The 57,088-nt window shown below is 69.3% G+C and carries 55 protein-coding genes (2 of these 55 only partly in view); 38 read left to right on the plus strand and 17 right to left on the minus strand.

Annotated elements, in window-relative coordinates:
* The 8 genes from infB to truB all read left to right on the plus strand — a co-directional run.
* Positions 1–1,705: the 3' portion of a translation initiation factor IF-2 gene (infB, locus tag NRB56_RS31685; protein ID WP_319943824.1), read on the plus strand. 1,391 nt of this gene lie to the left of the window's left edge; the window shows 1,705 of its 3,096 coding nt (coding positions 1,392–3,096); its start codon lies off the left edge, out of view; it ends in the stop codon at positions 1,703–1,705.
* A gap of 69 nt (positions 1,706–1,774) precedes the next feature.
* On the plus strand, positions 1,775–2,065 hold the full coding sequence (locus NRB56_RS31690) for a DUF503 domain-containing protein (protein ID WP_153348036.1): 291 nt from the start codon (positions 1,775–1,777) through the stop codon (positions 2,063–2,065).
* Positions 2,066–2,080: 15 nt separating this feature from the next.
* Entirely contained in the window at positions 2,081–2,530 is a 450-nt protein-coding gene (rbfA, locus tag NRB56_RS31695) for a 30S ribosome-binding factor RbfA (RefSeq protein ID WP_153348037.1), read from the plus strand.
* Between the two features lie 30 nt (positions 2,531–2,560).
* Positions 2,561–3,586 carry a DHH family phosphoesterase gene (locus NRB56_RS31700; RefSeq protein ID WP_153348038.1) on the plus strand — a complete coding sequence of 342 codons (1,026 nt, stop codon included), beginning with the start codon at positions 2,561–2,563 and terminating at the stop codon, positions 3,584–3,586.
* A 68-nt stretch (positions 3,587–3,654) separates the two neighbouring features.
* Positions 3,655–5,010 carry an MATE family efflux transporter gene (locus tag NRB56_RS31705; RefSeq protein WP_406603552.1) on the plus strand — a complete coding sequence of 452 codons (1,356 nt, stop codon included), beginning with the start codon at positions 3,655–3,657 and terminating at the stop codon, positions 5,008–5,010.
* Positions 5,011–5,111: 101 nt separating this feature from the next.
* Entirely contained in the window at positions 5,112–6,071 is a 960-nt protein-coding gene (locus tag NRB56_RS31710) for a metallophosphoesterase family protein (protein ID WP_319943825.1), read from the plus strand.
* A 181-nt stretch (positions 6,072–6,252) separates the two neighbouring features.
* Positions 6,253–6,918 carry a 4'-phosphopantetheinyl transferase Npt gene (npt, locus tag NRB56_RS31715; protein ID WP_153348178.1) on the plus strand — a complete coding sequence of 222 codons (666 nt, stop codon included), beginning with the start codon at positions 6,253–6,255 and terminating at the stop codon, positions 6,916–6,918.
* The gene (truB, locus tag NRB56_RS31720) at positions 6,918–7,847 is read left to right on the plus strand and encodes a tRNA pseudouridine(55) synthase TruB (protein WP_153348039.1); all 930 of its coding nucleotides are present in this window, start codon (positions 6,918–6,920) and stop codon (positions 7,845–7,847) included. Before npt ends, truB begins: the two co-directional genes overlap by 1 nt.
* A gap of 210 nt (positions 7,848–8,057) precedes the next feature.
* Here truB and NRB56_RS31725 read toward each other — a convergent pair whose 3' ends face one another.
* Positions 8,058–8,759, minus strand: a complete 702-nt coding sequence (locus NRB56_RS31725) for a metal-dependent transcriptional regulator (protein ID WP_153348179.1) — start codon at positions 8,757–8,759, stop codon at positions 8,058–8,060.
* Between the two features lie 110 nt (positions 8,760–8,869).
* Between NRB56_RS31725 and NRB56_RS31730 the strand changes: the two genes are divergently transcribed.
* The 4 genes from NRB56_RS31730 (at position 8,870) to NRB56_RS31745 (ending at position 14,364) form a co-directional block, all read left to right on the plus strand.
* Positions 8,870–9,844: a bifunctional riboflavin kinase/FAD synthetase gene (locus NRB56_RS31730; RefSeq protein ID WP_319943826.1), complete on the plus strand. Its 975-nt coding sequence runs from the start codon at positions 8,870–8,872 to the stop codon at positions 9,842–9,844.
* 174 nt (positions 9,845–10,018) lie between these two features.
* The gene (gene rpsO, locus NRB56_RS31735) at positions 10,019–10,288 is read left to right on the plus strand and encodes a 30S ribosomal protein S15 (protein WP_019929824.1); all 270 of its coding nucleotides are present in this window, start codon (positions 10,019–10,021) and stop codon (positions 10,286–10,288) included.
* Positions 10,289–10,685: 397 nt separating this feature from the next.
* On the plus strand, positions 10,686–12,977 hold the full coding sequence (locus NRB56_RS31740; protein WP_153348040.1) for a polyribonucleotide nucleotidyltransferase: 2,292 nt from the start codon (positions 10,686–10,688) through the stop codon (positions 12,975–12,977).
* Between the two features lie 73 nt (positions 12,978–13,050).
* A complete protein-coding gene (locus NRB56_RS31745; RefSeq protein ID WP_319943859.1) occupies positions 13,051–14,364 on the plus strand; it encodes a M16 family metallopeptidase in 1,314 nt (437 codons plus the stop codon).
* Positions 14,365–14,532: 168 nt separating this feature from the next.
* Here the strand turns inward: NRB56_RS31745 and NRB56_RS31750 are convergent, their stop codons facing one another.
* Positions 14,533–14,874 (minus strand): ArsR/SmtB family transcription factor, encoded by a 342-nt coding sequence (locus NRB56_RS31750; RefSeq protein ID WP_153348041.1) that lies wholly within the window; start codon positions 14,872–14,874, stop codon positions 14,533–14,535.
* Positions 14,875–14,979: 105 nt separating this feature from the next.
* Between NRB56_RS31750 and NRB56_RS31755 the strand changes: the two genes are divergently transcribed.
* Together NRB56_RS31755 and NRB56_RS31760 are read left to right on the plus strand one after the other, a co-directional pair.
* On the plus strand, positions 14,980–16,191 hold the full coding sequence (locus NRB56_RS31755) for an MFS transporter (RefSeq protein WP_153348042.1): 1,212 nt from the start codon (positions 14,980–14,982) through the stop codon (positions 16,189–16,191).
* A 221-nt stretch (positions 16,192–16,412) separates the two neighbouring features.
* On the plus strand, positions 16,413–17,846 hold the full coding sequence (locus NRB56_RS31760; protein WP_153348043.1) for a pentapeptide repeat-containing protein: 1,434 nt from the start codon (positions 16,413–16,415) through the stop codon (positions 17,844–17,846).
* A 7-nt stretch (positions 17,847–17,853) separates the two neighbouring features.
* On the opposite strand, the gene NRB56_RS31765 is transcribed toward NRB56_RS31760, so the two are convergent.
* A complete protein-coding gene (locus NRB56_RS31765; RefSeq protein ID WP_153348044.1) occupies positions 17,854–18,501 on the minus strand; it encodes a class I SAM-dependent methyltransferase in 648 nt (215 codons plus the stop codon).
* 305 nt (positions 18,502–18,806) lie between these two features.
* Between NRB56_RS31765 and NRB56_RS31770 the strand changes: the two genes are divergently transcribed.
* The 3 genes from NRB56_RS31770 (at position 18,807) to NRB56_RS31780 (ending at position 21,744) form a co-directional block, all read left to right on the plus strand.
* Positions 18,807–19,922, plus strand: a complete 1,116-nt coding sequence (locus NRB56_RS31770; protein ID WP_153348045.1) for an alcohol dehydrogenase catalytic domain-containing protein — start codon at positions 18,807–18,809, stop codon at positions 19,920–19,922.
* 174 nt (positions 19,923–20,096) lie between these two features.
* Positions 20,097–20,852: a 4-hydroxy-tetrahydrodipicolinate reductase gene (gene dapB, locus NRB56_RS31775; RefSeq protein WP_406603553.1), complete on the plus strand. Its 756-nt coding sequence runs from the start codon at positions 20,097–20,099 to the stop codon at positions 20,850–20,852.
* Between the two features lie 400 nt (positions 20,853–21,252).
* A complete protein-coding gene (locus tag NRB56_RS31780; RefSeq protein ID WP_153348046.1) occupies positions 21,253–21,744 on the plus strand; it encodes a hypothetical protein in 492 nt (163 codons plus the stop codon).
* A 285-nt stretch (positions 21,745–22,029) separates the two neighbouring features.
* On the opposite strand, the gene puuE is transcribed toward NRB56_RS31780, so the two are convergent.
* The 5 genes from puuE to NRB56_RS31805 form a co-directional block, all read right to left on the minus strand.
* Positions 22,030–22,935 (minus strand): allantoinase PuuE, encoded by a 906-nt coding sequence (puuE, locus tag NRB56_RS31785; protein ID WP_153348047.1) that lies wholly within the window; start codon positions 22,933–22,935, stop codon positions 22,030–22,032.
* 32 nt (positions 22,936–22,967) lie between these two features.
* Positions 22,968–23,999: an allantoicase gene (alc, locus tag NRB56_RS31790; protein WP_319943827.1), complete on the minus strand. Its 1,032-nt coding sequence runs from the start codon at positions 23,997–23,999 to the stop codon at positions 22,968–22,970.
* Complete coding sequence (locus NRB56_RS31795; protein WP_153348048.1) at positions 23,996–25,279, minus strand: DUF6986 family protein; 1,284 nt, start codon at positions 25,277–25,279, stop codon at positions 23,996–23,998. The genes alc and NRB56_RS31795 overlap by 4 nt, the downstream gene beginning before the upstream one ends.
* The gene (locus tag NRB56_RS31800; protein ID WP_153348184.1) at positions 25,276–26,016 is read right to left on the minus strand and encodes an aspartate/glutamate racemase family protein; all 741 of its coding nucleotides are present in this window, start codon (positions 26,014–26,016) and stop codon (positions 25,276–25,278) included. Before NRB56_RS31800 ends, NRB56_RS31795 begins: the two co-directional genes overlap by 4 nt.
* A gap of 79 nt (positions 26,017–26,095) precedes the next feature.
* Positions 26,096–26,803 carry a GntR family transcriptional regulator gene (locus NRB56_RS31805; protein WP_153348185.1) on the minus strand — a complete coding sequence of 236 codons (708 nt, stop codon included), beginning with the start codon at positions 26,801–26,803 and terminating at the stop codon, positions 26,096–26,098.
* A gap of 73 nt (positions 26,804–26,876) precedes the next feature.
* Here NRB56_RS31805 and NRB56_RS31810 point away from each other — a divergent pair, with 73 nt between their 5' ends.
* The 4 genes from NRB56_RS31810 to NRB56_RS31825 all read left to right on the plus strand — a co-directional run bounded on the left by NRB56_RS31810 (position 26,877) and on the right by NRB56_RS31825 (position 30,375).
* Positions 26,877–27,329 carry a flavodoxin family protein gene (locus NRB56_RS31810; RefSeq protein ID WP_319943829.1) on the plus strand — a complete coding sequence of 151 codons (453 nt, stop codon included), beginning with the start codon at positions 26,877–26,879 and terminating at the stop codon, positions 27,327–27,329.
* A gap of 61 nt (positions 27,330–27,390) precedes the next feature.
* Positions 27,391–28,083 carry a response regulator transcription factor gene (locus NRB56_RS31815; protein WP_319943830.1) on the plus strand — a complete coding sequence of 231 codons (693 nt, stop codon included), beginning with the start codon at positions 27,391–27,393 and terminating at the stop codon, positions 28,081–28,083.
* On the plus strand, positions 28,080–29,357 hold the full coding sequence (locus NRB56_RS31820) for a sensor histidine kinase (RefSeq protein ID WP_153348049.1): 1,278 nt from the start codon (positions 28,080–28,082) through the stop codon (positions 29,355–29,357). The genes NRB56_RS31815 and NRB56_RS31820 overlap by 4 nt, the downstream gene beginning before the upstream one ends.
* Complete coding sequence (locus tag NRB56_RS31825) at positions 29,341–30,375, plus strand: hypothetical protein (protein WP_319943831.1); 1,035 nt, start codon at positions 29,341–29,343, stop codon at positions 30,373–30,375. The genes NRB56_RS31820 and NRB56_RS31825 overlap by 17 nt, the downstream gene beginning before the upstream one ends.
* A gap of 3 nt (positions 30,376–30,378) precedes the next feature.
* Here the strand turns inward: NRB56_RS31825 and NRB56_RS31830 are convergent, their stop codons facing one another.
* Complete coding sequence (locus NRB56_RS31830) at positions 30,379–30,861, minus strand: toxin-antitoxin system HicB family antitoxin (protein ID WP_153348050.1); 483 nt, start codon at positions 30,859–30,861, stop codon at positions 30,379–30,381.
* Positions 30,862–30,996: 135 nt separating this feature from the next.
* On the opposite strand from NRB56_RS31830, the gene dapA reads away from it, so the two are divergent.
* From dapA to NRB56_RS31845, 3 genes are all read left to right on the plus strand, one after another.
* Positions 30,997–31,905, plus strand: coding sequence for a 4-hydroxy-tetrahydrodipicolinate synthase (gene dapA, locus NRB56_RS31835; RefSeq protein WP_153348051.1), 909 nt, complete (start codon positions 30,997–30,999; stop codon positions 31,903–31,905).
* The gene (locus NRB56_RS31840; RefSeq protein WP_153348052.1) at positions 31,902–34,016 is read left to right on the plus strand and encodes a ribonuclease J; all 2,115 of its coding nucleotides are present in this window, start codon (positions 31,902–31,904) and stop codon (positions 34,014–34,016) included. The genes dapA and NRB56_RS31840 overlap by 4 nt, the downstream gene beginning before the upstream one ends.
* Before the next feature lie 62 nt (positions 34,017–34,078).
* Complete coding sequence (locus tag NRB56_RS31845) at positions 34,079–34,708, plus strand: TIGR03085 family metal-binding protein (protein WP_153348053.1); 630 nt, start codon at positions 34,079–34,081, stop codon at positions 34,706–34,708.
* A 4-nt stretch (positions 34,709–34,712) separates the two neighbouring features.
* Here the strand turns inward: NRB56_RS31845 and NRB56_RS31850 are convergent, their stop codons facing one another.
* Entirely contained in the window at positions 34,713–35,507 is a 795-nt protein-coding gene (locus NRB56_RS31850) for an SAM-dependent methyltransferase (RefSeq protein WP_153348054.1), read from the minus strand.
* Between the two features lie 195 nt (positions 35,508–35,702).
* On the opposite strand from NRB56_RS31850, the gene NRB56_RS31855 reads away from it, so the two are divergent.
* Positions 35,703–38,336, plus strand: coding sequence for an FtsK/SpoIIIE family DNA translocase (locus NRB56_RS31855; RefSeq protein WP_153348055.1), 2,634 nt, complete (start codon positions 35,703–35,705; stop codon positions 38,334–38,336).
* Between the two features lie 300 nt (positions 38,337–38,636).
* Here NRB56_RS31855 and NRB56_RS31860 read toward each other — a convergent pair whose 3' ends face one another.
* Entirely contained in the window at positions 38,637–39,266 is a 630-nt protein-coding gene (locus NRB56_RS31860; RefSeq protein ID WP_319943832.1) for a TetR/AcrR family transcriptional regulator, read from the minus strand.
* 108 nt (positions 39,267–39,374) lie between these two features.
* On the opposite strand from NRB56_RS31860, the gene NRB56_RS31865 reads away from it, so the two are divergent.
* On the plus strand, positions 39,375–39,782 hold the full coding sequence (locus NRB56_RS31865) for a Dabb family protein (RefSeq protein WP_153348056.1): 408 nt from the start codon (positions 39,375–39,377) through the stop codon (positions 39,780–39,782).
* Between the two features lie 347 nt (positions 39,783–40,129).
* On the opposite strand, the gene NRB56_RS31870 is transcribed toward NRB56_RS31865, so the two are convergent.
* The 3 genes from NRB56_RS31870 to NRB56_RS31880 all read right to left on the minus strand — a co-directional run bounded on the left by NRB56_RS31870 (position 40,130) and on the right by NRB56_RS31880 (position 41,637).
* Positions 40,130–40,561 (minus strand): TIGR03668 family PPOX class F420-dependent oxidoreductase, encoded by a 432-nt coding sequence (locus NRB56_RS31870; RefSeq protein ID WP_319943833.1) that lies wholly within the window; start codon positions 40,559–40,561, stop codon positions 40,130–40,132.
* 191 nt (positions 40,562–40,752) lie between these two features.
* A complete protein-coding gene (locus NRB56_RS31875) occupies positions 40,753–41,037 on the minus strand; it encodes a YciI family protein (RefSeq protein ID WP_153348057.1) in 285 nt (94 codons plus the stop codon).
* A gap of 57 nt (positions 41,038–41,094) precedes the next feature.
* Positions 41,095–41,637, minus strand: a complete 543-nt coding sequence (locus tag NRB56_RS31880; RefSeq protein WP_153348058.1) for an amino-acid N-acetyltransferase — start codon at positions 41,635–41,637, stop codon at positions 41,095–41,097.
* Positions 41,638–41,777: 140 nt separating this feature from the next.
* On the opposite strand from NRB56_RS31880, the gene pgsA reads away from it, so the two are divergent.
* The 6 genes from pgsA (at position 41,778) to NRB56_RS31910 (ending at position 46,608) form a co-directional block, all read left to right on the plus strand.
* Positions 41,778–42,434 carry a CDP-diacylglycerol--glycerol-3-phosphate 3-phosphatidyltransferase gene (gene pgsA, locus NRB56_RS31885; RefSeq protein WP_153348190.1) on the plus strand — a complete coding sequence of 219 codons (657 nt, stop codon included), beginning with the start codon at positions 41,778–41,780 and terminating at the stop codon, positions 42,432–42,434.
* A gap of 83 nt (positions 42,435–42,517) precedes the next feature.
* Positions 42,518–43,045, plus strand: a complete 528-nt coding sequence (locus NRB56_RS31890) for a CinA family protein (protein WP_406603554.1) — start codon at positions 42,518–42,520, stop codon at positions 43,043–43,045.
* Between the two features lie 93 nt (positions 43,046–43,138).
* On the plus strand, positions 43,139–43,528 hold the full coding sequence (locus NRB56_RS31895; protein ID WP_153348059.1) for a helix-turn-helix domain-containing protein: 390 nt from the start codon (positions 43,139–43,141) through the stop codon (positions 43,526–43,528).
* Between the two features lie 211 nt (positions 43,529–43,739).
* The gene (locus NRB56_RS31900) at positions 43,740–44,555 is read left to right on the plus strand and encodes a PspA/IM30 family protein (protein ID WP_153348060.1); all 816 of its coding nucleotides are present in this window, start codon (positions 43,740–43,742) and stop codon (positions 44,553–44,555) included.
* A 531-nt stretch (positions 44,556–45,086) separates the two neighbouring features.
* A complete protein-coding gene (pspM, locus tag NRB56_RS31905; protein ID WP_227838499.1) occupies positions 45,087–45,992 on the plus strand; it encodes a phage shock envelope stress response protein PspM in 906 nt (301 codons plus the stop codon).
* A gap of 184 nt (positions 45,993–46,176) precedes the next feature.
* Positions 46,177–46,608: a T6SS immunity protein Tdi1 domain-containing protein gene (locus NRB56_RS31910; protein ID WP_153348061.1), complete on the plus strand. Its 432-nt coding sequence runs from the start codon at positions 46,177–46,179 to the stop codon at positions 46,606–46,608.
* 87 nt (positions 46,609–46,695) lie between these two features.
* On the opposite strand, the gene NRB56_RS31915 is transcribed toward NRB56_RS31910, so the two are convergent.
* Together NRB56_RS31915 and NRB56_RS40300 are read right to left on the minus strand one after the other, a co-directional pair.
* Positions 46,696–47,025: a DUF222 domain-containing protein gene (locus NRB56_RS31915; protein ID WP_319943834.1), complete on the minus strand. Its 330-nt coding sequence runs from the start codon at positions 47,023–47,025 to the stop codon at positions 46,696–46,698.
* A 626-nt stretch (positions 47,026–47,651) separates the two neighbouring features.
* Complete coding sequence (locus NRB56_RS40300; protein ID WP_153348063.1) at positions 47,652–50,960, minus strand: tetratricopeptide repeat protein; 3,309 nt, start codon at positions 50,958–50,960, stop codon at positions 47,652–47,654.
* A gap of 1,107 nt (positions 50,961–52,067) precedes the next feature.
* Between NRB56_RS40300 and NRB56_RS31925 the strand changes: the two genes are divergently transcribed.
* Entirely contained in the window at positions 52,068–52,700 is a 633-nt protein-coding gene (locus NRB56_RS31925; RefSeq protein ID WP_153348064.1) for a hypothetical protein, read from the plus strand.
* 1,303 nt (positions 52,701–54,003) lie between these two features.
* Positions 54,004–54,411 (plus strand): hypothetical protein, encoded by a 408-nt coding sequence (locus NRB56_RS31930; protein WP_153348065.1) that lies wholly within the window; start codon positions 54,004–54,006, stop codon positions 54,409–54,411.
* Between the two features lie 16 nt (positions 54,412–54,427).
* Here NRB56_RS31930 and NRB56_RS31935 read toward each other — a convergent pair whose 3' ends face one another.
* Complete coding sequence (locus NRB56_RS31935) at positions 54,428–54,802, minus strand: winged helix-turn-helix transcriptional regulator (RefSeq protein ID WP_319943835.1); 375 nt, start codon at positions 54,800–54,802, stop codon at positions 54,428–54,430.
* Between the two features lie 80 nt (positions 54,803–54,882).
* Here NRB56_RS31935 and NRB56_RS31940 point away from each other — a divergent pair, with 80 nt between their 5' ends.
* The 4 genes from NRB56_RS31940 to NRB56_RS38510 form a co-directional block, all read left to right on the plus strand.
* Complete coding sequence (locus NRB56_RS31940) at positions 54,883–55,377, plus strand: nuclear transport factor 2 family protein (protein WP_153348066.1); 495 nt, start codon at positions 54,883–54,885, stop codon at positions 55,375–55,377.
* Positions 55,378–55,489: 112 nt separating this feature from the next.
* Entirely contained in the window at positions 55,490–55,948 is a 459-nt protein-coding gene (locus NRB56_RS31945) for an SRPBCC family protein (protein WP_153348067.1), read from the plus strand.
* Positions 55,949–56,044: 96 nt separating this feature from the next.
* Positions 56,045–56,818, plus strand: coding sequence for a cyclase family protein (locus tag NRB56_RS31950; protein WP_319943836.1), 774 nt, complete (start codon positions 56,045–56,047; stop codon positions 56,816–56,818).
* A 143-nt stretch (positions 56,819–56,961) separates the two neighbouring features.
* On the plus strand, positions 56,962–57,088 hold the 5' portion of the coding sequence (locus NRB56_RS38510; protein ID WP_194291065.1) for a hypothetical protein. It continues 47 nt past the right edge of the window; 127 of the gene's 174 nt are visible here — the first part of the coding sequence; its start codon is at positions 56,962–56,964; its stop codon lies beyond the right edge, outside the window.

Below are 57,088 nucleotides of genomic sequence, written 5' to 3' on the forward strand. Positions count from 1 at the left end.
GCAGGCGCTGTTCAACCTCGGTGAGATGGTCACCGCGACCCAGTCGGTGAACGACGAGACCCTCGAGCTGCTCGGCGGCGAGATGAACTACGTCGTGCACGTCGTCTCGCCCGAGGACGAGGACCGCGAGCTGCTGGAGAGCTTCGACCTCACCTACGGCGAGGACGAGGGCGACGAGGACGACCTGCAGGTCCGTCCGCCGGTCGTGACCGTCATGGGTCACGTCGACCACGGCAAGACCCGACTGCTGGACACCATCCGCAAGTCCAACGTCCGCGAGGCGGAGGCCGGCGGTATCACCCAGCACATCGGCGCCTACCAGGTGCAGGCCGATGTGGGCGGCAACGAGCGGTTGATCACCTTCATCGACACCCCGGGTCACGAGGCGTTCACCGCCATGCGTGCCCGTGGCGCGAAGGCGACCGATATCGCGATCCTGGTGGTTGCCGCCGACGACGGCGTCATGCCGCAGACGGTGGAGGCCATCAACCACGCGCAGGCCGCCGACGTGCCGATCGTGGTGGCGGTGAACAAGATCGACAAGGAGGGTGCGAACCCGGACAAGATCCGGCAGCAGCTCACTGAGTACGGCCTGGTCACCGAGGAGTACGGCGGCGACACCATGTTCGTCGACATCTCCGCGAAGCAGGGCACGAACATCGACGCGCTGCTCGAGGCCGTGGTGCTGACCGCGGACGCGGCGCTGGACCTGCGGGCCAACCCGGACCAGGACGCGCAGGGTGTCGCCATCGAGGCGCACCTCGACCGCGGCCGCGGCCCGGTGGCCACCGTGCTGGTGCAGCGCGGCACGCTGCGGGTCGGCGACTCGATCGTCGCCGGCGATGCCTACGGCCGCGTCCGCCGCATGGTCGACGAGCACGGCGACGACGTCAACGAGGCGTTGCCGTCGCGTCCGGTCCAGGTCATCGGCTTCACGTCGGTGCCCGGAGCCGGTGACAACCTGCTCGTCGTCGAGGAGGACCGGATCGCCCGGCAGATCGCCGACCGCCGCAATGCGCGCAAGCGCAACGCGCTGGCCGCGCGCAGCCGCAAGCGGATCAGCCTCGAGGATCTGGATGCCGCGCTGAAGGAGACCAGTGAGCTCAACCTGATCCTCAAGGGCGACAACTCGGGTACGGTCGAGGCCCTCGAACAGGCCCTGCTGGACATCGAGGTGGGTGACGAGGTGCGGCTGCGGGTCATCGACCGCGGTGTCGGTGGTGTCACCGAGACCAACGTCAACCTGGCGTCCGCGTCGAACGCGATCATCATCGGGTTCAACGTGCGGGCCGAGGGCAAGGCCACCGAGCTGGCCAACCGCGAGGGTGTGGAGATCCGGTACTACTCGGTGATCTACCAGGCCATCGACGATGTCGAGAAGGCCCTCAAGGGCATGCTCAAGCCGATCTACGAGGAGCACGAACTGGGCCGGGCGGAGATCCGGGCCATCTTCCGCTCGTCGAAGTTCGGCAACATCGCCGGCTGCATGATCACCTCGGGTTCGGTGAAGCGCAATGCCAAGGCCCGGCTGCTGCGCGACAACATGGTGGTCGCCGAGACCACCATCCAGTCGCTGCGCCGGGAGAAGGACGACGCCACCGAGGTCCGCGAAGGGTTCGAGTGCGGTATCACGCTTTCCTACAACGACATCAAGGAAGGCGACATCATCGAGGCCTACGAGCTTCGTGAGAAGCCGCGGGACTGAGTTCGCACCGATCCGCCGTCCCGGTGACCGCCGGGACGGCGGATCGAGTACCACGAAGAAGGTGAGCCGTTGTTCGTGGGAGCGCTGGAATTCGACCTCCTACTCGGCGATGTGCATTCGCTGAAGGAGAAGCGCTCCGTGATCCGGCCCGTGATCGCCGAATTGCAACGATTCGGTGTGTGCGCGGCCGAGGGCGGGGAACACGACAAATACCGCCGCGCATTGCTGGGCGTCGCGATGGTCAGTGCCGAGATGGGACATCTCACGGAGGTGCTCGACCGCTGTGAACGCCACGTCGCGGCGCGTCCGGAGTTACAGTTGCTGGCAGTGCGCCGCCGTATCTTCGGGCCCGAAGATTAGAAGAGGAGATGCGCCATGGTGGATCAGGCCAGGGCACGCCGACTCGCGAAGCGGATCGTGACGATCGTCGGCACGGCGATCGAGCACGAGATCAAGGATCCGCGGTTGCGTTTCGTCACCATCACAGATGCCAAGGTGACCGGTGACCTGCGGGAAGCCACCGTCTATTACACGGTGATGGGTGAGACCATCGACGCCGAGCCGGACTACGCGAGTGCCGCGGAGGGCCTGAAGAAGGCCACCGGCGTGCTGCGCTCCACGGTGGGCGCGGCGACCGGGGTGAAGTTCACCCCGACGCTGGCGTTCGTGCTCGACACCGTGCCCGACGCGGCACGGCAGATGGAGGAACTGCTGGCGCGCGCCCGAGCAGTCGACGAGCGGGTCGCCCGCGTCGCGGCGGGCGCCACTCCTGCCGGTGCGGCGGACCCCTACAAGTCCGACGACGAACAGGACGATGACGACTGACCGCCGCGAGCGGCGGCTGACGGGCGAGCGATGACGGCGGAAATTCCGGCCGAGGTACCGGCCGTGGACGTGTCCGTCGCCGTCTCGACGTTGGCGGCCGCGCGGTCGGTGACCGTGTTGTGTCACGTCCAGCCGGATGCGGACACCCTCGGCAGCGGTCTGGCCCTGGCCCAGGTGCTGCATCGCCGCGGGGTGCCCGTGCGGGTGTCGTTCGCCGAACCGGCCGAACTGCCCGCCTCGATGCGCTCGCTGCCCGGTGTGGAACACGTGGTTCCGGCCGGGGAGGTGCCGGCCGAGGTGGATCTGCTGGTCACCGTCGACTGCGGTAGCCGGGGACGGCTGGGTGCGCTGGCCGATCGGCTGGCGGGCGCCGGAACCGTGCTGGTCCTCGACCATCACCGGTCGAACACCCGATTCGGCACGGTCAACGTCATCGATGAGAACGCCGCGTCCACGACCACGCTGGTGGCGCGCATCCTCGACGCCTGGGGCGAGCCGATCGATCGCGATGTCGCGCACTGTCTCTACGCCGGGCTGGTCACCGATACCGGATCCTTCCGCTGGGGTGGTTCCGGTTCGCACGCCCTCGCCGAGCGGTTGCTCGCGACCGGTATCGACGGCGGCGGGATCACCCGCTTCCTGATGGATACGCATCCGTTCGGCTGGCTGCCGATGCTGTCGCGGGTGCTCGGTTCCGCCCGGCTGCTGCCGGAGATCGGCGGCGCCGGCCTGGTGTACGTGTTCGTGCGGCGCGAGGACGTCGGCGGTCTCCGCTCGGAAGAGGTGGAGAGCGTCATCGACATCATCCGCACCACGGCCGAGGCCGGGGTGGCCGCGGTGTTCAAACAGACCCGTAGCTCCTCGAACACCTGGACGGTGTCGCTGCGCTCCCGCGACACCGGTATCGGGACCGGCGACGGCGTGGACGTCGCCCGGGTGGCGGGTCTGCTCGGCGGCGGCGGCCACCGCTACGCCTCCGGTTACACCACCACCGGTACCCCGGATGACCTGGTCGCCGCACTGGTCCGCGCGCTCGATCCGGTCGCCGCGTCGTAACGCGATGTCCGAGTGGTTTCGTACGCTGACGTCGGCGGTGGTTTCGGGCGTGAAGCGGGAAGTGTGGCGTGGTCGACTCTGAATACGATGTCGAGGCGGGAGCGTCCGTCGTCGGACCGCGGCGCATTCTCGGGATCGCCGTGCCGACCCTCGGGGTGCTCGTCGCGGAGCCGATTTATCTGCTGTGGGACATGGCCGTCGTGGGGCGGCTCGGTGCGCTGGCGCTGGCCGGTCTGGCGGTCGGGGGATTGGTGCTCGGTCAGGTCGGGTCGCAGCTGACGTTCCTGACCTACGGGACCACCGCGCGGTCGGCGCGGCGGTTCGGGGCGGGGGATCGGCGCGGGGCGCTCGAGGAGGGGGTGCAGGCGAGCTGGGCGGCTGTCGCCATCGGGTTTCTGATAGTCGTTGTGCTGGAAGCGTTTTCGAGACCTTTGACCCGGTTGATCGCGGGTGGCGCGGATATCGCGGACGAGGCGTCGCGCTGGTTGCGGATCGCCTTGTTCGGGGTGCCGTTGATCCTGCTGACCATGGCCGGCAACGGGTGGTTGCGCGGGGTGCAGCAGACCCGCCGGCCGCTGGCGTTCGTGGTGGCGGGACTGGTCGTGTCGGGGGTGCTGTGCCCGATGCTGGTGCACGGACTGGCCGGGGCGCCGCGCATGGGCCTCACCGGGTCGGCGGTGGCGAATCTGGCCGGGCAGGTGGTGGCGGCCGGACTGTTCCTGATCGCGCTGGTGCGGGAACGGGTGCCGCTGGCGCCGCAGCCGCGGATCATGCGGGCGCAGGTGGTGCTGGGACGGGATCTGCTGGTGCGCAGCCTGGCGTTCCAGGCCTGTTTCGTCTCGGCCGGTGCGGTGGCGTCGCGATTCGGCGCGGCCTCGGTGGCGGCACACCAGCTGGTGCTGCAACTGTGGAATCTGCTGGCGATGGTGCTGGATTCGCTGGCCATCGCGGCCCAGACCCTGGTCGGTGCGGCGCTGGGGGCCGGGGACGCCCCCGGCGCCCGCGGGCTGGCCCGCCGGATCACGGCGTGGTCGACGGTGTTCGCGGTGATGCTGGCGGTGGTGTTCCTGGCCGGCTGGGCGGTGATCCCGCAGCTGTTCACCGCCGATGCCGCGGTCCTGGATCGGGTGCACGTGATCTGGTGGTTCTTCGTCGCCCTGATCCCGGCGGCCGGGGTGGTGTTCGCGCTCGACGGGGTGCTGCTGGGCGCGGGTGACGCCGCCTATCTGCGCAACACCACCATGGCCGCCGCATTGGTCGGCTTCCTGCCGGTGATCTGGCTGGCGCTGGCCTGCCGGTGGGGGATCGCCGGGATCTGGTCCGGGCTGTCGGCGTTCATCGTGCTGCGGCTGCTCGCGGTCGTGGTCCGGGCGGTGTCGGGCCGCTGGACCCACCTCGGTGCGGAGGTGCCGCGTCCGGTGTGAGCCGGGCGATTGGCCGGGTATCCGGGCGGCGTGGGAATCTTGAGACCGGCGTCGCGGTTGCCGAACGCAGGCCGTGGCAGCGAGCAGAGAGGTGGGACCGGGTGAGTCCGAAGTTGTGGGCGGTGAGCGATATCCATGTCGGTCACCAGGGCAACAAGCCGGTCGTCGAGGGGATCCGGGCGGAATCACCGGAGGATTGGCTGATCGTCGCGGGCGATGTCGGGGAGAAGACCGACGACATCCGGTGGGCGTTGCAGACCCTGCGCGGCCGGTTCGCGAAGGTGATCTGGGTGCCCGGCAACCACGAGTTGTGGACCACCGCGAAGGATCCGGTCCAGATGCACGGCGCGCCCCGCTACGACTATCTGGTATCGATGTGCCGGGACCTGGACGTGCTCACCCCGGAGGATCCGTTCCCCGAGTGGATCGGCGGCGGCGCCGAGGAATTCGGCCGGCCGGTCACGCTGGCCCCGCTGTTCGTGCTCTACGACTATTCGTGGCGGCCCGAGGGCACCACGACCAACGCCGAGGCGCTGGCGCTGGCCCGCGAACGCAATGTGGTCGCCACCGACGAGTTCCTGCTGTCGCCGCAGCCGTACCTGACCCGCGACGCCTGGTGCCATGCCCGGGTGCAGTACACCCAGCGGCGGCTGGACGCGGTCGCGCCGGACACCCCGCTGGTGCTGATCAACCATTTCCCGCTGGTGCGGGAGCCCACCCGGACCCTGTTCTATCCGGAGTTCGCGCTGTGGTGCGGCACCGATCGGACCGCCGACTGGCACACCCGCTACAACGTGACCTGCGCGGTGTACGGGCATCTGCACATTCCGCGGACCACCTGGTACGACGGGGTGCGGTTCGAGGAGGTGTCGCTCGGCTACCCGCGGGAGTGGCAGCGTCGCGGCCTGCCGGACAAGTTGTTGCGGCAGATCCTGCCCACCCCGGAGTACGGCCCGGGCGATCTCAACGAGTGGGGCGGTCATTTCCAGCTGACCCCGGAGATGCGGGAGGCCGCGGTGAAGATGCGCGAGATGGCACAGCGCCGCCGCGGGCTGAATTGACGCAGCGCCGCCGCGGGCCGAGCCGGCCCAGGCGGCGGCTGATCGGCACAGCGCCGCCGTGGGCGGAATCGAGTCGTGTGCGCACGGGCGAGCGGCGGATCGTAGGCTTTCGATCGGTACGGACGGTTCGAATCAGGAGGCGGTCATCGAGGAGCGGGCGAGCACGGTGGGGTCGGCGCGGTTGATCGGGCAGATCCTGCCGTCCGGAGTGGCATCCGCCGAGCTGCTGGACTATCCGGAGGGTCTCCGGCCGTTTCCGGCGGAGGAGCACCTGATCGCGAAGGCGGTGGAGAAGCGCCGCCGCGACTTCATCGGTGCCCGGCACTGCGCCCGGCAGGCGCTCGCGCAGCTGGGTGAGCCGCAGGTGGCGATCGGCAAGGGGGAGCGCGGGATGCCGATGTTTCCGCAGGGCATCGTCGGCAGCCTCACCCACTGCGACGGTTATCGGGCCGCCGCGCTCGCGCATCGGCTGCGGTGGCGCTCGATCGGCATCGATGCCGAACCGCACGACACCCTGCCCGACGGGGTCCTGGATTCGGTGAGCCTGCCGGCCGAACGCGACTGGCTGCGTGGCGCGATCGCGGACACCGGTCTGCATCTGGACCGATTGTTGTTCTGCGCCAAGGAGGCCACGTACAAGGCGTGGTTCCCGCTGACGTTGCGCTGGCTGGGTTTCGAGGACGCGCACATCACCTTCACGATCGACGCCGCGGGCAGCACCGGCACCTTCCACAGCGACTTGCTGATTCCCGGTCAGGTCGTTGACGGCGGCGTGCCGCTGACCTCGTTCGACGGCCGCTGGGCGATCACCGAGGGGCTGATCCTGACCGCGATCGAGGTCGGCTGATGGCCGAGGCGACCCGCACGCCGCTGGTCGACGCGCTGGGCGGGCTGCTGATCGTCGACAAGGACGGCGGTATGACCAGCCACGATGTCGTGTCCCGGGCCCGGAAGGTGTTGCGTACCCGCAAGATCGGTCACGCCGGCACCCTCGACCCGATGGCGACCGGTGTGCTGGTGCTCGGGGTCGAGCGTGCCACCAAGATGCTGGGCCTGCTCACCCTTACCACCAAGACGTACACCGCGACGATCCGGCTCGGCAGTTCCACCGTCACCGACGACGCCGAGGGCGAGGTGCTGTCCACCACCTCCGCCGCGCACGTCACCGACGCCGAGATCGCTTCCGGCGCAGCCGAATTGACCGGCGACATTCTCCAGGTTCCCGCCACGGTCAGTGCGATCAAGGTCGACGGCGAGCGCGCCTACGCCCGCGCCCGCGCCGGCGAGGAGGTACGGCTGGCGGCCCGCCCGGTCACCGTGTCCCGCTTCGACATTCTGGCGCGCCGCGACATCGACACCGGCACAACGCGATTCGTCGACCTGGATGTCGCGGTGGACTGCTCGTCGGGCACCTACATCCGGGCACTGGCTCGTGATCTCGGCGAAAAGCTCGGTGTCGGAGGGCATCTCACCGCGCTGCGCCGCACCCGCGTCGGCCCGTTCACCCTGGACCACGCCCGCACCCTGACGCAGCTGTCCGACGATCCGACTCTCAATCTCGACATCGACGCCGCCGCGCGCCTGGCCTTCCCACACCGCACGATCACCGACACCGAGGCGCATTCCCTGCGCGATGGCCGCTGGCTCGATCCCACCGGAATCGCCGGGGTGTACGCCGCGCTCACCGCCGATGGCCGGGCCATCGCCCTGCTCGAAGAGAAGGGCAAGCGCGCGGCGCCGGTCCTGGTCGTCCGGCCTCGCGGGCTGCTCGATTGAGCTGCCCGCGCAGGTCGGTTGTCGACATCGGCCCGAATGTCGTCGGGTGCGGGCTGGTTCGGTGGCAACGGAGCCGGCCTCGAAGTCGCGGCAGGTCCGTCGAGCGGCCGGCCCGGCAAGCGTCAGCCGGATGAGCGTGGCGGAACGAGCCACATCGCCACTGCTCTGCGATCGCAACCTAGGCCGAATCGCCTTCGGCGCGAAGTGGATTCAGTGCGTGAGCCAGATGGCTTCCGCGGCGGGACTGCCGAGGTCCAGCGGCCGGTCCTCGATGCGGATCGCGATGGTGCCGGCGAAATCGCGGCGCTCCACCACGGTGATGGGAGTGTCGAGGGCGATGCCGACGGTGTCGAAATAGCGCAGCATGGCCGGGTCGGAGTCGGAGATGCGGGCCACGCGGCCGGTCTCACCTGCCTGGAAGCGGCTGAGCTGCCGGGCCGGGGGCGTGGGGATCGCGCCGTCGACCGAGGGGATCGGGTCGCCGTGCGGGTCGCGCTCGGGGTGGCCGAGTTTCGCGGCGATGCGGTCGACCAGGGTCTCCGACACCGCGTGCTCCAGCACCTCGGCCTCGTCGTGCACCTCGTCCCAGCTGTAGCCCAGTTCGTTCATGAGGAAGGTCTCGATCAGCCGGTGCCGGCGGACCATGGCGATGGCGGCGCGGCGCCCGTTCTCGGTGAGCGTGATCGCGCCGTAGCGAGCGTGTTCGACCAGGCCCTGATCGGCGAGTTTGCGCACCGCCTCGGACACCGTGGACGCGGAGACGCCGATCCGTTCGGCCAGCAGTTTGGTGGACACCTTCTCCTGCGACCACTCCTGGACGCTCCAGATCACCTTCAGATAGTCCTGTGCGACCGAGGAGAGTTCCGGTGCGAGGGCGGCCGCGGATCGAGGGTGCAGCGAGCTATCGACCAGTTCGCGGCGCGTGGCGATGTCTCGTTTTCCGGGCACAATCCAACCTTAGGCACACCTGCGTCCGTTTCCCACTTCGGCGCGTGCGAGAACGGTTGCGTAGGCTGCCGTATGTGCAGAGATGGCGAAGCCTCGACGACGTGCCGGCCGATTGGGGCCGGTGTGTGCTCACGATCGGAGTTTTCGACGGCGTGCACCGCGGTCACGCCCAATTGATCAGTCGCGCTGTGAAATCCGCCGCCGTGCGCGGCGTGCCCGCGGCGCTCATGACCTTCGATCCGCACCCCATGGAGGTGATCCGGCCGGGATCGCATCCCGCTCAGCTCACCACGCTGACCCGCCGCGCCGAACTCGTGGAGGAACTCGGCGTCGACGTCTTCGTCGTGATGCCGTTCACCCAGGAGTTCATGAAGCTCACCCCCGCCGAATACGCGCACGACCTGCTGGTCGAGAAGCTGCACGTACTCGAGGTGGTGGTGGGGGACAACTTCACCTTCGGCCGCCGCGCGGCCGGCACCATCGAGACCATGCGCGACCTCGGCACCAAGTTCGGTTTCGAGGTGGACGGGGTGCGGCTGATCGGCGAGCATGCCGTCACCTTCTCCTCCACCTACATCCGCGCCTGCGTCGACGCCGGTGACATGGGCGCGGCCGCGGAGGCGCTCGGCCGCCCGCATCGGGTCGAGGGAGTCGTGGTGCACGGCGACGGCCGCGGCCGTCAACTGGGCTTCCCGACGGCGAACGTGGCCCCGCCGAACCACGCCGCGATCCCCGCCGACGGCGTGTACGCGGCCTGGTTCACCGTGCTCACCCCCGCTCGCGGCGGCATCATGCTGTCCGGAGAGCGCCGGATGGCGGCGGTGTCGGTGGGCACCAACCCCACCTTCTCCGGCCGCACCCGCACGGTCGAGGCGTACGTACTGGACGCCGATCTGGACCTGTACGGCCAGCACGTGGCGGTGGATTTCGTGGAGCACCTGCGCACGATGGACAAGTTCGAGTCCATCGAGGCCCTGGTCCAGGAGATCGACCGCGACGTGGTCCGCACCCGTGAGGTCCTCGCCGCCCACCGCGCGAGCAACGACTGAGTCATCGCTCGGCTTTCGATGAAGCCGAGAGCCGCCCGGCCCGGAAGGGCGGAATTCGGCCGCGGGAACGCGGTCCGGTAAGGTGGCACGTCGGGTTTGCTGCGGTCCGCGGTGGCACCCGGCCGGGATCCGTCCCGGAACCTCGAGCGCGGACTGGAACACAGGAGATCATCCGTGGCGTTGACCACCGAGCAGAAGAAGGCGATCCTCACCGAGTACGGTGTGCACGAGAAGGACACCGGTTCGCCGGAGGCCCAGATCGCGATGCTGTCCAAGCGGATCGCCGACATCACCGAGCACCTCAAGAAGCACAAGCACGACCACCACACCCGCCATGGTCTGATGGCGCTGATCGGTCGTCGCAAGCGGCTCTCGAAGTACCTGCAGGAGAAGGACATCGAGCGCTACCGTTCGCTGATCGAGCGGCTCGGGCTCCGTCGCTGAGTTCGCGGATCCCGACGGGAATTCGCGCGAGCGACACGATCTGTACCGGACAGTTCGCAAGGCAGCCGGCGAGGAGGCATACAATCTCCTCGTCGGCCGGTCGTGTGTGGGCGCCCGCCCGCATGTGACGAGGACGACAGATACGGCCGTACGCACCCGCTCGCGTGGCGTCGGTCTTCGGTAGTGGCTTTTCGGCAGGGTGGTTCCACCGGAGGGCTTCGATCGATGACCGCCTCCGCGTGCCGTCTCCAAGGGGAGGTGGCCGGGTGTACGCGCGTGGCACACAAGAGGTTGATTTTCGCCGCCGCGCGTCCGTACCGGGTACGGCCGACGAACACCGGATCGCGCTCTCGAACAGCGCTGGATCCGGTGCAGACGAGAGGTTGAGAAAAGAAAAATGACAGAAACCGTGACCAGTTCCGCGATCGAGGTCGAGCCCGGCGTGTTCGAGTCGGTCGCCCTGATCGACAACGGCTCCTTCGGTACCCGCACCGTGCGCTTCGAGACCGGTCGGCTGGCCAAGCAGGCCGCCGGCTCCGTCGTCGCCTACCTGGACGACGAGACCATGCTGCTGTCGGCCACCACCGCGGGCAAGTCGCCGAAGGACCAGTTCGACTTCTTCCCGCTGACCGTCGATGTCGAGGAGCGGATGTACGCCGCGGGTCGCATCCCCGGCTCGTTCTTCCGTCGCGAGGGCCGCCCGTCCACCGACGCGATCCTGACCTGCCGCCTGATCGACCGCCCGCTGCGCCCGTCGTTCGTCGACGGCCTGCGCAACGAGATCCAGGTCGTCGTGACGGTGATGAGCCTCGATCCGAAGGACCTGTACGACGTGGTCGCCATCAACGCGGCCTCGGCGTCCACCCAGATCGCGGGCCTGCCGTTCTCCGGACCGGTCGGCGGCGTGCGGGTGGCGCTGATCGGCGGCGAGGGCGCCGACGCCCAGTGGGTCGCCTTCCCGACCACCGAGCAGCTGGAGGGGGCCGTGTTCGACATGGTCGTCGCCGGTCGCGTGGTGGAGTCCGGCGATGTGGCCATCATGATGGTCGAGGCCGAGGCCACCGACAACGTCCTCGCCCTGATCGACGGCGGCGCGCCCGCGCCGACGGAGACCGTGGTCGCCGAGGGCCTGGAGGCCGCCAAGCCGTTCATCGCGCGGCTGTGCCGGGCGCAGCAGGACCTCGCGGCGCTGGCCTCCAAGCCGACCGAGGAGTTCCCGCTGTTCCCGCCGTACGGCCCGGACGTCTACCAGGTGGTCGAGAACACCGCCAAGAATCCGCTCGGCCAGGCGCTGTCCATCGCGGGCAAGCAGGAGCGCGAGGAGCGGATCGACGAGATCAAGCTCGACGTGTTGTCCACTCTCGCTTCGGATTTCGAGGGCCGGGAGAAGGAGATCGGCGCGGCGTTCCGCTCGGTCACCAAGAAGCTGGTGCGGCAGCGCATCCTGGCCGACGGCTTCCGCATCGACGGCCGCGGCCTCGCCGACATCCGCGCGCTGTCCGCCGAGGTGGCCGTGGTGCCGCGGGCGCACGGCTCGGCGCTGTTCGAGCGTGGCGAGACCCAGATCCTGGGCGTCACCACCCTCGACATGGTGAAGATGGCGCAGCAGGTCGACTCGCTCGGCCCGGAGACCTCCAAGCGGTACATGCACCACTACAACTTCCCGCCGTTCTCCACCGGCGAGACCGGCCGCGTCGGCTCCCCGAAGCGGCGTGAGATCGGTCACGGTGCGCTCGCCGAGCGGGCCCTGCAGCCGGTGCTGCCGTCGCAGGAGGAGTTCCCCTACGCGATCCGCCAGGTGTCGGAGGCACTGAGCTCCAACGGCTCCACGTCGATGGGTTCGGTGTGCGCCTCCACGCTGTCGCTGCTGAACGCGGGTGTGCCGCTGAAGGCGCCGGTCGCCGGTATCGCGATGGGCCTGGTGTCCGACGCGGTGAAGAACGAGTCGGGTGAGGACGAGGTCCGCTACGTGGCGCTGACCGACATCCTCGGCGCCGAGGACGCGTTCGGCGACATGGACTTCAAGGTCGCCGGTACGCCGGAGTTCGTCACCGCGCTGCAGCTGGACACCAAGCTCGACGGCATCCCCTCCAAGGTGCTCGCCGGCGCGCTGAACCAGGCCCGCGACGCGCGCCTGACCATCCTGGACGTGATGGCCGAGGCCATCGCCACCCCGGACGAGATGAGCCCCTACGCCCCGCGCGTCACCGCGATCAAGATCCCGGTCGACAAGATCGGCGAGGTGATCGGACCCAAGGGCAAGGTCATCAACCAGATCACCGAGGACACCGGCGCCAACATCTCCATCGAGGACGACGGCACCGTGTTCGTCGGCGCGACCGACGGCCCGTCGGCGCAGGCCGCGATCGACGCGATCAACGCCATCGCCAACCCGCAGCTGCCGAAGGTGGGCGAGCGTTTCCTGGGCACGGTCGTCAAGACCACCGCCTTCGGCGCGTTCGTCTCGCTGCTGCCGGGCCGCGACGGTCTGGTGCACATCTCCAAGCTGGGCAACGGCAAGCGGGTCGCGAAGGTCGAGGACGTGGTCAACGTCGGCGACAAGATCCGGGTCGAGATCGCCGACATCGACAATCGCGGCAAGATCTCGCTGGTGCCCGTGGAGGAAGAAGAAGCCGCGGACACCGCCGCTTCCGACAACACAGCTGCGGCCGAGGCCGGTGCCGAGTAAACATTTCGGTGTGACGAAGAAGAAGTACAGTTCCCCCCTGCTCGACGCCGGGCAGGGGGGTTCTTCGCTCGGAATTGACGCGACGGACACCGCGGACGCGGACGGTGGTGTGCGGCGGACGGTGCTGCCCGGCGGTCTGCGGGTCGTCACCGAGCATGTGCCCGGGGTGCGGTCGGCCTCCATCGGGGTGTGGGTCGGAGTCGGCTCGCGCGACGAGGGCCCGACCGTGGCCGGGGCCGCGCACTTCCTCGAGCATCTGCTGTTCAAGGCGACACCCACCCGGTCGGCGCTGGACATCGCGCAGGCGATGGACGCCGTCGGCGGTGAGCTGAACGCGTTCACCGCCAAGGAGCAGACCTGCTACTACGCGCACGTTCTGGACGAGGATCTGCCGCTCGCGGTGGACATGGTCTCCGATGTGGTGCTGAACGGGCTGTGCCGGGCCGAGGATGTGGCGGTGGAGCGGCAGGTCGTGCTCGAGGAGATCTCGATGCGCGACGACGACCCGGAGGACATGGTCGGCGACGCGTTCCTGACCGCGCTGTTCGGTGACCATCCGGTGGGCCGTCCGGTGATCGGGACCATCGAATCGATCGAGTCGATGAGCGCGGGACAACTGCGCGGCTTCCATCTGCGCCGGTACACGCCGGACCGGATGGTGGTCGCGGTGGCCGGCAACATCGACCACGAGCACACCGTCGAGCTGGTGTACCGGGCGTTCGCCGGTCGCCTGGACCAGGCGCGGGAGCCCGCGCCGCGGCGCGAGGGCCGCTTCCGGCTGCGCAACCAGCCGGAGTTGCTGCGGCTGTACCGCGACAGCGAGCAGGCGCATCTGGTGTTCGGTGTGCGGGCCTTCGGGCGGCACGAGGGCGCCCGGCGCTGGCCGCTGTCGGTGCTCAACACGGTGCTCGGCGGTGGGCTGAGTTCGCGGCTGTTCCAGCGGATCCGGGAGGAACGCGGGCTCGCGTACTCGGTGTACTCGGGCCTCGACACCTTCTCCGACACCGGGGCCTTCTCGGTGTACATCGGCTGCCAGCCCGAAAACCTGGGCCAGGTGGCGAGTTTGGCGCAGGGTGTGCTGGAAGAGGTTGCCGCCGACGGCATCACGGACGCCGAATGCGCGCGGGCGAAGGGGTCGCTGCGCGGCGGTCTGGTACTGGGACTGGAGGATTCGGGTTCCCGGATGAACCGGATCGGCCGCAGCGAACTGTCCTACGGTAACCATCGCAGTGTCTCGGAGACGCTGACGCGCATCGACCAGGTGACCACCGAGGAGGTGACGGCGGTGGCGCGGCTGCTGCTGGCCCGTCCCGCCGGGGTCGCCGTCGCCGGCCCGTACCGGCGTACCCGGGATCTGCCGGCGGCGGTGCGGCGGCTGGCGGATTGATTCCGGTTCCGGCGCACACCGATCGTGGCGCCGGAACTCGGGACACTTCCTGCGCCGGAACGTCTGCGGTGCTGGAACTTCGGCCGGCTTCTCGCACAGGATGGTTGCGGCGCCGGAGTTTTCGGCTCGGCCCGGGCGAGGAACGGGTCGGCCGTCGCTTCCGGCCGGCTACCGATCGGTCGTGTCCTCGGTGTGGGAGAGGTTCGCCGCGCTGACGACGGCGGCGATCAGGCCGGGCAGCGCGGCGTCGACCTCGTCGGTGCGCAACCGGGCGTAGGTGTGGCCGTTCTCGGTGATGCGCTCGGTGAGGCCGGCCTCGCGCAGCGTCTTGAGGTGGTGGGTGGCCGTCGATTTGTTGATCGTGTCGTAGAGCAGGCCGCACTGCATCGCCGTGCCCGCGTTGGCGAGCCGGCGGACCATCTCGAGGCGCACCGGATCCTGCAACGCGGACAGCACCGTCTGCAGCGGCCCGACCGGGTTGGCCTCCACGGTCGGCTTCGTCTCCGTCATGATCACCGTCACAATGTGCCGCGGTTTGATGGGAATCAAACCAGAATGGGTGGTGTTGGGTTCGATGGTAATCGAACCACCTCGGCCACCTCGATGGAGATCAAGATGACGGCAACCGTCACCGCGCCCGCGTCCGCCGCCGAGCGCAGCACCCAGAGCTGGGCGTACGCGCTGATCCTCGCCGCGACCGGCGTCGCCCTGGGAGTATCCGGGGTCCCGGCGCCGCTGTACGGCATCTACCAGAAACAATGGCATTTCTCCCCGCTGACCACGACCGTCGTGTTCGCGGTGTACGCCGTCGCCGCGCTGGCGGCGGTGCTCGTGTCCGGGCGCATCTCGGATGTGGTCGGACGGAAACCGGTCCTGCTGGCCGCGGTCGTGACCATGATCGCCGGCCTGGTCGTGTTCCTGTTCGCGGACAACGTGGCGATGCTGCTGGTGGCCCGCGCCCTGCACGGCTTCGCCGTCGGATCCACGGTGGTCGCCGGCGCGGCGGCGCTGCTGGACCTGCGGCCGCGGCACGGCGCCCGGACCGGCCAGCTGTCCGGGGTGGCGTTCAACGTGGGCATGGCCACGGCGATCCTCGGCTCGGCGCTGCTGGCGCAGTACGTGCCGTATCCGCTGCGCACCCCGTACGTGACGGTCACGGTCCTGGTCCTGCTCATCGGCATCGGCGTGGTGGCGATGGAGGAGACCCACACAACGCGGGCGGCCGGGCCCATCCGGGTATCGAAACCGTCTGTGCCGCAGGAGATCCGCAGCGACTTCTGGTTCTCCGCACTGGGCGTGATGGCGTCCTGGTCGGTCCTCGGGGTGCTGCTGTCGCTGTACCCGTCGCTGGCCGCGCAGCAGACCGGTGTGCACAATCTGGTGTTCGGCGGCGCGGTGGTCGCGGCGACCGCGACGACCGGAGCGCTGGTGCAGCTGGTCGCTTCCGGGGTGCCCGCCCGCCGCGCCGCCATCATCGGCGATACCGGCATGGCCATCGCGCTGGTTCTGACCATCCCCGCGCTGGACACCCACAACTGGGTCGCGGTGCTGGTGGCCGGCGTCCTGCTCGGCGGCACCTTCGGGCTCGGCTTCGGCGGCTCGCTGCGGCACCTGTCGAACGTCGTGCCCCCGCAGAAGCGCGGCGAGACCATGTCGGCCTACTACCTGCTCGCCTACACCGCGATGGCGCTGCCGACCGTGCTGGCCGGCTGGGCGGCGAGCACCTGGGGGATGAGCCGGATCTTCCCGTGGTTCGTCGTGGTGGTCGCCGCGGCGTGCCTGGTGGCGGCCGGAATCGGCGTCCGGGACGAGCGCGCGACCCGATAACGGCATTCGGATCGGCCGGTGTGCGGCGCGTGGGCGCGGCACACCGGCCGACGGGTATGGCGGTGGATTCGCGTCGCTGTCCACGGTGTGTCCGGACTGCGTGAGTCGGTGCGACAAGTCCGCTGGTGGGCACCGGGGTGGCGCTGCCGGGCCGCCGAGGCGTGGTCGTCCGGTCGCCGATCGCGCTGCGGCGACGCGAGTTTCGTGGTTACGATGCCGCAATGTGGCAACAGGGAACGCGTGGTGATCGGCTGAGTCGGCGGTTGCGGCGGTCGTCGCTGCTGACGGCGATCGTCGTGTCCGTGATTCTCGGGGTGGTGATCACCGCGGCGGCCTGGTGGCTGTTGCGGCAGGTTCTCGGTGTGGCGGCCGAGCCGCCCAGCAAGGCGGATCTCACGCGGTTCGCCTTCTCGGTGACCGTCGGGATCGGGGGTGTGGTCGGGCTGGTGGTCGCGTATCGCCGCCAGCGGGACTCCGAACGGGGTCGGTTCGCGGAGCTGTTCGGCGCTGCCGCAGGGCAACTGGGTGACGCGGACGCCGCCGTGCGGATGGCCGGCGTGTACGCCATGGCCGGGGTCGCCGACGACTTCGCGGCGCCGGGGCGGCGGCAGCAGTGCATCGACGTCCTGTGCGGCTACCTGCGCCTGCCGTACGAACCGGAGTCGGGCGGCAGTCACCTGGCCGTGCGCACCGAGACCAGCGCCACCGATGGCACCACGACCGAGCTGAAATACCAACTGCGCGCGAACGACCGGGAAGTACGCCGGGCCGTGGTAGAGGTGATCGTCGCCCATCTGCGGCCTTCCGCCGAGATCTCGTGGTCCGACCGGGATTTCGACTTCGCCGACGCCGTACTCGAGGACTGCGATTTCCGCGACGCGGTATTCGCCGGGGAGCGAACGTATTTCGCGCGAACGGTGTTCATCGGCAATCGCGCCACCACCTTCGAGTCCGCGCGGTTCGTCGGCCGCTATGTCAACTTCCGCAACGCGGAGTTCAAGGGCGCGCTGACCTTGTTCCGGGACACCGAATTCGCGCCGCGGGAGCCGCGCCGGGACGAACCGCGCGGTAGCGGCGTGGTGTTCACCGGTGTCCGGTTCGGGTCGCCGGTCTCGTTCCAGCGCGCAGTTTTCCGTGGCACCCGGACATCCTTCCCGAACGCCGGATTCCTCGGCCCGCATACCACCTTCACCGAGGTCCGATTCCTCGCCGCCCACACCGATTTCACCGCGACGACCTTCGGCGGCGACGAAACCTTGTTCGACAAGGCCGAATTCGAGGGCGAGCGGATCACGTTCGCCGGGACGCAGTTCTTCGCGGACCGCACCACCTTCGAGAATGCCCGGCTGGGCGCGAAATCCCGGTGGCGGCGGCCCGGCACCGCCGAGATCGACTTCGCCCGGGTCGAATACCACGGCACGGTCTCGTTCGCCGGGGCCGTGATCGAGGGCCGGGCCGCGAACTTCACCCGTGGCGACTTCTTCGGCGAGATCTCCTTCCGCGGCACGAAATTCGCGGCCCGTGAGGTGACCTTCGACAAGCCGAAATCGTGGATGGGAGTGCTCACCGACTGGGACGAGGACCCGTCCGGTCAACCCGGCAACATCGCACCCGCCCTGTGGCCGCCGATGCCGCCGGGGACCACACCGGTGTGACCGCGCGTCAGCGCCTGCGGCCCAGCGTGATCACGTCGGGGATCAGCCGGTTCGGCAGCGGCCGGTGCACCTTCCGCTGATCAAGCACGTCGAAACCCGCGTCCCGCAACAGGTCCCGGGTCTCGTCCGGTGCCGGGGCGTGCGCCGGCGCGAAACTGTTGCGGGTGACCTGCTGGATGCCGCGAGCCAGCGGGCCGCTGTAGTGCATCGTGGCGACGACGACCAGACCGCCCGCACCCACCACCCGCGCGAATTCGGCGACGGCCGCCCGCTGGTCGAAGAAATGGAACGCGGTGGTCGTGACGAGCGCGTCGAGCGCGCCGTCGTCGAAGGGCAGGCTCTCCGCCGCCGAGTGCAGCCAGGTGACCAGCGGGTTCCGCGCGCGGGCCTGCTCCAGCATTCCCGGCGACGCGTCCACCCCGAACACCTGCTCCGGTCGCAGCTCGCGCTGGATGCGGGAAGCGAGAATGCCGGTGCCGCAACCGATATCGGCAATCCGCCGGGACCGGTTGCGGCGCAGTTCGGCGATCGTCTCGTCCTGCGGCGGCCGGTAGAACACCTGCTGCACCAGCGCGGTGTCGTAGACCCGGGCCAGCCGGTCGAAGGAGCCGGTGATCACATCGTTGAAGCCGCGAGTCGGTGCGGTGCTGTTCATAGGCTGGTCCCCAGTCTGCGATGCGAACAACCCGTGGAATCCCGCCGGGCCGTCGGATGATCGAGTCGAACGCATTATCCGCCGCCGCGATCGCCGACCGCCCGCTGGGCACCGTGCCTCCCCGGCCGGGTCTCGCGGGGCAGTGTTCTGCCGGGGCGGACGGTCGCGGCACCCGGGACCGCTCCGCCTCCCGGCCAGATCGGGCCGGGAGGCGGAGCGGGCAGGGGTTGCCGCCGGTGGCTGCGGCCGGGCCGGGGGGATGCCCGCCGCGCAGGGCTGTCGGGGGTCGGCGGTAGCGTCGAAATATGAGGATTCGCGGAGCTGTACTGGAACAGATCGGGGCGCCCGCGCCCTATGCGGACTCGAAACCGATCGTCGTCTCGGAGCTGGACCTCGGTGATCCGGCCCCCGGCGAACTGCTGGTCCGCATCGAGGCCGCCGGGCTGTGTCATTCGGACCTGTCGGTGGTGGACGGCAACCGGGTGCGCCCGCTGCCGATGCTGCTCGGGCACGAGGCCGCCGGTCGGATCGAGCGGATCGGCGGCGACGACAGCGACCTGGCGGTCGGCCAGCGGGTCGTGATGACCTTCCTGCCGCGCTGCGGTCACTGCGAGGGTTGTGCCACCGACGGCCGCACCCCCTGCGTCCCCGGCAGCATGTCGAACAACGCCGGCGAGTTGCTCTCCGGCGGGCGCCGGTTGCTGCGCGACGGCGAGCCGGTCAACCATCATCTCGGCGTGTCCGGATTCGCCACCCACGCGGTGGTCGACCGCCACTCGGTGGTCCCCGTCGACGACGACGTGCCACCGGAGATCGCCGCCGTGCTGGGCTGCGCCGTGCTGACCGGCGGTGGCGCACTGCTGAATTCGGCGAGACCGGGCCGGGGCGACCGGGTCATGGTGGTCGGGCTCGGCGGTGTCGGCATGGCGGCGGTGCTGGTGGCCGCCTCGCTGCGCAAGGAGCTCGACACCGAGGTCATCGCCGTCGACACGCTGCCCGAGAAGCTGGCCCTGGCCACCGAACTCGGCGCCACCCGCGGGTACACCCCCGCCGAACTGGCCGAACAGCATGTGCAGGCCGAGATCGTGGTCGAGGCCGCGGGTAACGTGCGGGCCTTCGAGACGGCCGTCGCCGCGACCGCGCCGGGCGGCGTCACCGTCACCGTCGGATTGCCCAATCCCGAAGCGCGAGCGAGCATTTCACCGCTCGGTCTGGTCGCCCAGGGCCGGTCCATCGTCGGCAGCTACCTGGGTTCGGCGGTGCCGTCCCGTGACATCCCGGAGTACGTGCGGATGTGGCGCGAGGGTCGTCTGCCGGTGGAACGGCTGATATCCACCCGGATCGGCCTGGACGAGGTCAACCACGCGATGGACGAACTCGCCGCCGGTCACGGCCTGCGTCAGGTGATCATGTTCGACTGACGCACCAGCACCAGCACCGGCACCGGCACCCGGCACCGGCGTGACCGTGACCGTGACCGGCGTGACCGTGACCGGGGTGACCGGCACAGCGACCGGCGTGCCCATCGCCGGCCCGCGGACCGATAGGCTCTCGATCGGACAAATTCGATCCGCAGGCATGTGAGGAGTTGGCAGGTGACCACGAACCGGATCCGGGTGGGTGTGCTCGGCGCGCAGGGCAGGGTCGGGCAGGCGATCTGCGCGGCCGTCGAGGCGGCCGCCGACCTGGAACTGGTGGCGCGCGTCGACAAGGACGACGCGCTGGACGTGTTCACCGAGTCCGGCACCCAGGTCGTCGTCGACTTCACCCACCCCGACGTGGTGATGTCGAACCTGAAGTGGCTGATCGACCACGGCATCCACGCCGTCGTCGGCACCACCGGCTTCGACGACACCCGGCTGGCCGAGGTGCGCGACCGCCTGGCCGATCATCCCGAGGTCGGCGTGCTGATCGCCCCCAACTTCGCGATCGGCGCCGTCCTGACGATGCGGTTCGCGGAGCAGGCCGCCCGCTGGTTCGAATCCGTCGAGGTCATCGAACTGCATCACCCGAACAAGGCGGACGCGCCGTCCGGCACCGCCTACCGCACCGCGAGCCTTATCGCGGCGGCCCGGCAGGCCGCCGGCGTCGGCCGCAGCCCCGACGCCACCAGCACCGCCCTCGACGGCGCCCGCGGCGCCGATGTCGACGATGTCCGGGTGCACTCGATCCGCCTGGCCGGCCTGGTCGCCCACCAGGAAGTGCTGTTCGGCACCCAGGGCGAGACCCTCACCATCCGCCACGACTCGATCGACCGCACCTCTTTCGTCCCCGGCGTCCTGCTCGGCGTCCGGCGCATCGCCGACCGCCCCGGCCTCACGGTCGGCATCGACCCCCTGCTGGACCTGTGAGCAGCGAAGTCGTCGCCGACTCCCGGCGCACGGCGGTCGCCGTCCGCACGGCGCCAGTCAGTGCCCGATCTCGCTCTGTAGCGATGTCGGGCGAGGTGCCGGGCTTTCCGCTGCTGGGGCTGGTGCCGGTGAGTGCCCGACCTCGCCCTGTGGCCGTGTCGGGCGAGGTGCCGGGCTTCCCGCTGCCGGGGCTGGTACCGGCCAGCGCCCGATCTCGCCGTGTAGCCGTGTCCGGCGAGGTGCCGGGCTTTCCGCTGCCGGGGCTGGTGCCGGTGAGCGCCCGATCTCGCCGTGTAGCCGTGTCCGGCGAGGTGCCGGGCTTCCCGCTGCCGGGGCCGGTGCCGGTCAGCGCCCGACCCCGCCTCGTGGCAGACCGGGTTCTCCGCTCGAGGTCGGCGCGATGAGCGCGCCGCAGGACGGTGTCGGCGGGCGGGTGATCCGGGTCGTCGGCGTGATCGTCTTCCTGGTGCTGGCGCTGGCGTTCTACTTCGCGCTGCTGGGCCGGATCGCGATCGACCTGCTCGGCACCGGGAAACCCGCCGCGATCGGCATCGGCGTCGGTGTGCTGATCCTGCCGATCATCGGCCTGTGGGTCGTGGTGAGCAGCATCCGTGCCGCGCTGTCCCACCAGCGCCTGGCCCGTCGCATGCACGACGAGGGCTTGGAGCTGGACGCCTCCGAACTGCCCCGCCGCCCGTCCGGCCGGATCGAGAAACCCGCCGCCGACGTCCTGTTCGAGCGCGTCAAACAGGAGTGGGAGGCCGACCCGGACAACTGGCGCACCAACTACCGGGTCGCCCGCGCTTACGACTACGCGGGCGACCGCAGCCGCGCCCGCGAGATCATGCGCCGCGCCGTCGATCTGGAGCGCGCGGAGCGGCAAGGCGGGTAGTCGCGGCGGGCGCGCGCACCCGTTGCCGCTCGGCCTCACCGCCGAAGTCGGCGTGGCCGGGGGTAACGCGGCCGACACGTGCAGCCGCCCGCGTCTCGGTAGCCGCAGTCCGGCAGCCATGCGGTCGTCTGGACGAAATCCGACGACCGAGACCGGGTCGGCCCGTGCTGGGATCGCACCGGCCGCACCCGGTGCCGCGCGAAACGCCTTGGCAGAACCGAACTCTCGGCCGCCCGATGGTTCCGCCGATACCGGAGCCTGCCGGTGCCGCACCGGTCGCCGTCCTCAGTGCGGCGGGTGCACCCGCCGCCAGTGCTCGGCGATGTCGATGCGCCGCGCGATCCACACTTTCTCGTGCCCCTGGACGTAGTCGAGGAACCGGTGCAGGGCGGCCGCGCGGGCCGGTTTGCCGACGATCCGGCAGTGCAGTCCCACCGACAACATCTTCGGGGCGCCCGCCGCGCCCTCGGCGTACAGCACGTCGAAGGCGTCCTTCAAGTAGGCGAAGAATTCGTCGCCGTTGGCGAAGCCGGCGGGGGAGGCGAAGCGCATGTCGTTGGCCTCCAACGTGTACGGCAGCACCAGGTGGTCGTGGTCGCGCACTCGCACCCAGTACGGCAGATCGTCGGCGTAGGAGTCCGAGTCGTAGGTGAAGCCGCCGTGCTCGACCACCAGTTCCCGGGTCTGGGGTGAGTCGCGACCGGTGTACCAGCCGCGCGGCGGCTCACCGAACAGCTTGGTGACGATGCCGACCGCCTCCGCCAGATGTTCGCGTTCGGTGTCGCGGTCGGCCATCTGGTACGAGATCCAGCGCAGCCCGTGGCAGGCGATCTCGTAGTCGAGGCGCTTGAACGCCGCCACCGCCTCCGGATTGCGTTCCAGCGCACGGGCGATACCGAACACGGTCAGCGGCAGCCCGCGACTGGAGAAGGCGCGCAACACCCGCCACAGCCCGGCCCGCGACCCGTACTCGTAGATCGTCTCCATGCTCAGATGACGATTCGGAAATGCCTGCGCCGGAACGATATCCGAGAGGAACGTCTCCGATCCGGCGTCGCCGTCGAGGACGTTGTTCTCGCCGCCCTCCTCGTAGTTGAGTACGAAGCTGACCGCGATGTTCGCCTCGTCGGGCCAGTGCGGATGCGGCGGAGCTTCGCCGTAACCCACCATGTCCCGCGGGTAGTCGCCCATGTCGTCGAATCCTTTCCGAGAGATGAACCCGGTCAACGCAGTTCGGCGCGCAACCGCTCGCGCGCGGCCTCGGTGAGCGTGCCGATCACCCGCAGCCGGGCGACCCCGCCGTCGGGGTACACGTCCAGCCGCACCTCGGTGACGGGTTCGCCCGCCACGATCGGCAACCGGTGCCGGGTGTCGGGCTGTAACGCCGTGCGCGGCAGCAGTTCGATCTCCGTGCCGTCGGCCCGGATCCCGGTCAGCGTGGCCGCGCCGGGACTGTTGAACAGGTAGTAGGAGGTATCGATCTCGACCAGGTGCGGAACTCCCTCGCCCGCCAGTCGCACCCGTACCCAGTCGTTGCCGTGATCGCGCCGCCGAGCGGTCTCCCATCCCTCGCCCATCACCCGGGACCGGTCCGGCAGCAACAGATTCAGGGGTTGGGAGTAGAAACGGTTGGAGCAATCGGTCACCCGGCCACCGGATTCCAGCGCCGCCAGATCGATCGGCAGCGAATCCACCGGCCGCAGATCGGGTTTCGGCTCGCCGTGAATCCGCAGCCGCGCGACGCCGCCGTCCGGGTGGATCCGCAGCCGGACGTGGGTGACGCGGTCGTCGCGGTCGACGGGAAAGACGTTGGCGCTGTCACCGGAGACCTTGCTGCGCACGACCAGCGGCGTCCAGTCGGTGCGCGCGGCGATCTCCGCCGCCGCCGGATATCCGTCGACGACCAGGCCGTCGACCGAGATCTCCGGCGGATAGTTGCCGGTGAACCACGCGGTGTCCACCACCACGCCGCGCACCACGCCCGGCACACCGAGCCGCACGACGGCCGTGTCGCAGTCGTCGGCGGCCGGGGCCGCGCCGCCGGGGCCGCGCCGGCGGCGGGTCTCCCAGCCGTCGTACACCTGGCCCTTGTTGCCGAAGGTGGCGGGCCGGAACCCGGGCGCCTCCGGCCGGATGAGATTCTCCTTCTCCGCGAAGGATTCGTCGTCGGCCCAGATCACGGCCCCGCCGAGGGGGCGGACGGCCAGGTCGGGCAGCAGCAGGAAATCGGGTGCCGCATCGGTTGTGCCACTCACGGTTTCGGCAGGATCCTTTCGCGCAGGGCGGTGAGTACGTCGACGGTGAGGGCCGGGGCCATCGCCTCGATGTCGTCGGGGCCGAACGCCCCGCAGTCCAGGCCGCGCAGCACCACGGTCGCCAGGGCCTGCGCGGTGGCGGGCTCGTCGACGATGCCGCCGCGCGCGGTGTTCCGCCGCAGGTACGCGTCGAGCCGCGGCACCGCGACGCGTTTCGCGGTGCGGAAGAACGCGTAGGTCGCCAGCCAGCGGGTCACCAGATGGCCGGGATGCATGTCCCAGCCCTGGTAGTAGCCGCGCTGCAGGGAGCGGGTCACCAGCCGGTAGTGCCGGGTCACCGCCGCCGCCATCTGATCCTCGTCGCCGACCGGCAGGACCTGCGTGGATCCGTCGCACACCCACACCCCGGTCTGCGCGGCCGCGGCCTGCATCACCGACTTGGCGTGGTCGGCCGCCGGATGGTCCAGGGCCTGGAACTGCGGTGAGATCCCGCAGGCGGCACTGTAATCGTAAGTGCCGTAATGCAATCCGGAGCACCGCCCAGCGCTGCGGTGGATCGCGCGGGCCACGGTGGCGGTGCCGTCGGTGGCGATCACCGCCTGCGGGCTCTCGATCTGCAATTCGAAACGCAGTGTGCCCGGGGACAATCCGTGTGCGGACTCCAGCGCGGTGCACAATTGCACGGCGATGTCGACCTGGTCGGCCGCGCGGAACTTGGGGACGGTGAACACGAATCCGGTCGGCACTCCGCCCGCACCGTCGAGCACCAGCTCCAGCGTGCGCAGCGCCCGCCGCCATTCGTTCCCGGTCAGGCCCTTCAGCCGGACGCCCCGGCCCGCCACGGTCGCGGGCAGTGCGTTCAGGATCTGGCCCGCGCGCACCGCGTCCCGGTCCTCGGCGGTGTCGCCGCGGGTGCCGTACCCGTCCTCGAAGTCCAGCCGCAGATCCTGAATCGGGCGGTGCTGCAGCACATCCCGGACCCGGGCGAGCACGTCGGTGTCGGCCAGTTCGGCGAGCAGGTCGATGTGGTCGTCGGTCAGCTCCATCGCGGCCGCGCTCCACTCGTGCGGCAACTCCTTGCTCGCGTCGGCGGCGCAGACGTACGCGGTGTGGATCGGCTGCCCGGGCCGGTCGCCGGGATAGTTCCGGGCCAGTTCGGTATCCACCGCCCGCACCCGCCCGGCGACCGTGTCGAGGAACTGCGGCGACAGCGCGGGCCGCGAAACCGCCACGCCGGCATCGGATTCGATGTCGGTTCCGTCCTGGATGTCCTGGCTCATGGCAGCGCTCCCTTGCTCCCGAAGGTGGACAGCATCCCGATATACGGTTTGGGCGGTGGCGCGGCGAACTCTCCGCGCCCGGACTTGCGTAGTCCCATGGTGACCAGCGATCGCACGGTGAGGGTGGCGGCGGCGACGCCGTCGACCACCGGCACCCCGGTCTCCGCGGTCAGGAATTCGCAGAGCCCGGCCATCCCGGCGCAGCCCAGCACGACCGCGTCGGAGCCATCGGCGGCGACGGCGGCCCGGCAGGCGTCGGCGATCACGGTCCGGACCTTGGGATCGTCGAGCTCCAGTACCGGGATGTCGGTGGCGTGCACGCCGCGGCAGAATTGCCGCATCCCGTATCGTCCGGCCAGGTCCTCGGCCTGTCCGATGGTCCGGGCCAGGGTGGTGACCACACTGAAACCCCGGCCGAGATGACTTGCCGCCTGCATCCCGGCCTCGGCGATGCCGATCACCGGTCCCCGGGCCAGTTCCCGCGCCGCGTACAGTCCCGGGTCGCCGAAGCAGGCGATCACATATCCGTCGACCCCGTCGGCCTCACCGCGGGCGATCTCGGCCAGCAGGCCCGGCAGCGCGAGCGCTTCGTCGTAATGACTCTCGATCGAGACCGGACCGGTACGGGAGGTGGCCGCCTCGATGATGACGTCCGGTCCGGCGACGGCCCGGGCGCAGCGTGCGGCGAGTTCGGTCATGGCCGCCGTGGTGTTGGGGTTGACGACGCGAATTCTCATGATCGCCATGGATTCGACGGTATCGGTCCGGTATTGCCGATATGTTGCAACCACCGTATATCTTACGGGGCCCTACCTTCTAGGGGCTATCGGGATCCGCGAACAACCCGATATCGGTGGGCAGCTCGGCCACCACCCGATTCAGCCGGTCGTGATGCTGTTCGGTTGCCACGAGCAGGGCCTCGGCGTCCCCGGCCAGGAATGCCGCCAGCTGCTGATGGTGATCGGCCTGTAACCGTGCCCGTTCGGCGGCGCTGATGTGCACCATCGGCTGCACCGGTTCGGTGATGTTCCAGGCATATTCGAGCATGTGCACCAGCCGGGCCATCCCGGACGGCCGGGTCAGCGCGAGGTGGAAGTTGCGGGTCTCGCGGTGGTAACCGGCGGGATCGTCGGCCAGCACCGCCTGCTCCATGCGCCGATGCGCGGCCACCGCCAGCCGGTGGTCCTCGTCCCCGGCCCGCTGCGCCGCGGCCGCCAGCGCCGCCGACTCCAGCCGTTCCCGCACCAGATACAGCTCCCGGAGTTCGGCGGTGGTCAGCCGGGTGACGGTGTAACCGAAATGCGGCCGATGCTCGACCAATCCCTCACCGATGAGCGTCTGTAACGATTCGCGCACGGGAATCGCGCTGACCTCGAACAACTTCGCGAATTCCCGCAGCGGCAGACCGGTGCCCGGCGGCAGGCTCCCGCTCAGCACGAGCCGCCGCAGGGCGGCGAGGATCTCGGACTGGGTGTAACCGCGGTGCGGGTCCTGTGGTGGTGGCGTATCGGGTAACCGGGGCAGCCGGGGTCGAGAAGGCACCTTCGGTACGGTAACCCACCCCGGCCCGGGGTTCCGGCCCGCTACGCTGGCCCGCGTGACCCGGCTGCTGATCGTTCACCACACGCCGTCGCCGTTCCTGCAGGAGATGTTCGAGGCGGTCCTGGCGGGGGCCACCGATCCCGAGATCACCGGCGTCGAGGTGGTCCGCCGGGCCGCGCTGACGGTCTCGCCGGTCGACATGCTCGAGGCCGACGGGTACGTGCTGGGCACCCCGGCCAATCTCGGCTACATGAGCGGCGCCCTCAAGCACGCGTTCGACGTCTGCTACTACCCGTGCCTGGATTCCACCCGCGGCCGGCCGTACGGACTGTACGTGCACGGCAATCAGGGCACCGAGGGCGCCGAGCGCAGCGTGGAGACCGTCACCACCGGGCTGGGCTGGGTGAAATCCGCTGCGCCGGTGGTGGTCGCGGCGAAGCCGTCGAAGGACGATCTCGAAAGGTGCTGGGAGCTCGGCGCTACCGTGGCGGCGCAGCTCGCGCAGTGAATTCGTTCCCCCGAATTCTGGTGTCTCACCGCTTCCGGCCGGGCCCGGGCATACTCGACACGTGGAGGCGACAGCGGAAGAGACGGTCGAACGGTCCGCGCCGGCGCCGCGCCGCATCGGGCTGGTGGAGGACCACGAGTCGGTGGCGATCGGCCTGGCGGCGATGCTGGCCGGCGAACCGGATCTGGATCTGGTGACCACCGCCGGAAGTGTGAGCGAATTGCTTTCGGCGGCATCGGAATTGGATCTGGTGGTGCTGGATCTGCGGCTGGCCGACGGTTCCACGCCGGAACAGAACGTGCGGGAGTTGCGCGAACGCGGGATCGAGGTGCTGGTGTTCACCGGCGCCGACAATCCGTATCTGGTGCGCTCGGCGGCCCGCGCCGGGGTGCTCGGCGTGGTCCGCAAGTCCGAGAACCTGCGGACCGTGGTGCAGGCGGTCCGGGCCGCGGCCTCGGGTCAGCAGGTGGTGACCACCGACTGGGCCGCCGCCATCGACGGCGATCCGCAACTGTCCAACGTCGGCCTGAGCCCGCGCCAGCAGGAGGTGCTCACCCTGTACGCCTCGGGGGAGAAGGCGTCGCGAGTGGCCCGGATGACCGGCCTGTCCGAGCAGACCGTCAACGACTATCTGGGCCGCATCCGGCAGAAGTACGCGGACGCCGGCCGGCCCGCACCCACCAAGACCGACCTCTACAAGCGGGCGGTCGAAGACGGATGGCTGCCGGTACCCGAGCGCAATCAGCGCGCATGACCACCGCGGGAGCCGTGGCGGCCCCGATCCCGCGACCACGGCTGGGCCACCGGATCGGCGCATGGTGGCGGGGCCGGGCGGGCACCGGATCGGACACCGCCATCGTCGCCTTCGATCGGATCGTCCGGCGGCTGGGCCTGTCGGTCGGGCTGGCCGGGGTGATCATGGGCCTGGTCGAGGTGCCCGAGATCGCGAGTCAGAATCGGTCGGCGGCGATCTGGTGGGGTCCGACGGCCGCCGCGCTGGCCTTCGGGCTGCTGCCGGTCCTCGCGCTGATCTCGCTGGGCGCCTCGCCGCGCACGATCCGCACGTTCGCCGGGGTGGCCGCGCTGTCGTTCCTGCTGGCCCTGGCCACCATGCCGTTCGCCCTGCACGCGCACGCGCTGGACGCCTCGGTGGTGTGGCTGTACCGGATGTCGCCACTGGGCGTGCTGGCCGCGGGCCTGGCCTGGCGGCTGTCGGTGTCGACGGCCTACCTGGTCATCGTCTCGGTGGCGGTCGCGCTGGCCGGGTACTACACCGTCGACCCGTTCACGGTGGCGGAGGTGACGACCACCGTGCTGCGGGCCTTCGGGCTGTCGGCGCTGTTCCTGTGGGCGATCACCGCGGCGCTGGGCGCGGCGGCCCGGGTGGACCGGGAATCGGCCCTCGCCGGCCGGCGCGCCGCGGGGGCCGCCGCCGCGGCCGCCCGCGATCACGAACACGCCCGGTTCGCCGCCCTCATCCACGACGCGGTGCTGTCGACGCTGCTGGACGCCTCGCGCGACGGTGAACCCTCGGTGCTGCGCCGCCAGGCCGAACACACCCTCACCCAGCTGGACGAGATCCGCGTCGACGTCCGCGAGCCCGATGTGCTGGATGCCCGGGACGCGGTGATCTTCCTGCGTTCGGCGGTGCAGGAGGTGAATCCGGGGGTCCGGTTCGCCACCCGCACCTGGCCCGGTTTCGACGATCTGCGCATGCCGTTGCACGCGGCGGCGACCGTGGCCGCGGCGCTCGGCGAGGCGGTGCGCAACAGCCTGCGGCACGCCGCGGTGCCCGGCCGGGCCGTGCATCGCACGGTCACCTGCACGATCAGCGCGGGCAGCATCCGGCTGGTGTTCGCCGACGACGGCGCGGGCTTCGACGTCGCCCGGATCCCGGTGGACCGGCTCGGCATCTCGGTGAGCATCTTCGGCCGCATGCGGCAGCTTCCCGGGGGCGCCGGCTTCGTCGAATCGCAGCCCGGAGAGGGCACGACGGTGACTCTGGTGTGGGGTGGCGGTGGCTTCTGACGACGCCGAGGTCCGGTTCGGGCTGCGGGATCTGCTCGGGATGCGCGGCGGCGGGGCGTGGCTGTTCCTGCTGATGCTGGAGCTGACCATGATCCTGTACATGGTCCGCAACCTGGCCGCCGCCTCACTGGTCGCCGTGCTGGCCGGTACCGCGGTGATCGTGGTCGCCGGCGCGGTGGTCCTGGTGATCCCGGTCGATCCGCTGCCCCTGCCGGTGACGGCGTTCGTGGCCTCGGCCGCGCCGATCGCGACGCTGCTCACGGTGAGCAACCTGACCTCCGACGCCGCCCACCACATGATGTGGACCACCTACGCCTCGTCGTATCTGATGTCGGTGCTGGTGCTGCGCGGCCGGGTGCTGTCGGCGTGGCTCGGCATGGCCGGGGTGGCGGCGGTGATCGTCGCGGAGGCGGTGCGCGCCGACATGCCCGCCGGCGACGTGGTGGGCTCGGTGGTGCCGATCGGCACGCTCATCGCGCTGTCGGTATTCGCGCTGATCATGCGCCCGACCCAGCGTTCGCTGCGAATCCTGCGGGAGGAGGCCACGATTCGCGCCGCGGCCGAGGCGACGATGGCCGCCGCCGACGGTGAGCGGCACCGGCAACTGAACCGGCTGGACCGGGTGGCCCGGCCCATCCTGGAACGGATCGCCGAGGGCGCCGAACTGACGGCCGCCGAACGCGAGGAGTGCCGGCTGCTGGAGGCCGAACTGCGCGACGGCCTGCGGGCGCCGCAACTGGTCACCGACGAGCTCAGCGGCGCGGCGCGCGGTGCCCGATCCCGGGGCGTCGAGGTGATCCTGCTCGACGACGGCGGTTTCGCGGGTGTCCCGCAGTGGGTGCGGCAGCGGGTGATCGATTCCGCGGCAAGGGAATTGGATGCGGCGAACACCGGCGCGGTGACGGTCCGGGTGCTGCCGCTGGGCCGCCGCGTGCTGGCGACCGTCCTCGCGCACTCGCCGCGGCACGACCGCCGCACCGAGATCGACACCGACGGTAACGTGACGGTGTCGACCTGACGGTCAGGCCCCTTCTTCGGGCCGCTCGGGTTCGGGCCGCTCGGGCCGCCAGCCGCCGTACCCCTGCCAGCGGCGCTGTTCGCGCAGGGCGCCCTGGACGGCGCCGGAGACCCAGGAGTTGAGCGACTGCCCGCTCTGCGCGGCGGCCTCCTCGGCGCGGGACTTGAGATTCTCGACCAGCCGGAGGGTGACCCGGCTGATGTCCCCGGTCATCTCCTCGAAGGTGGGATGCGCCTCCTCGCCGCGGGTGCGGCGGATGTCGACCCGCGCTTCGGTGCCGTCCAGCGCGATGTGCACGGTGCGGTCGCCGAGGTCGGCGCTGATCTCGGCCGCCAGATCGGACAGCGCCGACAGCAGGGTGAGGCGGGCGGAGTTCTCGGTGGCGGCGGCCAGGGCCGCAGCCGTGGCCTGGGCTTTCTCGTCGCCGAGCGTGGCGGCGACGATCAGGTCTTCGCGGAGGCGGGTGGTGTACTTCTCGAGGTCCATGACACCAGAATGACGCCATCCTTGACGTCGCGCAAGGAATTCGTGGCGTCGCGTAGTGTCACCCCGGCTGCCGTGTCGTCGATGATGCCGACAACGGTGCGAAGTCGTTTCCGGGACCGGGTAGCCTTTCTGACCATGACGAACGGTGTATCGACGCAATCGGAGCTGCGCGCCTCCGGCACGGTCGGTGTCGCGATGGTGAGCCCTTTCACCCCGGAGGGGAAGCTCGATGTCGATGCCGGGGTCGCGCTGGCGGCCCGCTTGGTCGATCGAGGGGTCGACCTGCTCATCGTCTCCGGTACCACCGGTGAGTCGCCGACCACCACCGAGTCGGAGAAGTTCGATCTGCTGCAGGCCGTGGTCGACGCGGTCGCCGACCGGGCCACCGTGGTCGCCGGCGCCGGCACCTACGACACCGCGCACAGCATCGAATTGGCCCGCGACGCACAGCGTGCCGGGGCGCACGGCCTGCTCGTGGTCACCCCGTACTACTCCCGGCCCTCCCAGGACGGGCTGATCGCGCACTTCACCGCGATCGCCGACGCCACCGATCTGCCGGTGACGCTCTACGACATTCCACCCCGCTCCGTGGTACCGATCACGCCGGACACGATCCGCCGGCTCGCCGAGCATCCCCGGATCGTCGCGGTCAAGGACGCCAAGGGCGATCTGGCCGCGGGCGCCGAGCTGATCGCCGAGACCGGCCTGGCCTGGTACTCGGGCGACGACGTGCTGAACCTGCCGTGGCTGGCGGTGGGCGCCGTCGGATTCATCAGTGTCGTCGGTCATCTGGTGCCGGAGCGGCTGGTGCAGCTGCGTGACGCCTATGCCGCCGGTGAGGTCGTGCGGGCGCGGGAGATCCACACCGGCATGCTGCCGCTGTCGCGCGCGATGACCCGGGTGGGCGGGGTCGCGTTGAGCAAGGCCGGACTGCGGCTGCTGGGTGTCGAGGTGGGTGAGCCGCGGCTGCCGCAACTGATGCCGAATCCGGAACAGACCGCCGCGATCGCCGCGGACCTGCGACAGGCGGGGGTGCTCGCATGACCGACTCCGCACGTCGTCCCCGTAGAACCGCCAGTCGAGCCGCCGGAGCTCCCGAGCCCGCGCCGGAACCGCAGCAGCGCAAAGTCGTTGCGCCGGAACCGATCTCCGAACCGGCACCCGTCGCCGAGACCGAGCAGCCCGCTCGCCGCCGCGCCGCCCGCGCCACCGCGGCCGCGGCCGACACCGCCGACACCGGCGCCCGCGCGGCGGGTCGTGGCCGGTCCGCGGCCAAAGCGGAGTCGGCCGAGCCCACGGCCGTGGAGCCCGCCCGGCGCGCGTCCGGACGGGACCGTGCCGCGGATTCCGGCGCCGCGTCCTCGGATCGCGCCGCCGCTTCTTCCGACCGCAATGCCGCGTCCCGGCGGACCGGTCGCGGCCGGCAGTCCGGCCGTGGCCGCTCGGAACAGGCTGCGCCGCAAGAGATCACACCCGATCCGCATCATCGCGGCCTGCCCCCGAAGCTGCCCGCGCAGGGGCTTCGGGTGTTCGCGCTCGGCGGTATCGGCGAGATCGGCCGCAACATGACCGTTTTCGAGTACGGCGGCCAGTTGCTGATCATCGACTGCGGCGTGCTGTTCCCCGAGGACCAGCAGCCCGGCGTCGACCTGATCCTCCCAGACTTCCGGCCGATCGAGGACCGTATCGACGAGGTGGCCGCCGTGGTTCTCACCCACGGCCACGAGGACCACATCGGCGCGGTGCCGTTCCTGCTGCGGCTGCGGCCCGACATCCCGGTGGTCGGGTCGAAATTCACCCTCGCGCTGGTCGCCGCGAAATGCCGCGAGCATCGGTTGCAGCCGAAGCTGGTGGAGGTCACCGAGGGCGAGCACACCACGCACGGCCCGTTCGGCTGCGAGTACTTCGCGGTGAACCACTCCATCCCGGACGCCATCGCGGTCGCGATCCGCACCCCGGCCGGGCTGGCCCTGCACACCGGCGACATCAAGCTCGACCAGCTGCCGCTGGACGGCCGCCTCACCGACCTGGCCGGCTTCTCCCGGCTCGGCGACCAGGGCGTCGACCTGTTCCTGGTCGACTCCACCAACGCCGAGGTCCCGGGCTTCGTCACCCCCGAACGCGAGATCGGGCCGGTGCTCGACAACGTGATCGGCAAGGCCCGCGGCCGGGTGATCGTCGCCTCCTTCGCCAGTCACGTGCACCGCATCCAGCAGGTGGTCGACGTCGCCCAGCGCTACGACCGCCGGGTCTGCTTCGTCGGCCGGTCCATGGTCCGCAACATGCAGATCGCCCAGGACCTGGGGTATCTGGAGATCCCCAGCGAACTGGTCGTCGATCTCGACCAGGCGGCCACGCTGCCGGGCCACAAGCTGGTGCTGATCTCCACCGGATCGCAGGGCGAGCCGCTGTCGGCGCTGTCCCGGATGGCCCGCGGCGACCACCGTCAGATCAACATCCGCCCCGACGATCTGGTGGTGCTGGCCTCCTCGCTCATCCCGGGCAACGAGAACGCGGTGTTCGCGGTGGTCAACGGGCTGGCCCGGCTGGGCGCCTCGGTGGTGACCCAGCAGAACGCGAAGGTGCACGTCTCCGGCCACGCCTCCGCCGGTGAGCTGCTGTACCTGTACAACGCGGTGCGGCCGACCAACGCCATGCCGGTGCACGGCGAGTGGCGGCATCTGCGCGCCAACGCGGCGCTGGCCGTCGCGACCGGCGTGCCCGAGGAGCGGGTGATGCTGGCCGAGGACGGCGTGGTGGTCGACCTGGTCGACGGCATCGCCTCGATCGTGGGCCGGTATCCGGTCGGCCAGGTGTACGTGGACGGCCTGTCGGTCGGCGACGTCGGCGAATCCACCCTCTCGGACCGGCTGGTCCTCGGCGAGGGCGGTTTCATCTCCATCACGGTGGCCGTCGACGAGACCACCGGCAAGGCGGTCAGCGACGCGGAGGTGTCCGGCCGCGGCTTCTCCGACGATCCCGAGGCCCTGGCCGGCGCGCTGGAACTGGTCGAGGTCGAACTGTTGCGGATGGCCACCGAGGGCATCACCGATACGCATCGCATCGCGCAGGGTGTGCGGCGCGCGGTGGGCCGCTGGGTCGCCGAGAAGTACCGGCGCCGGCCGATGATCGTGCCGACGGTGATCGGCGTCTGACCCCGGACGACCGACCGGTCGGGGGCTCGCGCCGGGGCCCGGCGTGGGCTAGGGTCGGCGGCATGAGTCTGGCGCAGCGGGAACGCCGAGCACTGGTCGACACCATGACGGCGGCGGGCCCGGAGGCACCCACCCTGTGCGGCGGCTGGACCGTACGCGATCTGGCCGCGCACCTGGTGGTCCGGGAGCGCCGACTGGACGCCGCGCCCGGCATCATGCTGAAACCCTTTGCCGGATACCTCGATTCGGTACAGGCCAAGACGGCGAAGCGGCCGTTCCCCGACCTCCTGGAGCTGGTCCGCACCGGCCCGCCCTGGTGGTCGCCGATGCGGCCGCTGGACTCGCTGGTCAACACCACCGAGATGTTCGTCCATCACGAGGACGTGCGCCGCGGTGGATCCGGTTGGGAGCCACGCGAACTGAGCGACGCCGACGAGGCCGAGCTGTGGAAGACGTTGCAGCGCACGGGCCGTCTGGCCTACCGCAAGGCCCCGGTGGGTCTGGTGCTCGCCACGCCGGACGGGCGGCGGGTGGTCGCGCACAAGCCCGCCGACGGCGCGGAGCCGGTGGTCCTCACCGGCCGCCCCTCCGAATTGCTGCTGCACGCCTTCGGCCGCAGCGCGGTCCGGCTCGACGCCGACGGTCCCGAGGCCGCGGTGCAGGCCGTGCACGACTGCGACCGCAGCATCTGAACTCTCAGTTCTTGCGCGCCAGCCCGGAGACGATCAGGCGCTCCCAGTCGGTCGGCTCCGGCCCGGCGCCGCCGTCCGGCTGCCACTGCACGCACGGGATCACGCCGGGCCCGACCAGTTCCAGGCCGTCGAACATCGATGCGATGACCTCGGCGCTGCGCCAGCCGCCGCGGCCGAGAACCTTGCGCACCTGTTCCTGCACCAGCGCGGTCCGGCGGTTGTCGCCGGCCCGGAAACACGAGACGTAGACGAAGCTGCCGGGGGCGATCACCTCCGCCCAGTACCGCACGATGCCGACCGGATCGTCGTCTTCCTCGATGAAGCCGAGCACCGCGCCGAACAGCAGGCCGACCGGACGGTCGAAGGTGATCAGCCGTGCCACCTCGGGGTGTTCGCGGATCACCTCCGGTTCGCGCACATCGGCCTGGACGACGGCGACATCCTCGTCGACGGCCAGCATGGCCTGACCGTGCGAGATCACGATCGGATCGTTGTCCACGTAGACCACTCGCGTCTGCGGCAGGTGCTGCCGGGCGATCTGGTGCACGTTCTCCTTGGCGGGCAGCCCGCAGCCCAAGTCGATGATCTGGTCCACTCCCGCATGGGCGAGAGCCCGCACGGCGCGCTCCAGCGCGCGGCGATTCGAGACGGCGATCTGTTCCGACCCTGTCAGGACCTGCTCGAAGTATCTGCCGAACTCCTCATCGATGACGTAGTGGTCACGGCCGCCGAGCAGATAATCGTAGGTTCTGGCGATACTCGGCCGGGCCTGACCTGCTCGGACATCGTTGTCGTTCATATGTCCCATCAGGTGCAAGAGAATCCGTCGATTGAATATGCAAATTCTACGCGTGCGCTCGCGACTGTCCGCGGCTTCGGAAACCTTGTCCGATTCGCATCGGCCCGGCGTGTGGCCCGGTGAGTCGCCGATGCGATATGTGGTGAGGGTGTTGCGGATGGTCTGGATGGTGCGGTTGCGGCTAGCCTGAGTGGCATGGCAGGTAAGCCCCGCAGCACCACGACCTCTCGCACCCGGGCGAGAGCCGGGCGGGACGGGGCCGCGGCGGCGGGGGCGACCGGGTCGGCCCGCGGCCGTGGTCAGGGCCGATCCCGCACCGCCACGCCGCGCACCACCTCGGCGACCCCCCGCCGCGCTCCGGCCCGCCGCACCGCGCGGCGCAAAACGTCGAATACCGCGCCACTGGCCGTATTCGGCCGCGGCGTCGGCAACGGCTGGAACATGATGGCCCGCGGGCTCGGCGCCACCACGCGCGCGCTGGGCCGCGGGGGTGAGATCGAACACGGTCACCGCCGCGACGGAATCGCGTTGGGGCTCATCGCCTTCAGCATCGTCATCGCCGCCGCGGTCTGGCTGGGCGCGGGTGGCCCGGTCGGACGCTGGGTCGACACGGCGGTGCGCTGGATCGCCGGATCCGGTTCCGCCACCATACCTTTCGTCGCCACCGCGATCGCGGTGATGCTGATGCGCACCGAGCCGCGCCCCGAGATCCGGCCCCGGCTGGTGCTGGGCAGCCTGCTCGTCGGACTGCCGGTGCTGGGCATCTGGCACATCCTCGCCGGCGCGCCGGCCGAGGAGCAGGGCCGCGAACATGCCGGTGGCTTCGTCGGATACGTGGCCGGCGGGCCGCTGCGGGAGGGACTCACCGCCTGGCTCGCGGTGCCACTGTTGTTGCTGGCCATGGCCTTCGGTGTGCTGCTGCTCACCGGCACCACGGTCCGCGAGGTGCCGGAACGGTTGCGGCGGTTGTGGTTCGGCGACCTCGTCGGCGACGACTACGACCCGTACGATCCGGAGAATCTCGACGCCGACGGCTTCCCGGTGCACGGGCCGCCCACTCGCCGGCGCGGCCGCTCCCCGGCGGAGAACTACCCGGCCGACGAGTTCGGCGGTGCCGCTTCGGCCACCGAGGTCCTCGGTGAACCGCCGCTGCGGGACGCCAAGGAGATCGGCGCCGACGCCGCACCGCCGGACACCCCGGCCGAACCGGCCGCCGAGCCGGCCGAGAAGCCCAGGTCCAGAGCCAAGCGGGCGCCCAAGGTGATCGACCAGACCCCGCCGCCGCCGGAACCGCAGCAACTGGAGTTCGTCACCGAGCGCGAGGTCGACGGCGACTACCACCTGCCGCCGCTGACGCTGCTGGTCGACGGCGATCCGCCCAAGCAGCGCAGTGCCGCCAACGAATCGATGATCGAGGCGATCACCGAGGTGCTGGTGCAGTTCAAGATCGACGCCGCGGTCACCGGATTCGTGCGCGGGCCGACGGTCACCCGCTACGAGGTCGAACTCGGGCCGGGCGTCAAGGTCGAGAAGATCACCGCGCTGGCCCGCAACATCGCGTATGCCGTTGCCACGGACAATGTCCGGCTGCTCGCGCCGATTCCGGGCAAGTCCGCCGTCGGCATCGAGGTGCCCAACGCCGACCGCGAACTGGTCCGCCTGGCCGATGTGCTCAAGGCGCCGTCCACGCGGAAAAACCAGCACCCCTTGGTCATCGGCCTCGGCAAGAACATCGAGGGCGAATTCGTCTCGGCCAATCTGGCGAAGATGCCGCATCTGCTGGTGGCCGGCTCCACCGGTTCGGGTAAGTCGAGCTTCGTGAACTCGATGCTGGTGTCGCTGCTGCAGCGCGCGACACCCGAAGAGGTGCGGATGATCCTCATCGACCCGAAGATGGTGGAACTCACACCGTACGAAGGCATTCCGCACCTGATCACCCCCATCATCACCCAGCCCAAGAAGGCCGCCGCGGCGCTGGCCTGGCTGGTGGAGGAGATGGAGCAGCGGTATCAGGACATGCAGGCCAGCAAGGTCCGCCACATCGACGACTTCAACCGGAAGGTGAAGTCGGGGGAGATCACCACCCCGCTGGGCAGCGAGCGCGTCTACCGCCCCTATCCGTACATTCTCGCCATCGTCGACGAGCTCGCCGACCTGATGATGACCGCGCCGCGCGACGTCGAGGACGCGATCGTGCGGATCACCCAGAAGGCCCGCGCCGCCGGGATCCATCTGGTGCTGGCCACCCAGCGGCCGTCGGTGGACGTGGTCACCGGTCTCATCAAGACCAATGTGCCGTCCCGGCTGGCCTTCGCCACCTCGTCGCTGACCGACTCGCGCGTCATCCTCGATCAGCCCGGCGCCGAGAAGTTGATCGGCATGGGCGACGGCCTGTTCCTGCCGATGGGCGCCTCGAAACCGACCCGGTTGCAGGGCGCGTTCATCTCCGACGAGGAGATCCACGGCGTCGTCGAGTTCACCAAGAACCAGGCGCAGCCGGACTACCAGGAGGGCGTCACCTCCGCCAAGGCCGGCGAGCAGAAGGAGATCGACCCGGACATCGGCGACGATCTCGACCTGTTCGTGCAGGCGGTGGAGCTGGTGGTCAGTTCGCAGTTCGGGTCCACCTCGATGTTGCAGCGCAAGCTGCGGGTGGGATTCGCCAAGGCGGGCCGGTTGATGGATCTCATGGAGACCCGCGGCGTGGTCGGGCCCACCGAGGGCTCCAAAGCGCGCGACGTACTGATCAAACCCGACGAGCTGGAGGGTCTGCTGTACACGATCCGCGGCGGCGGTCCGGTCTCCGCCGACGCGGACGCGGGGGAGTAGGGACTCGGCATGACCGTCCGGCGGTCCGCCTGATCATCCGGCGGTCCGCCTGATCATCCGGCGGTCCGCCTGATCATCCGGCGGTCCGCCTGATCATCCGGCGGCCGGGCTGATCATCCGGAATCCGGCTGACCGTCCGGCGGTCCGGTTGAACATCAGATGGCGGGCCGACCATCGGGTCCCGGCTGATCTTCCCGGCTGCGCCGCTGACTTTTGCGGCTGCGCCGCTGACTATTTCGGTTCTGCCGCCGGTCATCCGGCTTGGCCGACCCACCGCTCGGCCGCTCGGGGAGAGATCGCTCAGCGGGTCGCGTAGGCGCTGAGGAAGGTGTCGGCCGCGGCGTCGGCGATGGTTTTCAGTTCGGCGACCGGAACCTTCCGGGTGCCGAGCCGCGAGCGTGACTCCAGCGGACCGGTGAGCAGGGCGAGGAACTGCTCCGCGGCGAGCACCGGATCGGGGGCGCGCAGCTGCCCGGCCACCACCAGTCGCGCGAACCGATCGGCCAACGCCTCGGCGATCCGGTGCGAGGTGCGGTCCTGCACCGTATCGGCCAGGTCGGGGAAGGTGGTCAGCTGCGCGTAGGTCAGTGCGCGCAGCGCCCGGGACCGCTCGCTGTTGCAGATCCGCAGCATCCGGTGGGCCGAATCACGCAGCGCCGCTTCCGGATCCGATCCGTGCTCGGAAATTCGCCCGACCGCCGCCAGACATTCCGCGCTGATCACGTCGGCCGCCGCCTCCACCGCCTCGCGCAGCAATGTCTCCTTGTCGGTGAGGTGGTTGTAGACGGTGGGCTTGGCGACACCCGCCTCGTCGGCGATCTCCTGGACACAGGCCTGCGCGTAGCCCCGGCGCGCGAATACCGCGAAGGCCGCGTCGAGGATGGCGCGGCGCTTGTCTATCCGGCCGCGGCCGGTCGCAGCTCCCGTCACTCCCGAATGGTATCGCGGGTCAACTTGGTTGAACTTACGGGTTCACTATTGCGAGTTGACCAACCGGGGCATTATTTTGAACTGACAAGTTCAATCGAGGAGGGTGTCATGATCTTTCACCAGCTACGTTTCAAGTTCCGGGACGAAACGACCGAGGAGCAGAAGGAGGCCGTGCTGGCTCGATTGCGGCGCACGGCGGCGGTGGAATCCGTCAGCTTCGCGACGGTCGGCCGCCGCATCGGCGACAGTGCGGACGACGGTCTCACCCATGGCTACTACGTCGCCATCGCGGATCTGGCCGCGCTGGAGCGATACATGTACGACCCGGTCCACCTCGAGGGCGACCCGTACATCGTCCCGCACTTCGACACGCTGGTCATCGGCCCGGACGTCACCGACGACCCCGACCCGGACCTGGCCGCGAAGATCATGGAGGTCAACCAGCGCAAGCTAGAGGACTACCCGGAGTGGGCAGAGCTGATGGCGACCGTGCCGGAGGTCCGCATCGCCCTCTGAGCCGACACCGGGCGTAGATCGCGGCCGCCGGTCAAATCAGCAGACCGGCTGGCGTATCAGCAGACCGGCTGGCGTATCAGCGGACCGGCTGGCGAGTCAGCCGACTGGGTGGCGTATCAGCGGACCGGGTGGCGAGTCAGCCGACTGGGTGGCGAGTCGGCCGACTGGGTGGCGAGTCGGCCGACTGGGTGGCGAGTCAGCGGACCGGCTGGCGAATCGGCCGACCGGGTGACGAATCGGCCGAGCGGGTGAAGGGGTCGACGTCGCACGAGTCGGTGTGACCCGGTGAATCGAGGCGCCTGGTGGCGTGTGCGAGCGACGGCAGAAGGCCGTTCCCGCAACGGAATTCACTCGGCGTAGGCCCAGCCGGTGATCGTGTCGGCCTCGATCCGGATCACCGGCCCCTGCGGCGGATTGTCCTGGTACTGGGCATATTTCGCGACGAGCCAGGTGATCGGCGCGGCGCGGCCGGCGTCGTCGGTGAGTACCCGGGCGCGGCCGTCGAGCCGCACCCACCACAACCGCGGCCAATCCTCGTCGTACTCGTCGGTGAGGATCGACGCGCGGCCGGTGGCGGCGATATTGCGCAGTCGCCGCAGATTCGTGGTGGTCTTCGGCTTGTGATCCACCGCGATCACCACGGCAGCGGGCTCGGCCGGCGGCGACACCGCGAAGGTCACCGGCACCACGTGCGGTGCGCCGTCCGCGCCGGTCGTGGCCAGCCGGGCCACCCGCGCCGCACGGAACCGCCGCCACGCCTCGGATTCGTCCAACCGCACCGGCTCAAAGTACGCCGCGATGCTCGAACTTTGGTCCCAGCGCGACCCGAACCCTCGTCCCAGCGCGCTCGAACCTTCGTCTCCGCGACGCTCGAACCTCGTCCCAGCACGGACGATCGGCCCTGTCCGAGTCGATCCGCGCGGGGGATCGGCCCTACCGGACAGGTCCGCGTGGCCGGAATCTCGGATTCTCAGCCCGCGAACGCCCCGAACACCGGCTGCCACTCGGCGAAGCGGACGGCGTCGATCACGCCGGCCTGCGCGAACGGGTCCTGGGCGAGCAGTTTCTCCAGCGCCTCGGCGTCGTCGGCGCGGAACAGCAGCAGCGCGCCCGAGCCGTCGGTGTACGGACCGGTGGTGAGGACGACGCCCGCGTCGGCCTGACCGGACAGCCAGTCGCGGTGCGCCGGGCGATGCTCGTCGCGACCGGGGACGGTGGCCTCGGAATAGGTGTAGTGGACGGCGAAGATGGGCATGGGAACTCCTCTGTGCTGGTGCAGGGTCGGAACGGGAAATGTTCGGGCGCAACCGGATCAGAGCGTGAGCAGCATCCGGGTATTCCCCAGTGTGTTGGGCTTCACAAAGCTGAGGTCGAGGAATTCCGCGACGCCGGTGTCGTAGGACCGACACATCTCCGCGAACACCTCCGCGGTCACCGGCGTACCGTCGATTTCGACGAATCCGTGCCGCCCGAAGAAATCCACCTCGAAGGTGAGCACGAACAACCGTTGCAACTGCAACTCCCGGGCGGTGTCGATCAGCTGTCGCACCACGAGATGGCCCACCCCGCATCCCTGTGCGTCGGGGTGCACGGCCACCGTGCGCACCTCACCGAGGTCGGCCCACAGCACGTGCAGTGCGCCACAACCGACCACTCGGTCGTCCAGCTCCGCCACCCAGAATTCCTGCACCGACTCGTAGAGGGTGACCAGGTTCTTCTCCAGCAGGATCCGGCCCGCGTAGAGGTCGATCAGGCCCTTGATCGCCGGAATGTCGGAAGCGCGGGCACGTCGCACGACCGGGCGTCGAGTATCAACGTCGCCGATCGAATCGCTGTGCGGTGCCCGTGTTGTCATGGGGTGCAGAGTAGTCGGACGGGTTACCGATAGTCTGGTGGAGTGCCGTACATCTCGCCCTGCCGCTGGACCCCCGCTGTGCGGGTGCGCGGCCGGGCCGGGCCTGGTCGGGGGTGCCGGTGACGGTGCAGAGCGACGATATGGATCGTGTCTGGCTGGACGACGCCACCCGGGCACGTGCGAACGTGGTGCCCGTGGCCGGTGAGCCCGTCCGGGCGCCCGAACCGGCGGCCGTGCCGCTGCTCAACATCGCCAACATCCTCACCGTGCTGCGGATCGCGATCGTGCCGCTGTTCCTGGTGACCCTGTTCGCCGCCGGCGGGCACGCCCCGGTCTGGCGGATCGTCGCGACCGTGTTGTTCGGGGTGGCGGCGATCACCGATCGGATCGACGGGCAACTGGCCCGCAAATACGGTCTGGTGACCGATTTCGGCAAACTCGCCGACCCGATCGCCGACAAGGCGCTGATCGGCTCCGCGCTGATCGGCCTGTCCCTGCTCGACGATCTGTCGTGGTGGCTGACCATTGTCATTTGCGCGCGCGAGATCGGCATCACGCTGCTGCGCCTGGCCGTGGTGCGGCGCGGGGTGATCCCGGCCGGTCGTGGCGGGAAGTTGAAGACGCTGGTGCAGTCGCTGGCGATCGGCGTGCTGTTGCTGCCGCTGTCCGGCGCCTGGGCCACCGCCGGTCTGGTACTCATGCTGGTGGCGGTCGTGCTGACGGTCGTCACCGGCCTGGACTACATCGTGCAGGCGGTCCGGCTGTGGTCCACGCCGGTCGCCCGGCCGCGGTCCTGACCCGCGGAGCTCCCGTGTCGTCGCCAGGCGCCGGTCCCGGCCACCGATCGAGTGCGGCTCCCGCCGCCCCGCCGGGATCCGCCGTGCCCGAGGCCGGCACCGCGGGACCGGACCCGCTGACCGCTTCGGTGCCCGCCGCCGACCTGGTCCGGGCGCTGCGGACCGCCGGGCTGACCGTGGCGACCGCCGAATCGCTGACCGCGGGCCTACTCGCGGCCACGATCGCCGGGGTCCCGGGAGCCAGCAACGTCCTGCGCGGCGGTCTGATCGTGTACGCCACCGATCTGAAGCACACCCTCGCCGGTGTGACGCCACACACCCTCGCCACCGACGGCCCGGTCGCCCCGGCTACCGCCGAGCAACTGGCCGTCGGCGCCCGCAACGTCTGCGGCGCCGACTGGGGTGTGGGCCTGACCGGGGTGGCCGGACCCGATCCGCAGGACGGTCAGCCGGTCGGCACCGTCTATCTGGGATTCGCCGGTCCGGAGGGTACCGAGGTGATCCGGTTGAAACTGCCGGGCGACCGGTGGACCATCAGACTGGAAACGGTTCGTGCGGCTGTCACCGAGTTGATCCGCACGCTCGGTTCTCGTCCGCTCACCGATGTGTGAATCAGCACCGGGTGCGCGGGAACCAAGCGGGCGGCACATGACGTTGTCACAGCAGAAGCTCGATCCGGCGACAGGGAACGTGAGGAGAGCGACATGACGCTGCTGCGAGAGGCCATCGGGGATAGTTTGCGGCGCGCTCGGGTCGCCCAGAGCCGGACTCTGCGTGAGGTGTCGACCGCCGCGCGGGTCAGCCTCGGATACCTGTCGGAGGTGGAGCGCGGCCGCAAGGAGGCCTCCAGCGAACTGCTGGCCGCCATCTGCCAGGCGCTCGACGTGCCGCTGTCGGAGGTGTTGTCCGACGTCAGCGCCAGCATGGCCGGCGCCGACGCGGTAGCCCGGGAGGCGGCCGCCGTACCGGTGCCCGCCGCCGACGCGATGCCCGCCGATGCCGCCACCGCCGCCGTGGGACACCTGGCCGCCGACACCCGGATCGTCATTCCGGCCCCCAAGGCCGAGCGACTGGTCCTGGTGCAGGCCAAGTAACGACCAGCCGAATGCGACGTGATCGGTATCGACAAACCTGGGCGTGATCGCGGGAAGCGGTTAGATTTCTCTGTAAGCGTCGGTGACGGTCGGGTTTCTCCGCATCCGGCCCCGCGTGGTGGAGGATAGGGACATATACGGGTGCGTGATGGTCGCGCACTACAGTCGCGCGAGAACCGTGCGGCGCGTCAGATGGAGGCGGGATCAACCGATGGCTAATCCGTTCGTCAAGGCCTGGAAGTACCTGATGGCCCTCTTCGATTCGAAGATCGAGGAGCACGCGGATCCGAAGGTCCAGATTCAGCAGGCGATCGAGGAAGCCCAGCGTCAGCACCAGCTCCTGTCGCAGCAGGCGGCCTCGGTGATCGGCAACCAGCGGCAGCTGGAGATGAAGCTGAACCGGCAGCTCGACGAGGTCGAGAAGCTCAACGCCAACGCGCGGCAGGCCGTGCTGCTCGCCGACCAGGCCACCACCGCCGGCGACAGCGACAAGGCGATCCAGTACACCAACGCCGCCGAGGCGTTCGCCGCGCAGCTGGTCACCGCGGAGCAGTCCGTCGAGGACCTGAAGGTGCTGCACGATCAGTCGTTGCAGGCGGCCGCGCAGGCGAAGAAGGCCGTCGAGCAGAACGCGATGCTGTTGCAGCAGAAGGTCGCCGAGCGCACCAAGCTGCTGTCCCAGCTGGAGCAGGCGAAGATGCAGGAGCAGGTGTCGGCCTCGCTGCAGCGGATGGACTCCACCCTCTCCGCACCGGGCACCACCCCGAGCCTGGACGCGGTCCGCGAGAAGATCGAGCGGCGCTACGCCAACGCCCTCGGCGCCGCGGAGCTCGCGCAGAACACCGTGCAGGGCCGGATGATGGAGGTCCAGCAGGCCAGCGTGCAGATGGCCGGCCACTCCCGCCTGGAGCAGATCCGCGCCTCCATGCGCGGCGACCAGCTGCCCGCCGGCGGCACCGCCGCCCCGCAGGCCGTCCCGAATCCGGCTGCCGCACAGCTCGACAAGGGCCAGGCCGCTCAGCAGTAAGCGTTCGCTCGGAAGGACCATGTGATGGGGAGGCCGCCGGATCGAGGCACCCGCTCGCCCGCCCGCCCGGGCAGGTGGATGTTCGGCGCCGCGCCGCCTCCCGCCACTGTCGGTCCGAGCGCCGCCCGGCGCGGAAACCCGCCGTCCCCGGACCGTGCCGAATCGGAGCGCGCACCCGGTGCGCGCCGTGCCGAACCGGGGCGTGAACCATCCGTCGGCCGTGCCGAACCCGGGACGCGTCCGGACCGTGAGCGCACCGACTCCATCGATGGTGTCGTCCGTGCCGAGCACCGGAATCACCGTCCCGCCGGCCCGGCCGCGGTATCCGCGAGCCGTGAGGCCGTGGCGGACGGTCGCACCGCAGCCACCGCAGCGCAGGGGCCGCAGGACGACCCAGCCCGGCCGGGCGGCCGTGACGCACGCACCGCGACACGCCCGGCCGGATCCGGCAGGCGGGCGAATCAGTCCGGGGGACAAGCAGACTCGGCCGGCCGATGGCCACATGTCGGTGGCCGGGCCGATAATGCCGATATGGCTGGAGTGAGGGGCGCCCGTGCGGGGACCGCCGGGCACGGCGCGACCCGGGGGCGAGCGATCCCGGGTGTGGTCCGAGAGTTCTTGTCGCAGTCGGGGATCGAAATCGAGCGGGTCGAACGAGCCCGGCAGGCCTCCGATACGGTCCGCGAGGTCGGCGAACACGCACTGCACGCCGTCCGCAAATGGGCCGACCCGCGCGAGCGAGAACTTCGCCGTCGCCGCCGTTTCCGCCGCCGCACCCTGCGCCTGGGAGCCGCCTCCGGTATCACCGCCCTCGGCACCGCCGGACTGGTGATCCTGTCGGCCCCCGTGTGGGCCGTGGTCGTGGTCGCGGGCGGCGCCGCCGCCCTGGTCACCGGTGCCGCGGTGAGCACCCGCCGCTACCTGGCGTTGCAGCGAAACCCGTTGCCGCAGGCCGCTTTCGTCCCCACGAAGTTACCGCCGGTCCGCTCCGCCGCACGAGCGCCGATCTCCCGGCTGGTCCGGGCCGAACGAGCCCTGCACACCCTCGGCACCCAGATCGCCCGGCACGGACGGCTACCCGCCGACGACTTGGCAGACACCTTCGAGACCGCCGGTTCCGGCGCCGCCGCCCTGCACGCGCTGGCCGCCGACGTCACCGCCATGGAGCAGGCGCTCACCCTTGTCGGACAGCGACATTCGGTCCCGGAACTGAGCACGCGCGTGGATATCGTGGTGGCCCGGCTGGATTCCGGCGTGGACGAATACGAACTGCTGGTGGCCGCCGCCGGCCGAATCCTGGCGGCACCGCCCGATCCGGCGGTCCCCGACAACGTCGGCTGGGCCCTCACCGACCTCCGCGACGCCGCCGACCGCCTCGACGGCTGGGCTCAGGCCCTCGCCGAACTCGCCGACCGCAACCACCCGCCGGCCCGCTAGCGGGTACCGACTGCCCGTGCGGCCGAGGCGATCCGCCGGTTGCCACCGCATCCTGCGCTCCTCGTCCGCCGCTGACCGGGCCTGTGCCGCAAGCCCGTTCGCTTCGATCCCCGGGCCGAGTACCCACCACGGGGCGAGCGGCGGAACATGTTTGGATGCTGTCGTGACAGAAGAGTGTTTCCGGTTGATCGAACCCGTTGCCATGGACGAGGCGATGCCGGGCTGGGCGCCGTACTTCCACCAATTCGACACCGTCGTCGGCTATTCCGATCTGGGTCACATCTTCCTGGCCGGCCGGGACACCGGCGAGCACGGTGTACTGCACCCGTACCGGTCGGCGGCCAAGAGCTACGGAATCTTCGCCGACACCACCCGGTTCGTGAGTGAGGTCGTGCAAGATCCGGGGTTCGTCGCCTATGTCCTGCAACCGGATCACGTCGCCGCGATCCGGGATCTCCTGGGCCCGCTCGGCCCCGAGCAGGTGTACATCCCGCAGCCGTACCCGTTCCTCGGCGGCACCGAGGAACCGGATACCTACACGACCGGCGACGTATGGGTCTTCCTGGACCTGGTCGCACAGTTCCAGTCCTCGACCCAGAGCGAACCGGAGCGGTGACGACGCGCCTACGAGTGTCCGGTCGGAGGCCGACGTTCGGAGCCGGGCCGTGCCTTCCCCGGGCGGCACCGCTGCGCGAAACGACTTCTACCGGCTACGGTGGCTGGCCGCCACCACTATCCGCCACGCCTTCCTGGAACGCGAGCGGGCCTGCGGAGCAGCGTATTCGATTCGCCTCCGCGCCTCGGAGACATTGATCCGCAGCAGGTCGGTCAACAGCTCTGCCGTGTCGCGGTAGCCGGTGTCGGCGGCGAGACCACGGCGCTCGGCTTCGGCGATCGCCGCGACCATGGCCGCACCCAGCCGACGCCGACGGCGTTCCGTTTCGACCAGGGTGCGCAGCAGGTCGACATCGGCCAGTTCCGACCATCGCCGTGCGGGAGCATCCGGTGCCAGTGCAGTCGAAAGTGTGTTCACGCGACGCAGCCTACCCCATGATCGAACATATGTTCTATCAACTCGGCCGCTAGCGAGTCGAACTTCTCGGCAGGGTTGCTCGGTTTCGCTCCGAGCACATTGAGCCAGAAAGGAGCCCGTTTCGTGGCGAGATCACGATGGTTGAAGATCCCGGTCGAAGACAAGGTACGTGTGGTGTTGTCGGTGCTGGCCGGGGAGATGAGCGCTGTAGAAGGCCGCGCGCCGGCGCAGCGTGAGCACGGCACGGCTGCGCGAGGGCCCCCAACCGTATGGTCCGCGGCCGTCGCCGAAGGTCGATCGGTTCGAACCGATCGCGGCCAAGTATGCCGAGGAGTGGCCGGCATGGGGACACCACAAGATCGCCGCCTTGATGCGTGCCCACGGCTACGAGGTCTCCACCTCCACCCTGCAACAGCCCTGCGACGGCGCGGGCTATTGCTGCCACTGGGCTATCGGGCCGACCGCAAGTCATGGGCGGTACTGCGGCGCAGGGTGTTCCCCGATCCGCCGACCCAACGCAATCGAGTGTGGCAGACCGACTTCAGCGAATTCGAGACCAGCGGCGGCATCTGGCGGATCTGCGCGGTCCTTCCCGTCATCCACAGGTCTTGATCATTTGTCTGAGGTTATCGGTCGGTCTGTCTGCGATGCTCGACGGCTCCGTCGTGCCGGCTGAGGGCTCCGAGGACGTCACCAAGGGTGGCACTGGCAACGGCCAACGCATCCTTGAATCTGGATGGGTACATGGCGTGCAGGTGGTGGTATGTTTCGACAGCTTCCTCGGCGGCGGTGCGCGCGGTTGCCAGATCCTCGCCGATTTCGCTTCGCACCACCGCGTATGTGCAGAGAGCCTCGGCAAGATGGGGTTGATTCACGGTGGGGTCGGCTTTGGCCAATCGGCGCCAGATCGTGACGGCTTCCTCGAGTGTGGTGAGAGCCTCCTCATGCCGTTCCGCTACCAATAGCACGGGTCCGAGGTAGTTCAGCGATTTCGCGAGGTCACGTTCGTGAGCGGTGGGGTTGGTTGCGGCAAGTCGGCGTCGGATGGCGACGGCTTCCTCGGTCGGAGTCAATGCCTCGGCATACCGACCCGCATGTGCCAGCCGGATTCCGAGGTTGCTCAATAACAGGGCGAGTCCGGGTTCGGATGCGGAGCGGTCGGATGCGGTTAGCCGACGGTAGACGGTGACACCTTCCTCGGTGAGGGTCAGCGCCTGCTCATGGCGGCCCATTTGCGATAGCCGGGTTCCGAGGTTGTCCAGTGACCCGGCCAGGCCGGGGCCGTACGCGGCAGGGTTGGCCGTGGCCAGTCGGCGCTGGATCGCGACGGCTTCCTCGGTCACGGCGAGTGCCTCCTCCCACCGCCCGACCTCCGACAGCCGATTTCCCAGGTTGCTCAGGTATGTGGCGAGGTTGGGCTCGTGTGCGGCGGGGTTGGCCAAGGCCAGGAGGCGGTAGACAGGGTCGGCTTCCTCCGTCACGGTGACCGCCTCTTTCCACCGCCCGACCTGCGACAACCAGAGCGCGAGGTTGTTCAGTGACTTGGCGAGGACAGGTTCATACGCGGTGGGATTGATGGTGGTCAGTCGGCGCCAGATCGCGACGGCTTCCTCGGTTGTGATGAGTGCATCCGTGCGGCGTCCCACCTCCGAGAGCCTGATTCCGAGGTTGTTCAGTGAATCGGCGAGGTCGGGTTCGTGCGCGGCAGGGTTGATGGTGACTAGTCGGCGCCGGATCGCGACGGCTTCCTCGGTCGGGGCGAGTGCCTCCTCCCACCGCCCGACCTCCGACAACCGATTTCCCAGGTTGCTCAGCAATGTGGCGAGGTTGGGCTCGTGTGCGGCAGGGTTGGCCAAGGCCAGGAGACGGTAGACGGCGACGGCTTCCTCCGCCACTGCCGCCGCCTGCTCCCGCCGCCCGACCTCTGAGAGCCCGATTCCGAAATTGTTCAGCGCCAGGGCCAGGCCGGCTTCGTGTGTAGCCGGGTCGGCGGTGGCCAGGAGACGGTAGATGGCGACGGCTTTTTCCGCCACTGTCAGCGCCTCGTCGCGCCGTCCCGCGTCCGACAGCCGATTACCCAGGTTGTCCAACACTCTCGCGAGGCCAGGGGCGTGTTCGGCCGGGGCGGCCGCGGCCAGGCGACGGTAGATGGCGACGGCTTCCTCCGCCACTGTCAGCGCCTCGTCGCGCTGCCCCACCGCCGACAGTTCGACCCCGAGGTTGTTCAGTGACTGCGCAAAGTGGAGTTCGTGTGCGGGGTCGGTTGCGGCCAGTCGGCGCTGGATCGAGATGGCTTCCTTCATCGCGGCGACGGCTTCCCTGTGCCGACCCGCGCTGGCCAGTCGACTGGCGTGGCGCCTGTGGATTCGTGCATGTTCAGCGGGATCGTCGCTGTCGGCGAGGCGGTTCGGGAGCAGTCTGGTGCTGACCGAGGCGGCCGCGACATCCAGCTCTGTGTGCGGGCCGACAGGTAACGCGTTGTCCACCGCAGTCAGAACGGTGTCGAGGCCGGGGAGGGTGGCCAGGCGCAGCAAGGCCGCACTCCCAGCTGTGACCGCGAGGTCCGGGCGGGCTCGCAGCAGCGGCGTGAGTACAGCCGTGGTGAGGTGGGCAGCCCGATGCGCGGCCTCGACGAGCACGATCACCGCACGGCGCGTATACCCTGCTCCGGGAGCGGGCGCCTCAGCTGTCGTGAGCAGGCGTTCGGGAAGGCCGGCCGCCCACGGATCACCAGCGGCAGCATCGGCGGGATCGGGGATGATGCGGGCGAGGAAGTCCTCGGCCAGCCGGTCCGGCATCACCGGCTGCAACGCTGTCCCCGACAACAACGATGGATAACACAACCGGTGGTCATCCGCCATCCGGCCGCACTCACCGGCGGACAACCCAGCTCGGGTGAGGATCTCGGCAGCCTGTTCGTAGGCGACTGCACCGGTCAGCGCGGCCACCGTCACCACCCGCCCCATCACCCGCGGGTCAGTGGCGATGCGATGGTTGTCGAACATGCTCGCCCAATGATCGATCTCGCGGTCCAGCAAATACCCCGACAACCCGTCGATCGTGGCCGGGAGGCTGGTCCGGCGGGCGGCGGCATCCACCGCGACGAGCGCGGTCATCTGCACGGTCAACGTCAATTCATAGACCGGATCATCGAGCGACCCGACCGGCTGCAACCGAGATGGATCCGGGACCGCGAGCAGCGCAGCGAACCGGTCCCGCGCGGCGTCGAACAAGCTCCGGCGATCCGCAGTCGCCGGTGTCCGCAGGGCCTGCTCGTCGACACTGAACCCGAGCTTGGTCAGCGGGTTGGCCAGAGACGACCACCACAAGCCCGCCGGACGCGCGATCAACACCACCCGTACCGGCATCACCTCACCGCAATCCTGCGCCGGCTGGCCGCACGCGAAATCGCGCAGCAGCGTTTCCAGGTCTTCGCGAGGCCAACGTTCGGCGTAGTCGACCAGCAACAGCAACCCGCCCGCCCCGACTGGATCAGCGGCTGATGCGCGGGCGGGCTCGCTATGGTGGTGGGCGATCGCGACCGCCCATCCCGCGGCCTGGCTGTCGGCAGCGAACTGCATCACCAGCCGGGTCTTACCCATCCCACCCGGACCGTGGATCAGCCGCACCGCCCGCGCCACCACCGGAGTGTCCCGCCACGTGATGAGGTCATGCTGTTCCTGTACGCGCCCGACATACGGGACCACCTGAAATTGTGCGCCCAGCAACGCACTCACACCCACCTCGCCGACCGGCAACGGTGGAGGCGAGGCCAAAGGCTCGGTCCAGAACCGGGCCGCCCGGGTCTGCATGGCGACGAAGTAGTTGGTTTGGACGGCGTGATCACCGATATTGGCGATATTCGCCCCAGGTGCAGACACCACTGACCCCGCCGATGGCTGATCGTGGATCCTGCGCCGCCACCATGCCTTCACCGCGACCGACCTCCCCACCCCGCAGTATTCGATGACCCGATCAGGGGCACCACCACTGAACCAACCCGCGACCGGCCGGGCAAGAGACCACCGAACAATAACCAGCGGTCTTGTACGCCCCACTGGGCGGCCACGGGCTGAGCGCGTGAGGTGAGCGCGATCTCGGTGGGCTGCGGAGTGTGCATCCGACGCATCTGAGGTGCCCGAGACCGGTCAGTGCCGGGAGGCCGAGCAGGTCTGACTGCCAGTGTCCCGCCATCAGGGGACCGGTCACCAATGTATCGGCTGTCCCACAGCCGCAGCCCGTAACGATCCCGAACGAACGGTAATCGGCATGAGCGGATACACTGCAGCGCTATAGGATTCGCCCGATATGCGGCTACTTTCAGGATGTGCAGGCGCACTCGCGGGAGGGTATCTATCCCGGCTCGACAGTCTAGAGTCGAGTAGCTGTCCCCAATACGTGTGACATCCTGGCTCGCCGACGACCCGGTCGGCGCTGATCGACACCGACCGATCACGGGCCGCGGCGACCGAACCGATCTCGCACGATCGGTCAGCACGTGCAGCTTCGGGCCGGGCTTGCCCCGATCCGTCAGCTTCGGGCCGGTCAGGCCGCTCCTCTCAGGCATCGCCAATATGAGTCTGCTCGACTCGTGAACACCCTCGCGAAGCGCGCCTGAAACAAACTGGTCATGCCTAATCTATTGCGCGGAATTTCCTGCGGTTCTTCGCGTTTCGCTCACCCGAGATGCTTCCGTAAGATAAAATTAGCGCCGTCGAAGGGGGGGCCTGTTTGCGCCTAAATCGCATGCATGGCGCAGTCTTGTGCGCGAAGGCGGAGGTTTGCTGTCGAGCGACGGTGTGTTGCCCAGCTACTTGGTCCACAACGCTTCTGCGTCGTAACACCCGAGGATCACCGATGGGGCGCGTGAGATCTATCGCTGCCGATGATCGAAGCGCGCGCGGGAACCCGACAGTGAGAAGACAGTCCGTGGTGGTCACTGTCGATGTCGAAAATTCGAATCGGAAGAGAGAATACGCGCTCGATGGCTGCACACCGGACGGCGCAACACGCAATTCATGGGTATCAAAAGGGAGTCGGTCGTGTTCGATTACTTCACGAAGAGAGCGCTTGTTCTGCTGTCGGTATTGGCGACCCCTGTCGCGGTAGCAGGTCCGGCGGAAGCGGTGCCGATCAACACCGTCCACTGCGGGCGACATTACGACAATATGGATTGGCAAGGTCCGATCGATGCCGACAACACCTTTCTCGATGCGATCTTCATCACCATCAATGTCGGCGGCGACGATATCCGATCGGACACCGGGGTGTCCGCAGAAATAACCTTCAGGAAAGTGTTCAACCAAACTCCGATAACAACGACCGCCGTCGTGACCTCCGGTCCACATCCGAACGACTCCAACTTCTTCGGAAAGATTCCAATGGGGTCGCGCGCGGACGACTTGAACTCGCTGATCAGCCCTTCCGGCATCGACAAGATCGAGATTTTCTCCACATCGTCGGGTTCGACCGACCCTTTCAGCACTTCAGACAACTGGAACATGGACTCGATCTCTGTGCAGTACGCACAGATCAACGACCCCAGTGCGCTGAAGCCCCTTTTCTGGGGTTCGGGACAACCTTGGCTGCATCGATTCAAAAAGTATTGCGATAACGAATCTGGCGAGGGCGGGCCTCGCTGGGCAGCAATCAGCCCACGAGTGGGACAGCGATGAACAATCCGGCCGAGTAAGTCCACGCCGTTGGCCGCGTCTCCGGACCGTGTACGACATCTACCGGCAATGTACAAAAGCCGGTAGATGGCAACGCATCCACGACGCGTTGCGCACCGGGCACGCCGACGCGCCGGACGCGGCCCACGGCCGCGGTGATCGATTCCGAGACCGTGCGTGACGTCGACACCCTCGCCGCCGCCACGAGACGATACGACGCGGGCACGCACCAGCGTCGGCGTCTGATCGTCGCGCCCGCTGGGGGTGATCCGCGCGTGCAGATCGCCGGTAGGTCGCGACATGAGTAAGAAAGGGGGGTTCACATACATGGAGTGTGGAAGCGTCGGCTGTTCTTGGTGAGACGTCCGAAGTATCGAGTGCCTCTCAGCGCGAGGAGTAGACATATGGATAACTCGAGTCGTCGGCTGCGCGAGAGCGCGGACTATGTGCGCAAATTACAGGCCGACCACCTGTACGCGACAGGCCCGACGAGCATCGCAGGATCGAGCATGCGGCTGTGCACGATGAGGTGTCAGTGGTGACCTGCCCGTGCAGCAGCCCCCCGGTCGGCGGTGATGGCAGAGCGTGGCGCGTTTCCCGAACGTCCGGTAAGCGGCTACTTACCGCGCAGCCGCAGTTCATCCCGCCGACTGTGGCATAACCGTGTGATCAGCGAGATCCTGCGAAGATCTTGACTCGAGCAGCCCAGCGGGTCCGATGCGGCATTGCAGCGCGTCCTGAAGGGTGAGAACGGCGCGCGCGACCCGGCTGCTGCTCGATGAGTGTCTCGGCGAACGAATTCGATCTTGTGATCGGCGGGACGGCCGAGAAGACCTCCGACCCGGCTACGGTCGGGTGTATCGCGGCGGTCTGGGCCGAGTGCGGCCGGCCGTGCGAGGTGGACGAATCCAGAGCAGGGGCTTACGGCTCCAATTGCCTTGTCGCGCAGCCATTCCCGTACATTATCCGGCACTATTCGTCGCGAAAGTTTATGTCGGACGAGCTGTAACGCGGTTGCCGCGGCCGCGTATACGCATCGTAGGAAAGTGTCATGTGATGGTCGACCGGATAGGCTGGCGAAACCGTGATCAGGATCCGGCGTCTGGCTCTGGCCGGCCTCGTGGCGACGAGTGTGACCGCGTGCGGCATATCGGGCTCGGATTCCTCGGATTCGCAGCGGACGACATCGGCTCCGACGACTCACACGGCGTGCAACGCCAGCGCGGCAACCGGTTCCGTCTTCGCCGCCGAAGAGCGCCCCGACAGGCCGTTCGCGATTCAGCTTCCGCAACTGGCGGGTTGGCAGGTGTCACCGGCGGAAGGTGACGAATTTAAGTTGCGTCGCGCCGATCAGCACGCGGGACGGAAGAGCGTCGCGACCGTCACCCTCCGCACGGATCGTCCACTCCCCGCCAACACCTCGATCGCGATCGGGCTCAGTTCGGGCGGACACGAATGGCGGCTGTTGCGATCCGAGACCGTGGACATGTGTGGTCGCTCCGCCACCCGGGTCACCGGAATCTTGCGCGGTGCCGATATCGATGGAGTCGATCGCTACCACGAGTTGCTCAGCTCCGATTACATTGCGGGCGGGATGCTGTACCCGATCCGAATGGCGGTCGAGATCACGGCCACTGATCGGGCCGCGTACCAGCCCGACATCGACACCTTCGTCGACGGACTACAGATCGTGCCGAAACCTGCGGCCGGTTGAGCAGAATTGGGTCCGGTCAGCACGTTCCGTCGTAGGCCGCTCGGGCGGCGACGACCGAATCACGGTGGCGCACAGCCCAGCCCTTCAGGGTTTGCAGGGTTTCGTGCAGTTCCACCGCCATCTCCGTGAGGGTGTATTCCACACGCGGTGGGACGGTCGGGTACACGGTGCGGGTCAGCAGGCCGTCGCGTTCCAGTTGCCGCAGCTTCAGGGTGAGCATGCGGCGGCTGATCCCGGTCAGCGCGCGTTCCAGTTCCGCGAACCGGACCGGGCGTTGCGCGGCCGCCGCGATGATGCCGATGCTCCATTTGCCGGACACGTGGTCGAGGACCTCCGAGACCGGGCACGCCTGTCCTGCCAGGACCGCTACATCGATGTGACTGGGTGACACGAAAGTGCCTTCTTCCGTTGCGGGGACGCCGATATCACCATGATTGCGACCGATCATCACCGCCGCACCGGAGGACGCGCATGACCACTTCGATCGATCGGCTCGCCGACCGCCTCGCGATCGTCGACACCGTCGTCGCCTATGCCACCGCCGTGGACGCGCGCGACTGGGAATCGTTCGCGGGCCTGTTCACCGCCGACGCGGTGTGGGAATACCGGGCCGGGGGAGAGCGGCGGATCGGACCGGAGGACATCGTGGCCCGGGTACGCGGTGTCGAGAAGTTCGATGCCACACAGCATTACGTCACCAACCACGTGATCCGCATGGACGGGGACGAGGCCACCCACACGTGTTACTACGAAGCCCGGCACCTGCGTGGCGGCAGGCAGTTCGTCGCCGGTGGTCGCTACGAGGATCGGTTGCGCCGCACAGGTGCTGGGCCGTCGCACGGCGAGAATGAGCCGCGCCGCAGCACTTCCGGGTGGCTCATCGCGGAACGCGTGCTGGTGAACGTCTGGTCGGAGGGCGACCCGTCGATCCTGTCGGAGGCGGACTCCTCGCCGGCCCGGGAGTGACCGGCCCACAGGGTGTTCGGAGTCGTCGTGGTTCAGCCGGTCGATCGTCACCGGCAGGTACGCGGTCTGCCCGGCGTGCCGGCGCCACCCGGGCGTGTGCTCTGATCGAGTCATGAACGAGAGCAACGACATTTCCCGGGTCGTCAGCGCGACCCGGGTGATCGCCGCCCCGGCGGCTCGTATCTTCGAACTCGTCGCCGACCCGGCCCGGCAGCCCGGCTGGGACGGCAACGACAACCTGTCCCACGCCGCCGACGGTCAGCGGGTGCGGGCCGAGGACGCGGTCTTCGAGATGACTCTCACCAACGGCCAGGTGCGCCGGAATCACGTGACCGAATTCGAGGAGGGCCGCCGGATCGCTTGGCGCCCTTCGGAACCGGGGAAGCAGCCGCCGGGCCACCTGTGGCGCTGGGAACTCGACCCGCAGGACGCCGGACGCACCCGCGTGACCCACACCTACGACTGGACCGACCTGACCGACGAGAACCGGTTCGCCAAGGCCCGCGCCACCACCGCCGAGCGGCTGCGAGCCTCCCTGGATCGCCTCGCCGCTCTCGCCGAACAGGACTGAGCGCCGGGGTGATTCGCCCGGATCCGGCGCCGCCGCCGGGATACGCTCGCACGTAGCCGGGCCGCCGGTGTCCGCCCGTGGAGAGAGAGTGTGTTCGTGAGCGTCATCCCTGCCCTGGTCGAGGCCCTGTCCACCGGCCGCCTCGAGGTCCTCGACCTCACCGCCCCGTTGAGCCCCGACACCCCGGTGCTGCACCTGCCGGAGCCGTTCGCCAACACGATCCCGCTGTCGCTCGAGAAGGTCAGCGATTTCGACGACGCCGGGCCGTTCTGGAGCTGGAACAACATCCACACCGGTGAGCACACCGGCACCCACCTGGACGCGCCGGTGCACTGGGCCTCCGGGCGCGACGGGCACAGCGTGGACCGGATCCCGCCCGCGCGGCTGCTCGGCCCGGCGGTGGTCGCGGACTTCACCGCACAGGCCGCGGCCGACGCCGACTTCCTGCTGGAGCCGGAACATCTAGACGGGTGGGTCGCCGAGCACGGCCCGTTGCCGGCGGGCTGCTGGCTGCTGTTCCGCACCGGCTGGGGCAGCCGTTCGGCCGATCCGATCGCCTTCGCCAACGCGGACGGGAACGGCCCGCACACCCCCGGCGTCTCCGCGGCCGGGGCGCGGTGGCTGGCCGCCTCGCCGATCACCGGCTTCGGCGTGGAGACCGTCGGCATCGATGCGGGACAGGCCGGCGGCCTGGAACCGCCGTTCCCGGTGCACCACCACCTGCTGGGCGCGGACAAGTACGGCCTGACCCAGTTGCAGAACCTGGATCGGCTGCCGGTGACCGGCGCGGTGCTGGTGGTCGCTCCGCTGCCGATCGTGGGTGGCACCGGCAGTCCCGCGCGGGTGTACGCGCTCGTCGAGCAGGGGTGAGGCGGATCAGGGTTCTCCCTGATTTCGCTGTGCGAAGACCCCGAATTCGCCCCGCGACCGGTGCTTTTCCGGTGCGCGCATGCCACTGTGGAGTGGTCGGGTCGTCCGAAAGGCGATCTGCGGAACCTTCGGGAGGAAGTGTCATGTTCTGGAAGATCCTCGGCATCGTCGCACTGGTGTGGGTGGCGATGATCGTGATCGGCGCGCTGGTCAAGGCGCTGTTCCCGATCCTCATGATCAGCGCGATCGTGTTCGGCCTGTACCTGCTGT

The sequence above is a fragment of the Nocardia aurantia genome (assembly GCF_009604425.1).
GTDB lineage: Bacteria > Actinomycetota > Actinomycetes > Mycobacteriales > Mycobacteriaceae > Nocardia > Nocardia aurantia.

Excerpts from the sequence above, each read along its gene's own strand:
- NRB56_RS31945 (WP_153348067.1), top strand. The coding sequence starts at position 55,490 with ATGAACGAGAGCAACGACATTTCCCGGGTCGTCAGCGCGACCCGGGTG.
- NRB56_RS31830 (WP_153348050.1), bottom strand. The coding sequence starts at position 30,861 with ATGGACCTCGAGAAGTACACCACCCGCCTCCGCGAAGACCTGATCGTC.
- NRB56_RS31820 (WP_153348049.1), top strand. The coding sequence starts at position 28,080 with ATGACCACCGCGGGAGCCGTGGCGGCCCCGATCCCGCGACCACGGCTG.
- NRB56_RS31880 (WP_153348058.1), bottom strand. The coding sequence starts at position 41,637 with ATGACAACACGGGCACCGCACAGCGATTCGATCGGCGACGTTGATACT.
- pgsA (WP_153348190.1), top strand. The coding sequence starts at position 41,778 with ATGGATCGTGTCTGGCTGGACGACGCCACCCGGGCACGTGCGAACGTG.
- NRB56_RS31850 (WP_153348054.1), bottom strand. The coding sequence starts at position 35,507 with ATGAACGACAACGATGTCCGAGCAGGTCAGGCCCGGCCGAGTATCGCC.
- NRB56_RS31840 (WP_153348052.1), top strand. The coding sequence starts at position 31,902 with ATGACCGACTCCGCACGTCGTCCCCGTAGAACCGCCAGTCGAGCCGCC.
- NRB56_RS31780 (WP_153348046.1), top strand. The coding sequence starts at position 21,253 with ATGAGCGCGCCGCAGGACGGTGTCGGCGGGCGGGTGATCCGGGTCGTC.
- NRB56_RS31755 (WP_153348042.1), top strand. The coding sequence starts at position 14,980 with ATGACGGCAACCGTCACCGCGCCCGCGTCCGCCGCCGAGCGCAGCACC.
- NRB56_RS31750 (WP_153348041.1), bottom strand. The coding sequence starts at position 14,874 with ATGACGGAGACGAAGCCGACCGTGGAGGCCAACCCGGTCGGGCCGCTG.
- rbfA (WP_153348037.1), top strand. The coding sequence starts at position 2,081 with ATGGTGGATCAGGCCAGGGCACGCCGACTCGCGAAGCGGATCGTGACG.
- NRB56_RS31765 (WP_153348044.1), bottom strand. The coding sequence starts at position 18,501 with ATGAACAGCACCGCACCGACTCGCGGCTTCAACGATGTGATCACCGGC.
- NRB56_RS31865 (WP_153348056.1), top strand. The coding sequence starts at position 39,375 with ATGATCTTTCACCAGCTACGTTTCAAGTTCCGGGACGAAACGACCGAG.
- NRB56_RS31800 (WP_153348184.1), bottom strand. The coding sequence starts at position 26,016 with ATGAGAATTCGCGTCGTCAACCCCAACACCACGGCGGCCATGACCGAA.
- pspM (WP_227838499.1), top strand. The coding sequence starts at position 45,087 with ATGGCTGGAGTGAGGGGCGCCCGTGCGGGGACCGCCGGGCACGGCGCG.
- NRB56_RS31845 (WP_153348053.1), top strand. The coding sequence starts at position 34,079 with ATGAGTCTGGCGCAGCGGGAACGCCGAGCACTGGTCGACACCATGACG.
- NRB56_RS31770 (WP_153348045.1), top strand. The coding sequence starts at position 18,807 with ATGAGGATTCGCGGAGCTGTACTGGAACAGATCGGGGCGCCCGCGCCC.
- NRB56_RS31740 (WP_153348040.1), top strand. The coding sequence starts at position 10,686 with ATGACAGAAACCGTGACCAGTTCCGCGATCGAGGTCGAGCCCGGCGTG.
- NRB56_RS31795 (WP_153348048.1), bottom strand. The coding sequence starts at position 25,279 with ATGAGCCAGGACATCCAGGACGGAACCGACATCGAATCCGATGCCGGC.
- NRB56_RS31760 (WP_153348043.1), top strand. The coding sequence starts at position 16,413 with ATGTGGCAACAGGGAACGCGTGGTGATCGGCTGAGTCGGCGGTTGCGG.
- NRB56_RS31940 (WP_153348066.1), top strand. The coding sequence starts at position 54,883 with ATGACCACTTCGATCGATCGGCTCGCCGACCGCCTCGCGATCGTCGAC.
- NRB56_RS31895 (WP_153348059.1), top strand. The coding sequence starts at position 43,139 with ATGACGCTGCTGCGAGAGGCCATCGGGGATAGTTTGCGGCGCGCTCGG.
- NRB56_RS31875 (WP_153348057.1), bottom strand. The coding sequence starts at position 41,037 with ATGCCCATCTTCGCCGTCCACTACACCTATTCCGAGGCCACCGTCCCC.
- NRB56_RS31900 (WP_153348060.1), top strand. The coding sequence starts at position 43,740 with ATGGCTAATCCGTTCGTCAAGGCCTGGAAGTACCTGATGGCCCTCTTC.
- NRB56_RS31700 (WP_153348038.1), top strand. The coding sequence starts at position 2,561 with ATGACGGCGGAAATTCCGGCCGAGGTACCGGCCGTGGACGTGTCCGTC.
- truB (WP_153348039.1), top strand. The coding sequence starts at position 6,918 with ATGGCCGAGGCGACCCGCACGCCGCTGGTCGACGCGCTGGGCGGGCTG.
- puuE (WP_153348047.1), bottom strand. The coding sequence starts at position 22,935 with ATGGGCGACTACCCGCGGGACATGGTGGGTTACGGCGAAGCTCCGCCG.
- NRB56_RS31855 (WP_153348055.1), top strand. The coding sequence starts at position 35,703 with ATGGCAGGTAAGCCCCGCAGCACCACGACCTCTCGCACCCGGGCGAGA.
- dapA (WP_153348051.1), top strand. The coding sequence starts at position 30,997 with ATGACGAACGGTGTATCGACGCAATCGGAGCTGCGCGCCTCCGGCACG.